The 50,631-nt window shown below is 68.0% G+C and carries 52 protein-coding genes, 1 tRNA gene and 2 pseudogenes; 31 read left to right on the plus strand and 24 right to left on the minus strand.

What is annotated here, in order from left to right; genetic code table 11:
• From ACILQS_RS02380 to ACILQS_RS02390, 3 genes are all read right to left on the minus strand, one after another.
• Window positions 1-1,333, minus strand: a 1,333-nt coding sequence (locus tag ACILQS_RS02380; protein ID WP_395638498.1) for a class I tRNA ligase family protein, incomplete at its 3' end; no start/stop codon positions are given.
• An 82-nt stretch (window positions 1,334-1,415) separates the two neighbouring features.
• A complete protein-coding gene (locus ACILQS_RS02385; protein WP_395638499.1) occupies window positions 1,416-2,453 on the minus strand; it encodes a hypothetical protein in 1,038 nt (345 codons plus the stop codon).
• A gap of 38 nt (window positions 2,454-2,491) precedes the next feature.
• Entirely contained in the window at window positions 2,492-3,094 is a 603-nt protein-coding gene (locus tag ACILQS_RS02390) for a hypothetical protein (RefSeq protein WP_395638500.1), read from the minus strand.
• Window positions 3,095-3,235: 141 nt separating this feature from the next.
• On the opposite strand from ACILQS_RS02390, the gene ACILQS_RS02395 reads away from it, so the two are divergent.
• Together ACILQS_RS02395 and ACILQS_RS02400 are read left to right on the plus strand one after the other, a co-directional pair.
• Complete coding sequence (locus ACILQS_RS02395) at window positions 3,236-3,589, plus strand: GntR family transcriptional regulator (RefSeq protein ID WP_395638501.1); 354 nt, start codon at window positions 3,236-3,238, stop codon at window positions 3,587-3,589.
• Window positions 3,586-4,578, plus strand: coding sequence for a hypothetical protein (locus tag ACILQS_RS02400; protein WP_395638502.1), 993 nt, complete (start codon window positions 3,586-3,588; stop codon window positions 4,576-4,578). Before ACILQS_RS02395 ends, ACILQS_RS02400 begins: the two co-directional genes overlap by 4 nt.
• On the opposite strand, the gene ACILQS_RS02405 is transcribed toward ACILQS_RS02400, so the two are convergent.
• The 3 genes from ACILQS_RS02405 to ACILQS_RS02415 all read right to left on the minus strand — a co-directional run bounded on the left by ACILQS_RS02405 (window position 4,575) and on the right by ACILQS_RS02415 (window position 7,388).
• Window positions 4,575-5,876 carry an MFS transporter gene (locus ACILQS_RS02405; protein WP_395638503.1) on the minus strand — a complete coding sequence of 434 codons (1,302 nt, stop codon included), beginning with the start codon at window positions 5,874-5,876 and terminating at the stop codon, window positions 4,575-4,577. The genes ACILQS_RS02400 and ACILQS_RS02405 overlap by 4 nt on opposite strands.
• A gap of 67 nt (window positions 5,877-5,943) precedes the next feature.
• Window positions 5,944-6,261: a hypothetical protein gene (locus ACILQS_RS02410; protein ID WP_395638504.1), complete on the minus strand. Its 318-nt coding sequence runs from the start codon at window positions 6,259-6,261 to the stop codon at window positions 5,944-5,946.
• Between the two features lie 77 nt (window positions 6,262-6,338).
• The gene (locus ACILQS_RS02415) at window positions 6,339-7,388 is read right to left on the minus strand and encodes a BTAD domain-containing putative transcriptional regulator (RefSeq protein WP_395638505.1); all 1,050 of its coding nucleotides are present in this window, start codon (window positions 7,386-7,388) and stop codon (window positions 6,339-6,341) included.
• A 463-nt stretch (window positions 7,389-7,851) separates the two neighbouring features.
• Here ACILQS_RS02415 and ileS point away from each other — a divergent pair, with 463 nt between their 5' ends.
• The 5 genes from ileS to ACILQS_RS02440 all read left to right on the plus strand — a co-directional run bounded on the left by ileS (window position 7,852) and on the right by ACILQS_RS02440 (window position 13,671).
• Window positions 7,852-11,028 carry an isoleucine--tRNA ligase gene (gene ileS, locus ACILQS_RS02420; RefSeq protein WP_395638506.1) on the plus strand — a complete coding sequence of 1,059 codons (3,177 nt, stop codon included), beginning with the start codon at window positions 7,852-7,854 and terminating at the stop codon, window positions 11,026-11,028.
• Complete coding sequence (locus ACILQS_RS02425) at window positions 11,025-12,398, plus strand: bifunctional folylpolyglutamate synthase/dihydrofolate synthase (protein WP_395638507.1); 1,374 nt, start codon at window positions 11,025-11,027, stop codon at window positions 12,396-12,398. Before ileS ends, ACILQS_RS02425 begins: the two co-directional genes overlap by 4 nt.
• Window positions 12,395-12,817, plus strand: coding sequence for a DUF4233 domain-containing protein (locus ACILQS_RS02430; RefSeq protein ID WP_395638508.1), 423 nt, complete (start codon window positions 12,395-12,397; stop codon window positions 12,815-12,817). The genes ACILQS_RS02425 and ACILQS_RS02430 overlap by 4 nt, the downstream gene beginning before the upstream one ends.
• Window positions 12,814-13,236: a nucleoside-diphosphate kinase gene (gene ndk / locus ACILQS_RS02435; RefSeq protein WP_395638509.1), complete on the plus strand. Its 423-nt coding sequence runs from the start codon at window positions 12,814-12,816 to the stop codon at window positions 13,234-13,236. Before ACILQS_RS02430 ends, ndk begins: the two co-directional genes overlap by 4 nt.
• A 108-nt stretch (window positions 13,237-13,344) precedes the next feature.
• A complete protein-coding gene (locus ACILQS_RS02440) occupies window positions 13,345-13,671 on the plus strand; it encodes a hypothetical protein (protein ID WP_395638510.1) in 327 nt (108 codons plus the stop codon).
• 42 nt (window positions 13,672-13,713) lie between these two features.
• Here the strand turns inward: ACILQS_RS02440 and ACILQS_RS02445 are convergent, their stop codons facing one another.
• Together ACILQS_RS02445 and ACILQS_RS02450 are read right to left on the minus strand one after the other, a co-directional pair.
• Window positions 13,714-14,598, minus strand: coding sequence for a DsbA family protein (locus tag ACILQS_RS02445; RefSeq protein ID WP_395638511.1), 885 nt, complete (start codon window positions 14,596-14,598; stop codon window positions 13,714-13,716).
• Between the two features lie 47 nt (window positions 14,599-14,645).
• A complete protein-coding gene (locus ACILQS_RS02450) occupies window positions 14,646-15,245 on the minus strand; it encodes a vitamin K epoxide reductase family protein (protein WP_395638512.1) in 600 nt (199 codons plus the stop codon).
• A gap of 366 nt (window positions 15,246-15,611) precedes the next feature.
• Here ACILQS_RS02450 and ACILQS_RS02455 point away from each other — a divergent pair, with 366 nt between their 5' ends.
• The gene (locus tag ACILQS_RS02455) at window positions 15,612-17,915 is read left to right on the plus strand and encodes an Rne/Rng family ribonuclease (protein ID WP_395638513.1); all 2,304 of its coding nucleotides are present in this window, start codon (window positions 15,612-15,614) and stop codon (window positions 17,913-17,915) included.
• Window positions 17,916-17,917: 2 nt separating this feature from the next.
• A complete protein-coding gene (locus ACILQS_RS02460; protein ID WP_395638514.1) occupies window positions 17,918-18,517 on the plus strand; it encodes a hypothetical protein in 600 nt (199 codons plus the stop codon).
• A 9-nt stretch (window positions 18,518-18,526) separates the two neighbouring features.
• Here the strand turns inward: ACILQS_RS02460 and ACILQS_RS02465 are convergent, their stop codons facing one another.
• The gene (locus ACILQS_RS02465) at window positions 18,527-18,811 is read right to left on the minus strand and encodes a DUF4031 domain-containing protein (RefSeq protein WP_395638515.1); all 285 of its coding nucleotides are present in this window, start codon (window positions 18,809-18,811) and stop codon (window positions 18,527-18,529) included.
• Window positions 18,812-18,844: 33 nt separating this feature from the next.
• Here ACILQS_RS02465 and ACILQS_RS02470 point away from each other — a divergent pair, with 33 nt between their 5' ends.
• The 5 genes and pseudogenes from ACILQS_RS02470 to proB all read left to right on the plus strand — a co-directional run bounded on the left by ACILQS_RS02470 (window position 18,845) and on the right by proB (window position 22,559).
• Complete coding sequence (locus ACILQS_RS02470) at window positions 18,845-19,423, plus strand: hypothetical protein (RefSeq protein ID WP_395638516.1); 579 nt, start codon at window positions 18,845-18,847, stop codon at window positions 19,421-19,423.
• 146 nt (window positions 19,424-19,569) lie between these two features.
• Window positions 19,570-19,878, plus strand: coding sequence for a 50S ribosomal protein L21 (gene rplU, locus ACILQS_RS02475; protein ID WP_309713260.1), 309 nt, complete (start codon window positions 19,570-19,572; stop codon window positions 19,876-19,878).
• 12 nt (window positions 19,879-19,890) lie between these two features.
• On the plus strand, window positions 19,891-20,145 hold the full coding sequence (rpmA, locus tag ACILQS_RS02480; RefSeq protein ID WP_395638517.1) for a 50S ribosomal protein L27: 255 nt from the start codon (window positions 19,891-19,893) through the stop codon (window positions 20,143-20,145).
• Between the two features lie 115 nt (window positions 20,146-20,260).
• Window positions 20,261-21,771: pseudogene (gene obgE, locus ACILQS_RS02485) on the plus strand (GTPase ObgE).
• Entirely contained in the window at window positions 21,768-22,559 is a 792-nt protein-coding gene (gene proB, locus ACILQS_RS02490) for a glutamate 5-kinase (protein ID WP_395638518.1), read from the plus strand. Before obgE ends, proB begins: the two are co-directional and overlap by 4 nt.
• 89 nt (window positions 22,560-22,648) lie before the next feature.
• Here proB and ACILQS_RS02495 read toward each other — a convergent pair whose 3' ends face one another.
• Window positions 22,649-23,833, minus strand: coding sequence for an MFS transporter (locus tag ACILQS_RS02495; protein WP_395638519.1), 1,185 nt, complete (start codon window positions 23,831-23,833; stop codon window positions 22,649-22,651).
• Between the two features lie 79 nt (window positions 23,834-23,912).
• Here ACILQS_RS02495 and ACILQS_RS02500 point away from each other — a divergent pair, with 79 nt between their 5' ends.
• From ACILQS_RS02500 to ACILQS_RS02530, 7 genes are all read left to right on the plus strand, one after another.
• Window positions 23,913-24,938: an alpha/beta hydrolase gene (locus ACILQS_RS02500; protein WP_395638520.1), complete on the plus strand. Its 1,026-nt coding sequence runs from the start codon at window positions 23,913-23,915 to the stop codon at window positions 24,936-24,938.
• A 45-nt stretch (window positions 24,939-24,983) separates the two neighbouring features.
• Window positions 24,984-26,249, plus strand: a complete 1,266-nt coding sequence (locus ACILQS_RS02505) for a glutamate-5-semialdehyde dehydrogenase (protein WP_395638521.1) — start codon at window positions 24,984-24,986, stop codon at window positions 26,247-26,249.
• Between the two features lie 25 nt (window positions 26,250-26,274).
• Window positions 26,275-26,466: a hypothetical protein gene (locus ACILQS_RS02510; RefSeq protein ID WP_395638522.1), complete on the plus strand. Its 192-nt coding sequence runs from the start codon at window positions 26,275-26,277 to the stop codon at window positions 26,464-26,466.
• Between the two features lie 26 nt (window positions 26,467-26,492).
• Window positions 26,493-27,104 (plus strand): nicotinate-nucleotide adenylyltransferase, encoded by a 612-nt coding sequence (gene nadD / locus ACILQS_RS02515; RefSeq protein ID WP_395638523.1) that lies wholly within the window; start codon window positions 26,493-26,495, stop codon window positions 27,102-27,104.
• 3 nt (window positions 27,105-27,107) lie between these two features.
• Window positions 27,108-28,469 carry a hypothetical protein gene (locus ACILQS_RS02520; RefSeq protein ID WP_395638524.1) on the plus strand — a complete coding sequence of 454 codons (1,362 nt, stop codon included), beginning with the start codon at window positions 27,108-27,110 and terminating at the stop codon, window positions 28,467-28,469.
• 21 nt (window positions 28,470-28,490) lie between these two features.
• Entirely contained in the window at window positions 28,491-28,862 is a 372-nt protein-coding gene (rsfS, locus tag ACILQS_RS02525; RefSeq protein ID WP_395638525.1) for a ribosome silencing factor, read from the plus strand.
• 64 nt (window positions 28,863-28,926) lie between these two features.
• Window positions 28,927-29,187 carry a zf-TFIIB domain-containing protein gene (locus ACILQS_RS02530; RefSeq protein WP_395638526.1) on the plus strand — a complete coding sequence of 87 codons (261 nt, stop codon included), beginning with the start codon at window positions 28,927-28,929 and terminating at the stop codon, window positions 29,185-29,187.
• A gap of 1 nt (window position 29,188) precedes the next feature.
• Here ACILQS_RS02530 and ACILQS_RS02535 read toward each other — a convergent pair whose 3' ends face one another.
• Entirely contained in the window at window positions 29,189-29,770 is a 582-nt protein-coding gene (locus ACILQS_RS02535) for an antibiotic biosynthesis monooxygenase (protein WP_395638527.1), read from the minus strand.
• Window positions 29,771-29,855: 85 nt separating this feature from the next.
• Between ACILQS_RS02535 and ACILQS_RS02540 the strand changes: the two genes are divergently transcribed.
• Together ACILQS_RS02540 and ACILQS_RS02545 are read left to right on the plus strand one after the other, a co-directional pair.
• Window positions 29,856-29,931: transfer RNA gene (locus ACILQS_RS02540), tRNA-Ala, on the plus strand.
• Window positions 29,932-30,037: 106 nt separating this feature from the next.
• Window positions 30,038-30,250, plus strand: coding sequence for a hypothetical protein (locus ACILQS_RS02545; protein ID WP_395638528.1), 213 nt, complete (start codon window positions 30,038-30,040; stop codon window positions 30,248-30,250).
• 273 nt (window positions 30,251-30,523) lie between these two features.
• Here ACILQS_RS02545 and ACILQS_RS02550 read toward each other — a convergent pair.
• The 9 genes and pseudogenes from ACILQS_RS02550 to ACILQS_RS02590 all read right to left on the minus strand — a co-directional run.
• A pseudogene (locus tag ACILQS_RS02550) lies at window positions 30,524-31,714 on the minus strand (recombinase family protein); the annotation flags it as partial.
• On the minus strand, window positions 31,698-32,111 hold the full coding sequence (locus tag ACILQS_RS02555; protein WP_395638529.1) for a hypothetical protein: 414 nt from the start codon (window positions 32,109-32,111) through the stop codon (window positions 31,698-31,700). The gene ACILQS_RS02555 and the pseudogene ACILQS_RS02550, both read right to left, overlap by 17 nt.
• Window positions 32,104-33,117, minus strand: coding sequence for a replication-relaxation family protein (locus tag ACILQS_RS02560; RefSeq protein ID WP_395638530.1), 1,014 nt, complete (start codon window positions 33,115-33,117; stop codon window positions 32,104-32,106). The genes ACILQS_RS02555 and ACILQS_RS02560 overlap by 8 nt, the downstream gene beginning before the upstream one ends.
• A complete protein-coding gene (locus ACILQS_RS02565; RefSeq protein WP_395638531.1) occupies window positions 33,114-35,228 on the minus strand; it encodes a type IV secretory system conjugative DNA transfer family protein in 2,115 nt (704 codons plus the stop codon). The genes ACILQS_RS02560 and ACILQS_RS02565 overlap by 4 nt, the downstream gene beginning before the upstream one ends.
• A 375-nt stretch (window positions 35,229-35,603) precedes the next feature.
• The gene (locus tag ACILQS_RS02570; RefSeq protein ID WP_395638532.1) at window positions 35,604-35,798 is read right to left on the minus strand and encodes a hypothetical protein; all 195 of its coding nucleotides are present in this window, start codon (window positions 35,796-35,798) and stop codon (window positions 35,604-35,606) included.
• Between the two features lie 12 nt (window positions 35,799-35,810).
• Entirely contained in the window at window positions 35,811-36,392 is a 582-nt protein-coding gene (locus tag ACILQS_RS02575) for an MT-A70 family methyltransferase (protein WP_395638533.1), read from the minus strand.
• 214 nt (window positions 36,393-36,606) lie between these two features.
• Window positions 36,607-36,855, minus strand: a complete 249-nt coding sequence (locus tag ACILQS_RS02580) for a hypothetical protein (RefSeq protein ID WP_395638534.1) — start codon at window positions 36,853-36,855, stop codon at window positions 36,607-36,609.
• Window positions 36,855-37,142, minus strand: coding sequence for a hypothetical protein (locus ACILQS_RS02585; protein WP_395638535.1), 288 nt, complete (start codon window positions 37,140-37,142; stop codon window positions 36,855-36,857). The genes ACILQS_RS02580 and ACILQS_RS02585 overlap by 1 nt, the downstream gene beginning before the upstream one ends.
• A gap of 496 nt (window positions 37,143-37,638) precedes the next feature.
• Complete coding sequence (locus ACILQS_RS02590) at window positions 37,639-38,133, minus strand: hypothetical protein (protein ID WP_395638536.1); 495 nt, start codon at window positions 38,131-38,133, stop codon at window positions 37,639-37,641.
• Window positions 38,134-38,254: 121 nt separating this feature from the next.
• Between ACILQS_RS02590 and ACILQS_RS02595 the strand changes: the two genes are divergently transcribed.
• Window positions 38,255-39,646, plus strand: a complete 1,392-nt coding sequence (locus ACILQS_RS02595) for a hypothetical protein (protein ID WP_395638537.1) — start codon at window positions 38,255-38,257, stop codon at window positions 39,644-39,646.
• Between the two features lie 11 nt (window positions 39,647-39,657).
• On the opposite strand, the gene ACILQS_RS02600 is transcribed toward ACILQS_RS02595, so the two are convergent.
• Window positions 39,658-39,939: a helix-turn-helix domain-containing protein gene (locus ACILQS_RS02600; RefSeq protein WP_395638538.1), complete on the minus strand. Its 282-nt coding sequence runs from the start codon at window positions 39,937-39,939 to the stop codon at window positions 39,658-39,660.
• A gap of 265 nt (window positions 39,940-40,204) precedes the next feature.
• Here ACILQS_RS02600 and ACILQS_RS02605 point away from each other — a divergent pair, with 265 nt between their 5' ends.
• The 3 genes from ACILQS_RS02605 (at window position 40,205) to ACILQS_RS02615 (ending at window position 44,066) form a co-directional block, all read left to right on the plus strand.
• Complete coding sequence (locus ACILQS_RS02605; protein WP_395638539.1) at window positions 40,205-40,699, plus strand: hypothetical protein; 495 nt, start codon at window positions 40,205-40,207, stop codon at window positions 40,697-40,699.
• A gap of 65 nt (window positions 40,700-40,764) precedes the next feature.
• A complete protein-coding gene (locus ACILQS_RS02610) occupies window positions 40,765-41,238 on the plus strand; it encodes a hypothetical protein (RefSeq protein ID WP_395638540.1) in 474 nt (157 codons plus the stop codon).
• A 221-nt stretch (window positions 41,239-41,459) separates the two neighbouring features.
• On the plus strand, window positions 41,460-44,066 hold the full coding sequence (locus ACILQS_RS02615) for a DEAD/DEAH box helicase (RefSeq protein ID WP_395638541.1): 2,607 nt from the start codon (window positions 41,460-41,462) through the stop codon (window positions 44,064-44,066).
• Window positions 44,067-44,142: 76 nt separating this feature from the next.
• Here the strand turns inward: ACILQS_RS02615 and ACILQS_RS02620 are convergent, their stop codons facing one another.
• From ACILQS_RS02620 to ACILQS_RS02630, 3 genes are all read right to left on the minus strand, one after another.
• A complete protein-coding gene (locus ACILQS_RS02620; protein WP_395638542.1) occupies window positions 44,143-45,144 on the minus strand; it encodes a hypothetical protein in 1,002 nt (333 codons plus the stop codon).
• 428 nt (window positions 45,145-45,572) lie between these two features.
• Window positions 45,573-45,869, minus strand: coding sequence for a hypothetical protein (locus ACILQS_RS02625; RefSeq protein WP_395638543.1), 297 nt, complete (start codon window positions 45,867-45,869; stop codon window positions 45,573-45,575).
• A gap of 402 nt (window positions 45,870-46,271) precedes the next feature.
• Window positions 46,272-46,523, minus strand: a complete 252-nt coding sequence (locus tag ACILQS_RS02630) for a hypothetical protein (RefSeq protein ID WP_395638544.1) — start codon at window positions 46,521-46,523, stop codon at window positions 46,272-46,274.
• A gap of 163 nt (window positions 46,524-46,686) precedes the next feature.
• Between ACILQS_RS02630 and ACILQS_RS02635 the strand changes: the two genes are divergently transcribed.
• The 4 genes from ACILQS_RS02635 (at window position 46,687) to ACILQS_RS02650 (ending at window position 50,622) form a co-directional block, all read left to right on the plus strand.
• On the plus strand, window positions 46,687-47,649 hold the full coding sequence (locus ACILQS_RS02635) for a hypothetical protein (protein ID WP_395638545.1): 963 nt from the start codon (window positions 46,687-46,689) through the stop codon (window positions 47,647-47,649).
• 278 nt (window positions 47,650-47,927) lie between these two features.
• A complete protein-coding gene (locus ACILQS_RS02640; protein ID WP_395638546.1) occupies window positions 47,928-48,065 on the plus strand; it encodes a hypothetical protein in 138 nt (45 codons plus the stop codon).
• Window positions 48,066-48,349: 284 nt separating this feature from the next.
• Window positions 48,350-48,850: a hypothetical protein gene (locus tag ACILQS_RS02645; RefSeq protein ID WP_395638547.1), complete on the plus strand. Its 501-nt coding sequence runs from the start codon at window positions 48,350-48,352 to the stop codon at window positions 48,848-48,850.
• Window positions 48,851-48,927: 77 nt separating this feature from the next.
• Complete coding sequence (locus ACILQS_RS02650; RefSeq protein WP_395638548.1) at window positions 48,928-50,622, plus strand: hypothetical protein; 1,695 nt, start codon at window positions 48,928-48,930, stop codon at window positions 50,620-50,622.
• Window positions 50,623-50,631: the final 9 nt, after the last annotated feature.

Consider the following 50,631-nt stretch of genomic DNA (forward strand, 5'->3'; position numbering starts at 1 on the left):
CGCCGGTGAGGCCGCCGACCCAGTTCTCGTAGCGCACCCGCATGAAGTCGGGGTGGAAGGCGATCTGCTTCCCGGCGTCCAGGAGGGCGTCCTTGAGCTTGTCGTCGCGGGCGCCGTTGGTGATGTGCCACTGCAAGGTCGAGACGATCTCGAGCGGCTTGTCGCCCTTCTCGAAGAACTTCACCGCGTGGGTCGTCGGCTTCGGGTCGCCGATCAGGTCGCCGCTCGCCCGCAGCTGCTCGACGATCGCCGCTTTCGCGCTGAACACGGTCTTGCCCGCGAGCTCCGCGTAGGCGGCGCGTCCGGCGTCGGTGAACAGGTCGGCGGCGGGAGCCTCCTCGAGGAAGCGACCGTCGCGACCGAGCACCGTGCGGTTCGGCAGGTCGAGTTCACGCCACCACACCACGTCGGTCACGTCGCCGAAGGTGCAGATCATCGCGATGCCGGTGCCCTTGTCCTTCTGGGCGAGTCGGTGCGCCACGATCGGCACCTTGACGCCGAAGATCGGCGTCGTCACGGTCGTGCCGAAGAGGTGCTGGTAGCGCTCGTCATCGGGATGCGCGACGAGGGCCACGCAGGCCGGCAGCAGCTCGGGGCGGGTGGTGGCGATCTCGATCGTCCCGCCGTCGGGCTGGTGGAAGGTCACCGCGTGGTAGGCGGCGGGCTGCTCCTTGTCCTCCAGCTCGGCCTGCGCGACGGCGGTGCGGAAGGTGATGTCCCACAGCGTCGGGGCCTCGGCCTGGTAGGCCTCGCCGCGAGCGAGGTTGCGCAGGAACGCGCGCTGCGCGACGGTCTGCGCCTCCGGGCCGATCGTGCGGTAGGTGAGCGACCAGTCGACGCTCAGACCGAGGGCGCGCCAGAGGTCCTCGAACTGCTTCTCGTCTTCGACCGTCAGGCGCTCGCACAGCTCGATGAAGTTGCGGCGCGAGATCGGCACCTGGTCGGCGGCCTTGCTCGACGCGTTGTCGCCGCCCTCGAGCGGCGGCTGATACCCGGGCACGTAGGGGAGGGTCGGGTCGCACCGCACTCCGTAGTAGTTCTGCACGCGACGCTCGGTGGGCAGACCGTTGTCGTCCCAGCCCATCGGGTAGAAGATCTGCTCGCCGCGCATCCGGTGGAACCGGGCCGCGAGGTCCATGTGCGTGTAGGAGAATACGTGGCCGATGTGCAGGCTGCCGGATGCCGTGGGCGGCGGGGTGTCGACGCTGTACACGGTGCCCGCGGCGAGGGCGGCGGCGCGATCGAACCGGTGGGTGCCGTTCTGCTCCCAGGCTTGCGCCCACTTGGGCTCGAGTCCTTCGAGGGCGGGCTTGTCAGGAATTGCAGCGGTCATCGCAGTGTGCTCCGGTTCGATATGCGCGGCACCGAGTCGATGGTGAGGTGCCTGGTTGTGTGCCTGTGATGCTACCGGGTCGTCAGCGGCACTGCGTGGAGAGCTGGATGAGGGCGTCCGACGGGCGGCCGTAGATCGACTCGCCGTTGCCGTCGGCGGTGTAGCCCATGCCGATCGCCCAGGCGGTGGCCCACGGCTCCTCGCCGCCCGACTCGTACTCGGTGCCGAAGAACAGGTCGGTGCATTTCGAGAGGATGGCGTGGCCGACCTCGTGCACGACGAGCGACTGCACGCCGGCTCCCGGCCACATCGTCGCGACACTGTCGGAGAGGGTGATCGTCGCGTAGCCGCCGTCGGCCGACTGCCAGTAGCTCGTGCCGCCGTAGCTTCCCCCGGTGCCGTAGCCGTTGACGGTGACGGCCCAGTCGAATTCGAGCAGCACGCCGCCGGCGATCGAACGGGCGAACTCCTCGACGGTGAGTCGGCGATCGAGCAGCGGGCCCGCCTTCTCGGCGATCTCCTCAGCGTGCGACGCCTCCAGCGCGTGCGCCGCGTCGAGGAAGCCGAGCAGGGACTCGGCGACCGAGCTCTCGTCGACGAGCGCGAGGTCGGCGACCGCGTCGCGGAAGGCGAGGTGCGGCAGGTTCTCGGCGCTGAAGTTGGCGTTCTCGACCGTCGACGCCGTCTCCCGCGTCGCGCCGGCGAGGTTGAGCAGGGCCGCCCGCACGAGGTCGTCGTCGTCGCGGAGGGCGTTCGCTTCGGCACGGACGTCGGAGCTGAGCGCGCGAATCCGATCGGTGTCGAGCGGCTCCGGGTCGGCCGTGAGCAGCGGCCCGGCCCCCTCCAGGGCGTCCGCCGCCGCATCCCGTTCGGCGGTCACCGCCGCGACAGCGTCGACGGGCAGCAGCGGGTCGGCCGCGATGGCGATCACGTCGTCGGCCTCGGCCACGGCGGACTCCGACTCGTCGACGACTTCCGCCAGCGCGGTCGAGGCCGCGCGGAGGTCGGCGAGGGCGTCGTTCCGGGCGAGGACGCTCACCGCCAAGACGACCCCGACGACGACGAGGATGACGAACGCGAGCCCGCCGGCGATCAGGCCGAGGAGGAGGGGACGCCGCATCCTTCGACCCTACGGCTGAGCGGAACTCAGGCGGGTAGCTAGTCGCGGACCTTGATCGTCTGGCGTCCGATCACGTCGCCATTGGGACCGATGACGGCGATCGAGTAGATCTGGTCGGGGCCGTCCTCGCCGCACTGGTAGTTGACGGTGATGCCGCCGGTCCGCGGCAGGCCCGACTCGTACGGGCCGATCTCGGCGAATTCGGTGCCGACGCCGAACGACACGCTCGTGCCGGTCGTGTTCCAGTTGAAGGTGATCGAGGGCGAGTCTCCGTCGGACGTGCAGCCGGCATCGGACTTGTCGACCCCGTAGCTGAGGATCGTCGACGGCGGCGGGGGAGCCTGGGTGGGCTCGGGTTCCGGCTCGGGCTCGACGGTCGGGGTGGGCGTCGCGCTCGGTGTCGCGCTCTCGCTCGTCGTGGGGCTCGCGCTGGGGGTGTCAGACGGGGTGGGGCTCGCCGAGGGCGTGCCGCGGTCGCCGCTGAACAGGATGATGAGCAGCACGAGGATCGCGACCAGCAGGGCCGCTCCGACGCCGATGAGCACGAACATCAGGGTGCGCGACTTCTGGCGCTCCTCGACGAGTTCGTCGCCGGCATCCGGGCCGTGGGGGAGTCGCTGCGTGGGGGTGTCGTCGCTCATGCCGCTGCCTCTGTGTCACAGCCGGAGCTCGGCCCCCGGACGGGTCACAGCATAGGGGGAGGGCGGATCGGCGGGCAACGCCGCCACCCTTTCGCATCATCTTGAGTTGTTCTAGTGGAAATAGAACTATATAGTGGTGCCATGCTGATCCGAATCGACCCCGCGTCCGGCGACGCGATCTTCGATCAGCTGGCCGCTGCCGTCCGCACCGAGATCGGCCGCGGGGCGCTCCGACCGGGCGACCGACTTCCTGCGGCCCGCGAGCTGGCGGCGTCGCTCGACGTCAACATCCACACGGTGCTCCACGCGTACCAGGAGCTGCGCGACGAAGGTCTGATCGACCTGCGCCGCGGGCGCGGGGCGATCGTCACCGAGCAGGCCACCGCCTCGGGGGAGCTCGCCGGAGCGATCCGAGCGCTTGTCGCCGACGCCCGACGCCTCGGGGTCTCCCCCTCCACCTTGACCGCCCTCATCACTCAGGAGTTCACCTCATGAATCGCCGCCTGCCCTTCTTCTCCGCAGCCCTCCTCCTTCCCGGGACCGTCACCGTCGCCGGCGTCGTCGCCACCGCGTCACTGGCTGCCGGGGCATCGCGCCAGATCGCCGTCCACTGGAACGCCCTCGGGGAGCCCGACGGGTACGCTGCGCCGGAGGGGGTCGTCGCGGCCGTCGCCCTCGGCGGGATCGCGGTCACCGTCGGGTTCGCCGCGTTGCTCCTGCTCGGCCGGTCGCGAACGGGCATCCCCACCCGATCGGAGAAGATCCTCGTGACCGCGGCATCCTTCGTCACCGCCCTCACCGCGGCGATCGGTGTCTGGATGCTGGCCGCGCAACGCACCGACGGCGCCCGGGTCGACGTCTGGCCCGGTCTCGTCGTCGGCTTCGGCATTGCGGGCGCCGTCGGCCTGACGGCCTGGCTCATCACTCCGCGCGCCGACCGCACCTTCCTGGCGGACCCCGCGTCGGAACCGCCGGTCCCCCTGTCGTCCACGGAGCGTGCCGTGTGGATCGGGACGGCTCGGATGCCGCGCCCGGCGGTGGCGGCGATCGGCCTGGCGACGCTCGCGGTGCTCGCGCTCGTCGCCGGGGCGGTCATCGCCTCCGACCTCGCGTCGTGGCCGGTGCTCCTCGTCCCCGCGGCGCTCGGGATCTTCCTCCTCGGCCTCTCCAGCTATGCGGTTCGCGTCGACGACGACGGACTCCACGTGCGTGCCGCCCTCGGCGTTCCGGTCTGGAACATTCCCGCGGCCCGGGTCGCGTCGGCCGGGGTGGCCGAGGTCGCCCCGCTCGCCGACTTCGGCGGGTGGGGGGTGCGCATCGGGCGGGGTGGACGCACCGGTGTCATCACCCGCCGCGGGTCGGCGCTCCAGCTGCGACGCCGCGACGGCCGTGCCCTCGTCGTCACGGTGGACGACGCGGGCACGGCCGCGGCACTGCTGGGTGCCGTCGCGGAACGCGCCGCGACGGCCGGTGGACGGGGCTAGACCTCGTCGATCGGGTGCACCCGGCGGGCGGCGACGACGGCGGCGACCGCCGTCAGCACCGACATCACGCCGAGCACGATGCCGGGATGCCACCACGCGAAGTCGCTGGACTGCCCGAGCAGCAGGGTGAGCGCCGGCACGAAGCCCGAGATCACGGCCGCGACCGAATAGGAGACGGAGATCGCCGTGTACCGGAAACGCCCCGGGAACAGGTCGGCGAGCATCGCCCCGAGCGCGGCCCAGCTCATCGTCGGCAGGATCCCGCCGACGATCATCGTCGCCACCAGGATCTCGAACGTCGCGAACTGCAGCAGGTAGTACATCGGGAACGCGATCAGCAGGGTGCCGACGGCGCCGATCGCGACCACCCGGGCGGCCCCGATGCGGGTCGCCCACCAGCCGAACAGCGGGATGGTCACGAGCTGCAGCAACCCGCCGATCGTCGTCGCGATGAGCAGCTGCTGGTACGAGAAGCCGAGCGTCGTGACGCCGTAGTTCACCGTGTAGGTGTTCATCAGCGAATACGAGCCGATGCCGAGCAGCGCGCCGCCGACGGCGATCAGGAGCCCGACCGGCGCCTTCGCGAAGGCGGCGACGAGAGGCACCCGCGGGCGCGCCTGCGCCGACGCGACCGCCTTGAAGACCGGGGTCTCGTCGATCGACCAGCGCAGGTACAGCGAGACGACGAGCAGCGGGATGGCCGTCAGGAACGGGATGCGCCAGCCCCACTCGACCATCGCCTCGGGGGTCAGCGCCGTCGTCATCACCAGGAACAGGGCCGCCGCGAGGATCGAACCGATCGGCGAGCCGAGCTGCGGGAAGGCGGCGGCGAGGGCGCGGCGCTTCGGGTCGGCGTGCTCCGTGGCGAGCAGCACGGCCCCGCCCCACTCGCCGCCGAGCGACAGGCCCTGCACGAGGCGCAGCACGATCAGCAGGATCGCGCCGAGCCAGCCGGCGACCGCGTACGGCGGCAGGAGGCCGATGAGCCCCGTCGCGACGCCCATGATGGCGATCGTCCAGAGCAGCGTCGTGCGACGGCCGATCCGGTCGCCGAGGTGGCCGAAGACGATGGCGCCGAGGGGTCGCACCACGAAGCCGACGGCGATGCCGAGGAACGCGGCGAGCGTGCCCCCGACCGGGCCGAGCGGCTCGAAGAAGAGCGGGCCGACGAAGAACGCGGAGAAGTACGCGAACACGTAGAAGTCGTAGGACTCCAGCGATGTTCCGACGAGTGATGCCCAGGCGACGCGACGCGGGGTCGTGTTCGTGGTCTGGACCGTGGGAGACGTGGTTGGCACTTTGCCACTCTCAGTTGTGGTCACGATCCTCGACTTTAGGACGTGCGCGGCCTCGCCGCTGGCCGCGTCAGTGCGAGGGATCCGCCGCCGGGACCTGGCGCACGCGACGAGCGACCTCGGCGCAGCCGAGGAGCGCGGCCGCCATCGGCACGAGCCAGAGCGCCAGCCACGGGTCGACTACCTCGTCGGGACGGTCCACGACAGTCAGCGGGGCCCGCTTGTCGGCCTGGACGGCCGGCGGCGTCGCCTGCGCGTGCAGGCCTGCCCCGATCCCCACGGCGGCGGCGGCGAGCACGATCGTGATGCCGACCGCGAGCCGGTCGCCCATCGGCCGTCGCGATGCCGTGCCGTCGGCCCGAACGACCGGTGCGATGCTGCGATCCATGTTCTCCCCCTGCGTCATCTGCAGTGTGGAACACGGCCCGTGACGCCGTCGTGACGGATGCGCGGGGAGGTCGCGGCTCAGTCCGCGACGGAGCCGACAAGGTCGGCGAACTGCTGTGTGGGCGCGAGGCCGACCGCGGCATCCAGAAGGATCCGGTAGTGCTCATAGCTCCCCAGAGCGGCGCCCCGGTTGCCCATCGCCAGCTGCACCCGCACGAGGATCAGTTGCGGCGTTTCGCGGAGTGGATCGATGCGGATCGCCGCGCGGGCGGCGAGTGCAGCTTCCCCGAAACGTTCGTCGGCGATCAGGCGGCGCGCGAGCGACTCGAGGGTGTTCATGCGCAGGTAGCGCCAGTCCTCGGCCTCCGCGACGATCCAGTCGTCGTACCAATCGGGGAGGAGGTCACGTCCGAGGACCGTGACCGACGCGGAGCCGAGGTCCGATTCGTGCACGTCGCCGTTCTGCACCAGGCGATGCGCGAGCGCCTGCGCGTCGCGCAGGTCGATCGACACCCGCTCGCTCAGCAGGAGACCCGTGGACGACATTCGGATCGCCGAGCGAGCCCGGGGCTCGAGTCGCGCGATCGCCGACCGCAGGCTGTCGCCGGCACGCCCCTCGGAGACGTCGGGCCACATCGTGCCGGCGAGGGCGATCCGGGTGATCGCGCGCTCGCGCAGGGCGAGGAACACGAGGAGGCGCTGCGAGCCCGGGGACAGGTCGACGCGCTCGCCGTCGACACTCAACTCGAACCCTTCGAGCACGCACAGCTCGATCGTCGGAGGATCGGAGTCGCTCCCGGCGCTCGGGTCTGCAGAGGTGGGGGTGGCGACGACATCCACGATGTCCAGGAGATCGCCGGTGCTCAGCGGATCCCACTCCCGGCTCCACGCGTTGAGCGCGTGGAGGGCGACTTCGAGCGCGCGACCCTTCGGGGTCGGCGTGAAGTGCTCGACCCCCTCCGGGTCGATCTCGAGGGCGAGGATGCCCGCGGCGACGAGCGAGGCGAGTCGCGAGTTCAGGATGTCGGGCGCGATCCCGAGGAACGACTGGAAGTCTTCGCGGCGCGACGTGCCGCGCAGGAGGGCTTCGCCGATCACGGGAAGGCTCCACCGATCGAACTGCATCATGCGTGACCACCCCCTGACCGGGTGTCGGGGGGCCGAGCCTACAGGCACGACCTCCGGATCAGGCACGGCCGTCCCCCCGGACGACCGTGCCTGTACCGCATCCGTCCGGCGAGATCCCTCTGTGACCCCCAGCACCGAACGGTGAGACGAGGTGCGACCTCGTTGCCGGAAGTATCTCCGGCACCCCGTGACGGCGTCGTGACGGGCGCGTGACCGCCCCGCGACTCCCGTGCCGCTCGCACAGGAATCCCCTAAGCTGACGGCAACGACTGCGATCCGGCCATCACCGGGGAGTCTCCGGAAGAAAGCTCCTCGGGGCCGTAGAACCGGACGGGACGGCCCGTCATCGCCGGGAAGAGCGGCGCATCCGCGGGATGCGCAAGCGAGGTGGTACCGCGGTCTCCGTCGAGAAGACGGATGTCGTCCTCGTGAAGTGTCCGAACCTTCACCAGGAGCGAAACCGATGCCCTATCCGTCGATCCCGTCGTCCCCGGACTTCCCGGAGATCGAGCGCGGCATTCTCGCGTTCTGGAAGGGCGACGACACCTTCCGCGCGTCGATCGCAAACCGGGACGGCTGCGAGGAGTGGGTGTTCTACGACGGCCCGCCGTTCGCCAACGGCCTGCCGCACTACGGGCACCTGCTGACCGGCTACGCGAAGGACCTGTTCCCGCGCTACCAGACGATGCGCGGCAAGAAGGTCGAGCGCCGTTTCGGCTGGGACACCCACGGCCTGCCCGCCGAACTCGAGGCGATGCGCCAGCTCGGCATCACCGAGAAGCACCAGATCGAGGAGATGGGCGTCGCCGCGTTCAACGCGAAGGCCCGCGAATCGGTGCTGCGGTACACGAAGGAGTGGGAGGAGTACGTCACCCGCCAGGCCCGCTGGGTCGACTTCGAGAACGACTACAAGACGCTCGACGTGACCTTCATGGAGAGCGTCATCTGGGCGTTCTCCGAGCTGTACAAGAAGGACCTCGCCTACGAGGGCTACCGGGTGCTGCCCTACTGCTGGCGCGACCAGACCCCGCTGTCCAACCACGAACTGCGCATGGACGACGACGTCTACCAGATGCGCCAGGACCAGTCGGTGACCGTCACCTTCCCGCTCCTGGGCGAGAAGGCGGAGGCGCTCGGCCTGACCGGCGTGAAGGCGCTCGCCTGGACGACGACCCCGTGGACGCTGCCGACCAACGCGGCTCTCGCCGTCGGCCCCGCGATCTCCTACGCGATCGTGCCGTCGCAGGACGGCGTCAGCGAATACCTCCTCGCCGCCGACACGGTGGGCGCGTATGCGAAGGAACTCGGCTACGAGAACGCGGCGGATGCCGTGGCGGCGATCGTCCGCGAGGTTCCGGGTGCTGAGCTGGACGGCATCCACTACGACCGCCTGTGGGACTACTACGCGGATGCCTCGGGGATGGAGAACGCCTGGCGCATCCTCGTCGCCGAGTACGTCGCAACCGGGGAGGGCACCGGCATCGTGCACCAGGCGCCCGCCTACGGCGAGGACGACCAGGTGACGACGGCGGCCGCCGGCATCCCGGTGATCCTGTCGGTCGACGACGGGGGACGCTTCCTGCCGGTCGTCGAGCCGGTCGCGGGCCTGCAGGTGTTCGAGGCCAACCCTCTGCTGATCACGCAGCTCCGTGAAGAGGGCCGCCTCTTCCAAGTGAAGTCGTACGAGCACTCGTACCCGCACTGCTGGCGCTGCCGCAACCCGCTGATCTACAAGGCGGTGTCGTCGTGGTTCGTGCGCGTCGTCGACGTCAAGGACCGCATGGTCGACCTCAACCAGCAGATCACCTGGGTGCCCGACAACGTCAAAGACGGCCAGTTCGGCAAGTGGCTCGCGAACGCGCGCGACTGGTCGATCTCGCGCAACCGCTACTGGGGCTCGCCGATCCCGGTCTGGAAGAGCGACGACCCGGCCTACCCGCGGGAGGACGTCTACGGCTCCCTCGCCGAGCTCGAGGCCGACTTCGGCACCCTGCCGCGCAACCCGGAGGGCGAGGTGGACCTGCACCGGCCGTACATCGACGACCTCGTGCGGCCGAACCCCGACGATCCTTCGGGTCAGGCGATGATGCGCCGCATCCCGGATGTGCTCGACGTGTGGTTCGACTCGGGATCGATGCCGTTCGCGCAGGTGCACTACCCGTTCGAGAACCGCGAGTGGTTCGACGCCCACAACCCCGCCGACTTCATCGTCGAGTACATCGGGCAGACCCGCGGCTGGTTCTACACGATGCACGTGCTCGCGACCGCGCTGTTCGACCGGCCGGCGTTCAGCGGCGTCATCAGCCACGGGATCGTGCTGGGCAACGACGGGCAGAAGATGTCGAAGTCGCTGCGCAACTACCCCGACGTGTCGGAGGTGTTCGAGCGGGACGGCTCCGACGCGATGCGCTGGTTCCTCATGTCGTCGTCGGTCATCCGCGGCGGCAACCTCGTCGTCACCGAGGAGGGCATCCGCGGCGGCGTGCGCGAACTGCTGCTGCCGCTGTGGTCGACGTACTACTTCTTCACCCTCTACGCGAACTCCGCCGGTGTCACCGCGACGCGATCGACCGCCTCGACGAACGTGCTCGACCGCTACATCCTCGCCAAGACCGGCGAGGTGCTGGCGCAGGTGACCGAGCACCTCGACCAGCTCGACAGTCCGTTCGCGGCCCAGGCGCTGCGCGACTTCGGCGACGTGCTCACCAACTGGTACGTGCGCCGGTCGCGCGACAGGTTCTGGGACGGCACCGATCGGGAGGCCTTCGACACCCTGTACACGGTGCTCGAGACCCTCGTGAAGATGGCGGCCCCGCTGCTTCCGCTCGTCACCGAGGAGATCTTCCGCGGGCTGACCGGACGCCGCAGCGTGCACCTGGAGGACTGGCCGTCGGCCGACGAGTTCCCCGCCGACCACGCCCTCGTCGCCGCGATGGACCGGGTGCGCGAGATCGCCTCGTCCGGTCTCGCGCTGCGCAAGGCGCAGAAACTGCGCGTGCGACTCCCGCTGAGCCGACTCACCGTGGTCTCCGCCGATCCGTCGGCCCTCGAGCCGTTCGCCGACATCCTCGCCGACGAGCTCAATGTGAAGGCCGTCGACCTCGAGACGCTCGTGGAGTCGAGCCTCGCCACCCACGGCATCGAGCGCCGGCTCACCGTGAACGCCCGCGCCCTCGGCCCGCGGCTCGGCAAGGACGTGCAGCGCGTCATCCAGGCGGCGAAGGCCGGGGTCTGGATGACCGAGGGCGACATCGTGATCGTCGACGGCACGGCGCTGCAGCCGGGGGAGTACGACCTCGTGCTGCACGCGGCCGATCCGGATGCCGCGGTCGCCTTCCTCGGCGACGGCGGCTTCGTCGTGCTCGACACCGCCGTGACGCCGGAACTCGACGCCGAAGGGCTCGCGCGCGACGTCATCCGTGCCGTTCAGCAGGCGCGGAAGGATGCCGGGCTCGACGTGAGCGACCGCATCGCGCTGACGATCCTCGGCGACGCGATCGCCGTCGATGCCGTTTCCACTCACCAGGAACTGATCGCGGGAGAGACCCTCGCGACGACGATCGCGGTGAAGACCGGGGAGAATGGGGCGACTGCCGTCGGAGCCGGATCCGCGGTGACGATCGAAGTGGTGCGCGCATGACCGACGAGGCATTCGACGAGGACGAGCTCTTCCAGCGCGAGGCCGACGAGGTCTACGCCGAACTGCTCGTGCGCATCGGCGAAGCCACCCCGCAGCCGCGCCTCGAGCCCACGCGCAAGGTCTGCGAACTCCTCGGCGATCCGCAGCGCACCGCCCCCGTCATCCACATCACCGGCACCAACGGCAAGACGTCCACGTCGCGCATGATCGAGGCGATCCTCCGCGCCGCCGGAGTGAAGACCGGGCTGCTCACCTCCCCGCACCTGGTGAAGGTCAATGAGCGCATCGTCATCGATGGACTCCCGGTCTCCAACGAGGCGCTCGTGCGCAACTGGCGCGACATCGCCCCGTACCTCGCGATCGTCGACGCCGAACTGCTCGCGAACGGCGAGGAGGCCCTGTCGTACTTCGAAGCGCTCACCGTGCTCGGGTTCGCGATCTTCGCCGACGCCCCCGTGGATGTCATGGTGCTCGAAGTGGGCATGGGCGGCGAGTGGGACTCCACCAACGTCGCCGACGGGCAGGTCGCCGTCTTCACCCCGATCGCCCTCGACCACCAGGCGCGTCTGGGCAACACGATCGCCGAGATCGCGACGACCAAGGGCGGCATCATCAAGCCCGCCGCGACGGTCGTCACCGCGATGCAGCCGCTCGAGGCGATGGATGAGCTACGCGCCGCGGCCGTCCTCGACGAAGCCGAGATGCTGATCGAGATGGTCGACTTCGCCCTCGAATCCACGACCGTCGCCGTCGGCGGTCAGGTGATCACCGTGCGCGGGCGCGCCGGCACGTACTCGGATGTCTTCCTCCCGCTGTACGGCGACTACCAGGGCCAGAACGCCGCCGTCGCGATCGCGGCGGTCGAGTCGTTCATCGGCAACGGCACCGTCCCGCTCGATCCGGATGTCGTCGCCGCGGGGCTCGCCAACGCGACCTCGCCCGGGCGCCTGCAGTTGATCGGCATCGAACCCACGGTGTTCGTCGACGCCGCCCACAACCCGCACGGGGCGAAAGCGCTCGCCGCCGCGATGACCGAGTACTTCGACTTCCAGCGGATCGCCGTCGTGATCGCGGTGCTCGGCGACAAGGACGCGCACGGCATCTTCGCCGAGCTCGCTCCCGTCGCCGACCGGTTCCACGTCACGACGTCGCAGTCCGACCGCGCGACACCCGTCGACGACCTCGCCGACATCGCGCGTTCCGTCGCCGCGGAGGATGCCGTCATCCCCTTCGAGGACTTCGCGGAAGCCGTCGAGACCGCCCGCGCCTGGGCCGCCGACGGCCCCTCCCGCGCCGTGCTGATCACCGGTTCGATCACCCTCGTCGGAGAAGCGATCGCGCTCGCCGACGCCGGAGAATGGAAGCCGTGAGCACCCCCGACCCCGACGAGACCTCACCCGCGACCGGGCGACCCGGGCGCGTGCGTCGCCCGCGCCGCGAGCGCGGGGTGACCGAGACGCTGCTGTCGGTCGTGCTGGTGCTCGAGGCCGTCATCCTGATCTTCGCGGGGCTCACCCTGATCGGGCTGTCGGACCACCCGCTGTGGATGGTCCTGGGCGGCACCGGTTGGGCGGTCGCGATCTTCCTGCTCGTCTCGCAGTTCCAGCGGTGGAACTGGGGGGTCGTGCTCGGCGGCGTGCTGCAGGTCGGGCTCGTCGCGACCGGGTTCCTGCACGGCTTCATGTTCGTCATCGGCGCGGTGTTCGCCGGACTGTGGGTGTGGTGTCTGGTGCGCGCACGGCGCATCGAATCGTCGCGGCGTACCGCCGCAGAAGGAGTGGATGGATGAACGTCGAAGAGACCCTGGTGCTGGTCAAGCCGGATGGCGTGGCCCGCAACCTGACCGGCGAGATCCTGCGCCGCATCGAGGCGAAGGGCTACTCGCTCGTCGACATCCGTCTCGTCGAAGCCGATCGGGAACTGCTCGCCGCGCATTACGAGGAGCACCTCGGCAAGCCGTTCTACGAGCCGCTCGTCGAGTTCATGGAGTCGGGGCCCGTCGTCGCCCTGCGCATCGCGGGCAACCGCGTCATCGAGGGCTTCCGTTCCCTCGCCGGCACGACCGACCCCACGACGGCCGCCCCCGGCACGATCCGCGGCGACCTCGGCCGCGACTGGGGCCTCAAGGTGCAGCAGAACCTCGTGCACGGCTCCGACTCGCCCGAATCCGCCGCCCGCGAGCTCGCTCTCTGGTTCACCCGCTCCTGACTCGGAGGAGTCCTCAGAAAAGCGGACTGCGGGTGCGCCTGGCGCGAGCCTAGGGTCGAGCCGAGGCCGGATCAGACCGGCCTTCGATTCGATGAACGGAGGATCAGGGTGAATTCGAAGCTCAGGAAGTTCGCTGCCTCAGCCGCGCTCGCGATGGCGCTGGGGACGGTGCCGGTGGCGCTGGTCGCGGCCCCCGCCGCCGCCGCGTCGTGCACCAACGCGAGTTGGGATGCGTGGGGCAGCGGTTACGCGACCGCGAACTGCGTCGGCCCGGGGCAGGTGCGCTTCAAGGTGACCTGTCAAGCGGTCTGGCCGTGGACACCGTGGACGTCATACGGTGCCTGGCACAGCCCGGGCGGAGGGCAAACGATCGTGTCGGTCTTCCCGACGTGCTCCAACTGGGCCAGCTACTCGTTCTCACTGCAATACCGCTAGCGAGAGAGCGGGGGTGCGGGCGGGTCGGCCGCACCCCCGCGCTCACGGTGTCGGAGTCGGCTCGTCGCCCAGCGTGGCGTTCTGAGCGATGAACGCCGCGAATGCTTCGGGGTCGTCGACAGCGCCTTCGTACCGCACGTCGTTCACCAGGACGGTCGGCGTGCCGAACCTGCCCGTGGTCGGGTTGGCGAGAGCTGGGTCGTTCGACGCACGCTCGGAGGCGGCACTGACCCAGCCGGCGTAGCGCTTGTCCCCGATGCATGCCGACACCTCGTCGGTGAGCGCGCCCGCGCCATCCAGGACATCGCGGATCTCGTCATCGGTCAGGCCCGCGGTCGATTCCGCAGGCTGGGCGGCGAAGAGCGCCGAGTTGGCATCGAGGAACGCATCCGGCTCCGAGGCGGCGACGCACGCCATCGCGTTCGCGGCGCGGGTCGAGTACTCGCTCCCGAGGAACGCGCGGTCGAGGATGGAGATCGGGTGGACCTCGAGGGTGGCGTAGCCGGCCGAGATGAGGTCATTGATCTGCGACGCGTTCGCCGTCTCGAACTGGTTGCAGAACGGGCAGCCGTAGTCGATGTAGGTGACGATGCGCACGGGCACGTCGTACGCGTCGGGGTCGGTCGGCACCGGAGTGCTGTCGGCGGGAACGGCGCCGGTCTCCACCGCTTCGATCGAGCCGTCGTCCGCCCCCGTGAACAGGATGCCGTCGGACGCCATGTTGACGGGGCCCGGACCGGCGGGACGCGTGCCCGCCCAGATGCCCCAGCCCACGGCGGCGAGCACACCGACGATCGCGACGGTAGCTCCGACGCGGATCAGGATGCTGTTGCGGCGCTGCGCCTTCTGACGCTCCTCGCGTTCGAGGCGAGCGATCTCGCGTGCCTGCTCCCGGCGCTGGTCCTTGGTGAGTCGTTCTTGGGTCACGGTGACGACCTTATCCGGATGATCCTATGGAGATGCCCGGCCGTGTTCTACAGGTATTGCACGACGTCGAGGCGCAGCTGCGCGATGAACGCGACGACTACGTAGCTGACGATCGTGACGGGAATCGCCCAGGAGCGCAGCCACTTCCCGGCGGCGACTAGGCGGTCGCCGAAGGCACCCTCGGCGAGGTTGCGGGCGGTGACGACCCAGAACAGCGGGATGGTGACGCTCCAGACGAGCATGCACCAGGGGCACAGCGTCCCGAGCACGAAGATGCTCTGCGAGATGAGCCAGATCACGAAGGCCAGAGCACCGGCGAGGCCGACGTTGAAGGCGATCCAGAACCAGCGCGCGAAGCGGGCTCCCGCGAGCAGGCCGACGCCGACCGCGATCGGCGCCACGAAGCCGCCGAGCCCGAGGATCGGGTTGGGGAACCCGAGCACCGCACCCTGCCAGGAGTCGAGGTTCTTGCCGCACTGCACGATGAGGCTGAAGTTGCAGTCCAGGTCGGCCTGCGGGTTCTGCAGCAGCAGGAACTTGTCGACGGTGAGCGAGAACGCGGCCCACCACCCGAGGATGCCGGCGACGATCAGGAAGATCGCGAAGGCGACGGGGAGGCGGCGGGGAGTCTCGGTCACGGTCACCATGTGATTATCGCAACCCCGGGTCGGGCGAATACCGGGACCAAGGTCCCGGCGTGCGATACTGGAGCGCAAGTCGTTCGGGCCGCGCCCGACCGCACCGATCAAAGCTTTCCGGGCAACCAGACCGGGCCGCGAGTGCCGACAGTGTTTTTCACAGCCAGTCGTGCACCGCGTCGGATGCCAGTTCCGAGCCGCCGTGACAGGGCGGGCGTTGTGAGAGAACGCAGTGTTCGAGAGAACGCAGCGACCAGAACACCGTTCAGGGGAACGGGGGTCGCATCCCAGATTTCAGATTCGCGAACTGACAGACCGGTTCGCTCGATTGTTCCGGCGGATGCGCGGCACCTCCGGCCGAGGAGTGCACCAGCGATGGTGAAGAAGGATGCGCCGAAGAGCGCGAGTTCCCACGTTTCAGCGGAGACCGACACGGGCCTGGTCCCGGTCGACGAGCCGATCGAGAAGCCCAAGCGCGGCCGCAAGAAGGCGGAGACGTCCGACGCGTCGAGCGTCGAGAAGCCGAAGCGCGGACGCGCGAAGACCGAGGAGCCGGCCCCCGAGACGGCAGAGCCTGCCGCTCCGCCGGCGGCCACGAGCGCGTTCTCGCTGATGTTCCAGGCTCCGCCGCTGCCGACCCCGGTCATCGGGGCGAACGGCCCGGAGGACGACCTCGAGCCGGCGGGCGGCACGTCGTCGCGCCGCACGCGCACACGCCGACGTTCGGGGGAGGCCCCCCGCGACGGCGACGACGCCCCGAACACCACGGTGCGGGTGCGGCAGCCGCGCGCGGCCGCGCCGCTGATCACCGAGCCGCAGCGCGTCAAGGGCTCGACCCGGCTCGAGGCGAAGAAGCAGCGCCGCCGCGACGGTCGGGATGCCGGGCGTCGCCGCCCGGTCATCACCGAGGCGGAGTTCCTCGCCCGGCGCGAGAGCGTCGACCGGGTGATGGTCGTGCGGAGCAAGTTCGGCCGCATCCAGATCGCCGTTCTGGAGGACGGGGTGCTCGTCGAGCACTACGTCGCGCGGGCGCAGGACGCGAGCCTCATCGGCAACGTCTACCTCGGTCGCGTGCAGAACGTGCTGCCGTCGATGGAGGCGGCGTTCGTCGACATCGGCCGCGGTCGCAACGCCGTGCTGTACTCCGGCGAGGTCGACTGGGAGGCCGCCGCGGCCGCCGCGGAGAGCGACGGCAACAAGAACCAGGCCCGCAAGATCGAGCTGGCGCTCAAGCCCGGCGACAAGGTGCTCGTGCAGGTCACGAAGGACCCGGTCGGCCACAAGGGCGCCCGTCTGACGAGCCAGGTCAGCCTGCCCGGCCGCTACCTCGTCTACGTGCCGAACGGCTCGATGAACGGCATCAGCCGCAAGCTCCCCGACACCGAGCGGGCGCGGCTCAAGAAGATCCTCAAGGAGGTGCTGCCCGACGAGAACGGGGTCATCGTGCGTACCGCCGCCGAAGGCGCCACCGAGGAGCAGCTGACGCTCGACGTGCAGCGCCTCATCACCCAGTGGGCCGAGATCGACCACGCGGTGCAGACCCAGCCGGCTCCGGCGCTGCTGCACAGCGAGCCCGACCTGCTGCTGAAGATCGTGCGGGACGTTTTCAACGAGGACTTCCACAAGCTCGTCATCGAAGGCGACGACGCCCTCGAGACGATCTCCGGATACCTGGATGCCGTCGCCCCCGACCTCGTCGAGCGCGTGCAGAAGCACGAGGGCGAGCGCGACTCGTTCGACGAGTTCCGCGTCAGCGAGCAGATCGACAAGGCGCTCGAGCGCAAGGTGTGGCTGCCGTCGGGCGGCTCGCTCGTCATCGACCGCACCGAGGCGATGACCGTCGTCGACGTCAACACCGGCAAGTTCGTCGGATCCGGCGGCAACCTCGAGGAGACGGTCACCCGCAACAACCTCGAAGCCGCCGAGGAGATCGTGCGCCAGCTGCGGCTGCGCGACATCGGCGGCATCATCGTCGTCGACTTCATCGACATGGTGCTCGAGTCCAACCGCGACCTCGTGCTGCGCCGACTCGTCGAATGCCTGTCGCGCGACCGCACGAAGCACCAGGTCGCCGAGGTCACCTCGCTCGGGCTCGTGCAGATGACCCGCAAGAAGCTGGGGCTCGGTCTCATCGAGTCGTTCAGCGAGAACTGCGAGCACTGCGCCGGTCGGGGCATCATCATCCACCACGACCCGGTCTTCAAGCACCGGTCGCCGGCGGGCGACAACCCCGGCGGGTCGAACCAGTCGGGCGGCTCGTCGCGCAGCCGTCGCGGACGCGGGGGCGGCGGCGGGGCCGCGCCGGCGAGCTCGGGCGTCAAGAACGGGGTCGGCGGCGCCGGCACGCACGCGATCACCGAGGACGTGAAGAACGCCCTCGCGCAGATCGCGAAGAGCACCGTCCACACCGACGAGGCCCACACCGGCTCGATCGAGACGCATCCGGCGGAGGCGGTCGCCGTCGCGGCGGCCGAGACCGCGGTCGAGATCCTCGAGATCCCGGTGCAGAAAGCGCCCCGATCCTCGCGGCGGGTCAGCCCGAAGGACGCCGAGAACATCCTCGGATCGGTGCTCGAAGCGCTGCCGGAGCCCAAGCAGCCCGGCCAGGGTCGGCGCGGCTCGCGTCGGGCCTCGACCGGGGGCACCGTCACGCCGCCCGCCGTCGGCACCGAGGACTAGCGATGTCGGTCGTGCTGCCGCCGTCACCCGACGGCACGGGTGCGTCGGGTGAGCGGCTGACGCCGATCGTGCTGCCCGCGGGGGCGCCGACGCGCAGCCCCGTGCTGCTGCTCGGCGTCGGCATCGCGGCCATCGTCGCGCTACTGGCGAACACCGTCGGACTCGTCGGCTTCCCGTACAACGCGCCCGTCGAGCAGGTCTATGCGCTCGGCATCAACGTCGACCTGCTCGCGATCGCGGTCGTGAGCGGGATCGGAGCGTACGTCGCCCGGCGGGGGTACCCGCTGCGCGCCGCCACGCCGATCACGACGGTCGCGGTGGCGCTCGTCGCAGCCTCCGCCGTGGTGTGGGCGATCGCCGGCGGGCTCGGGTCGATCGTCGGCCTCGCGCTCGGCAGCGGCCGCTACATGTACGCCAGCGGCGGCCTGTTCTTCGGCGGGGCGCTCTGGGTCCTCGCGGTGATCTTCGCGTCGCACGGCTACCGTCGGGGCGGCAGCCGGCAGAACAACCTGATCGCGATCGTCGCGCTCGGGGTCGCCGCATCCCTCGTGCTGTACGCCGTCGTGTCGTCGGTGATCTACGGACTCGGTCTGACCGACTGACGGGCGGGCTCAGGGTCGGCCGGTCTTCGGCCCTTTGTCCTTCTGACGCACCCGCAGGCCCGCCGCCTGGATGCGTCGGAGCAGCTCACGAGCGGTGACCGGCTCCGCCCCGCGGGCGACCATGTCGTCCCAGCTGCGCAGCGGCACGTCGTAGTGGTCGTTGTCGAACCCGCGTTCCGGGATGCCGGCCGCCTCCGCGAACGCGTGCAACTCGGCGAGCGACGTGTCGCTGACGAGGTGCGCCCAGACCGTGCCGTGCGCCGGCCAGACGGGCTCGTCGATGAGGACGGTCATCTGCCGATGCTAGGGGCTGGTTAGTCTGACGGGGTGATCGACGAGAAGGATGTCGCGAGAGCCCTCCAGCGCCCCGGGGCCCTGCCCCCGTTCCTGACGTCACTCGGCATCTTCGTCGCCCTCGTGGTGCTCGGGTTCCTCGGAGCGACGCTCTCGGCCCTGTCGGTCACCACCCGGGCGGACTACCCGGCGGAGTTCTTCCTCCAGATCTGGGCGTCCCAGCTGGTCTGGGGCCTCGCCGGGCCCCTGCCGATCGCGCTCGGCGCGTTCGTCTGCTTCTGGCAGATCGCCCCCATCGCCCCGAACCTGCGACTCGCGCACGTCGTCACCCGCGCGGTCCTGGCCGGCCTCGCGGGCACGCTCCTGCTCTTCCTGCTCGGCCTGCTCTTCGGCGTCCTACTCTGGGTGCTGTCGCTCGGCGGCCTCCTCCGCGCGGGTGAGATCTTCGGCAGCGGGGGAGGGGGCATCGGCGTCCTGCCCCTGCTCTTCCAGTCGCTCGCGACCTTCCTCCAGGTGCTTCCGGTGCTCGTCCTGGGGGCCGTGCTGCTCTGGGGATGGCTCCAGCGACACCCGCCGACGAAGCGCCTGGCGGGCACGCTCGACGAGGTTTGATGTTTCGGCCGATCACAGGCTAAACTCGACCCTTGGTGTGCGACCCGGCAGGTGCCGGGCACTCCGCCTCCGAAAGTCATGTCTTTCCCGGCAGAGCGGTCACCCACTCTTTTCCAACAAAGCCTGTACCTATCTAAGGATGTTTCGTGGTCTACGCAATCGTGCGCGCCGGTGGGCGGCAGGAGAAGGTCGAAGTCGGCACGGTCGTCGTGCTCGACCGCATCGCCGCCGACAAGGACGGCAACATCCAGCTCGTCCCCGTGCTGCTGGTCGACGGTGACACCATCACCCACGACGCGAAGGCGCTCGCGAAGGTGACCGTCACGGCCGAGGTCGTCGGCGACGAGCGCGGTCCGAAGATCGTCATCCAGAAGTTCAAGAACAAGACCGGGTACAAGAAGCGCCAGGGTTTCCGCGCCGACCTGACCCGCGTCAAGATCACCGGCATCAAGTAAGGGGCGCCCCAGATGGCACACAAGAAGGGCGCGAGCTCCTCCAAGAACGGTCGCGACTCGAACGCGCAGTACCTCGGCGTCAAGCGCTTCGGCGGCCAGGTCGTCAAGGCCGGCGAGATCCTCGTCCGCCAGCGCGGCACCCACCACCACCCCGGCGCGAACGTCGGCCGTGGCAACGACGACACGCTGTTCGCCCTCTCGGCGGGCGTCGTGGAGTTCGGAGTGAAGGGCCGCCGCAAGGTCGTCAACATCGTTCCGGCGGGCTGACGCCCACCGGTTTCGACACGCCCGCGACGCGGGCTACTCAACCAGCGACTTGGTGAGGGCGGACTACGGTCCGCCCTTCGTCGCGTTTACGGACAGTTTCGAGAGGAGTGAAGCCATGACGACCTTCGTCGACGAGGTGACGCTCCACCTGCGAGCGGGTCACGGCGGGCACGGCTGCGTGTCGGTGCGCCGCGAGAAGTTCAAGCCGCTCGCCGGTCCCGACGGCGGCAACGGCGGACACGGCGGCGACATCACGCTCGTCGCCGACCCGCAGGTCACGACTCTGCTCAACTACCACCGCGGTCCGCATCGTTCGAGTGCCAACGGCGGCCCGGGCATGGGCGACCACCGCTCCGGCGCCAGCGGCGACCCGCTCGAGCTGGCCGTGCCGGTCGGCACCGTCGTGAAGACCCGCACCGGCGAGACCCTCGCCGACCTCGACGAGCCCGGCATGCGCTTCGTCGCGGCGGCCGGCGGGCAGGGCGGACTCGGCAACGCCGCGCTCGCGACGACGAAGCGCAAGGCTCCCGGCTTCGCGCTGCTGGGCACCCCCGGCTGGGAGGGCGACGTCGTCCTCGAGCTGAAGACCGTGGCGGATGTCGCGCTCGTCGGGTTCCCGAGTGCGGGCAAGTCGTCCCTCGTGGCCGCGATCTCGGCCGCCCGCCCGAAGATCGCCGACTACCCGTTCACGACCCTGCACCCGAACCTCGGCGTCGTCGAAGCCGGGTCCTCGCGCTTCACCGTCGCCGACGTGCCCGGTCTCATCGAAGGCGCCAGCGAGGGCAAGGGACTCGGGCTCGAGTTCCTGCGGCACGTCGAGCGCTGCTCCGCGCTGCTGCACGTCATCGACAGTGCGACGCTCGACCCGGGCCGGGATCCGCTGAGCGACCTCGACGTCATCCTCGGCGAGCTGGCCGCCTACCCGGTTCCCGAGGTCAGGTGCCGTTGATCGAGCGCCCGCAGCTGATCGCGCTCAACAAGGTCGACGTGCCCGACGCCCGTGACCTCGCCGAGATGGTGAAGCCGATGTTCGAGGAGCGCGGCTACCGCGTGTTCGAGATCTCCGCGGTCTCCCGCGAGGGGCTGCGGGAGCTCTCCTTCGCCCTCGCCGAGATCGTGGATGCCGACCGCGCCGCACGGATCGCCGCGGCCGCGATCAAGCCCCGCATCATCCTGCGCCCCAAGGCGATCGACGAGGTCGAGTTCACGATCCGCGTCGAGGGCGGCACCGAGACGCTCTACCGCGTGCTCGGCACGAAGCCCGAGCGCTGGGTCGCGCAGACCGACTTCAACAACGAAGAGGCGGTCGGCTTCCTCGCCGACCGGCTCGCGAAGATCGGCATCGAGGAGGCGCTCTTCGCCCACGGTGCCGTTCCCGGCTCGGCCGTCGTCATCGGCGAGGGCGACTCGCGCGTCTTCGACTGGGAGCCGACGCTCACCTCCGCCGCAGAGCTCATCACGAGCCCGCGCGGCACCGACGCCCGGTTCGACACCAGCAACCGCCGCACGAGCACCGAACGCCGCGAGGAGTACAAGGCGCGGATGGACGCGAAGGCCGCCGCGCGGGCCGCCGATGCCGCCGAGCGCGACGCCGGGGTGTGGGACGTCGACGAGGAGGACGTGTGACCCCGCAGTCCCAGCAGCACGACGCCGTGCTCACCGCGAAGCGGATCGTCGTGAAGGTCGGCTCCTCGAGCGTCAGCGGCGCGAACACCGGCCAGATCGAGCCCCTCGTAGATGCCCTCGTCGCGACGTATCAGCGCGGCGTCGAGGTCGTGCTGGTGTCGTCGGGTGCGATCGCCTCGGCGATGTCGTCGCTCAACCTCGACGGCCGGCCCCAGGATCTCGCCACCCAGCAGGCGGCCGCGGCGGTGGGGCAGAACATCCTGATGTGGCGCTACCAGACCTCGCTCGACCGCTACGGCATCCTCGCCGGGCAGGTACTGCTCACCGCCGGCGACCTCGAGAACCCGACGCACCGCTCCAACGCCCAGCGCGCGATGGAGCGTCTGCTCGACCTGCGCATCCTGCCGATCGTCAACGAGAACGACACCGTCGCCACGCAGGAGATCCGCTTCGGCGACAACGACCGTCTCGCGTCCCTCGTGTCGGAGCTGATCGGCGCCGACCTGCTCGTGCTGCTGTCGGACATCGACGCGCTCTACACCCGGCCGCCGTCGGAGCCCGGGGCCCGGCCGATCCGGCACGTGCCCTTCGACGACGACCTCTCGGGCGTCGAACTCGGTGACATCGGCGCGGCCGGAGTCGGCACCGGGGGAGCGGGCACCAAGATCGCCGCCGCGAAGCACGCCGCCGCCGCCGGCACCCCCGTGCTGCTCACCTCGACCGCCAACGTGGCGCGTGCCCTCGCGGGCGACGACACCGGCACCTGGTTCGCCGCAAAGCCCGTCTGATCGGTTCGCGGGTCGAGTGCCGGGCGAAGCCCGGTGTATCGAAACCGGGCACGGGCGACGTGGGGTTTCGATACGCCGCTGCGCGGCACTCAACCCGCGAGTGAGGGCGCGTCCTTCGGGATCAATGGCAGCGCGATGAGGGGCGCGAGGGCGATGAGCGCGAACGCGAGCGAGTAGCCGGTCACGGCGATCAGCAGTCCCGCCGCGGGGGCGACCATCGCGGCCGCGAGGTACTGGCCGGTGTTCTGCGCGCCGAGCGCGCGCCCCGACCAATGCGCCCCCGCGATCTCGGCGACGGCGGTGAACGCGAGGCCGTTGTCGGCGACGCTCACGCACGACGCGAGCACGTAGAGCACGGCGACCGCGGGCGTCCAGTGCAGCGCTCCGGCCCCGGCGGTGAGCAGCAGCAACGGGATGCCGGCGAGCGCGACCCAGCGCAGCGGACGCAGCCGGCTGCCGAGTCGATCGCTGAGGATGCCGACCGCGACGCGTCCACCGGCGCCGAGGATCTGCGCGGCGGCGACGAGGATGCCGGCGGCGACGGGGTCCCAGCGTTGATCCACGATGAGCCAGACGAGGCCGAAGGTCACCAGCAGGTACTGCGGCACGACGAGGAGGGCCGACACGAGATGGATGCGCAGCAACGTGCCGTCGCCGCGGTACGGGTTCGCCGGGCGCCCCTCGGCATCCACGGCTCTCGTCGGGCGCGGCGGATTCACGATGAACGCGAGGCTCGCGACGGCGGCGACGGCGACGACGATCGCCGAGACGAGCAGGGCCGCAGCCATGTCGCCGTCGGCGGTGAGCGGCGGCACGATGAGCGCCCCCGCTGCCATGCCGAGCGGGAGCGCCATCTGCCGCAGGCCCATCGCCAAGCCGCGCCGGTCGGCGGGGAACCAGCCGATCACGACCCGTCCGCTCGTGGCGCTCGTCGCGGCCGCGCCGACGCCGCAGAGGGCGAAGGCGAGAGCGAGCAGCACGTACCCGGAGGCCGCGATCGAGGCGACCGCTCCGAGCACCGCGACGACGAGCCCGGAGACGAGGATGACCCGCTCGCCCCAGCGGTCGACCGCCGCACCCCAGAGGATGAGGGTCAGCAGCACGCCCACGTTGGGCGCTGTCGCGATGAGCCCCGCTTCGGCGAGCGAGAGGCCGCGCTGGGTGTGGAGCAGCGGGATGAGGTAGGCCGGCGTCGAGATGAGCAGACCGGTCGCCGCCTGCGACCCGCCGCCGACGACGAGCATGAGCCAGGGACGGGGGGTGCGCAGCGACATCCCTCCCATCCTGCCGCGCCCCGCTCGGGGGGCGGCGCACCTCTCGTGATCCGTCGCCCCGCTCGCTAGGGTCGGCACCATGACGACGACCGCTCACCGTCCCTGGTATCGACGGCCGGCGCGGGTGATCCCGACGGTCCTTCTCGCGTCGGGGATCGTCGTGGCCCTCGTCGCCGCGATCAGCCCGTGGCCCGCCGCGCTGCTCATCCGCGCGGTCTTCCAGGACGAGGCGCAGAAGACGGTCGCCGAGATGGAGCCGTACGCGCCCACCGGTGGTCTCACCGAGCACCTCGACGTGTCCTACGGCGATGCCGGAGTCGACACGACCCTTGACGTCTTCACCCCCGACACCGGCGACGAGGCGCTGACCACGGTCGTCTGGATCCACGGCGGCGCCTGGATCTCCGGCACGAAGGAGAACGTGCGCCCCTACGTGCGGATGATCGCTGCCGAGGGCTACACGACGGCGAGCCTGAATTACACCGTCGCACCCGAGTCGAGCTACCCGACGGCGGTGACGCAGCTCAACGACGCGCTCGCGTTCCTCCTCGAGCACGCCGACGAGTACCGCATCGATCCCGACCGGATCGTGATCGCCGGCGACTCGGCAGGCGCCAATCTGACGAGCCAGCTCGCGGTGCTGACGACGAACCCCGCGTACGCGACCGAGGTGGGCATCGAGCCGGCCCTCTCGCCGGACCAGTTGCGCGCGGTCATCCTGAACTGCGGGATCTACGACGTCTCGGAGATCCCGAACGCGCCGGGCATCGGGGGCTGGGGTTTCCGCATCGCGCTGTGGTCGTACCTCGGGGCGCGGGACTGGGAGGACACCCCCGGCGACCGCCAGATGTCGACGCTCGACTGGGTGACCGCCGACTTCCCGACGACGTGGATCTCGGGCGGCAACGGCGACCCGCTCACGGCGGGGCAGTCGAAGCCGCTCGCGACGAAACTCGACGGGCTCGGCGTCGACGTCGAGACGGTCTTCTACCCCGACGACCACGAGCCCGCGCTGCCGCACGAGTACCAGTTCCACCTCGACTTCGAGGATGCCCGCGCGGCTCTCCAGTCGACGCTGGACTTCCTGGCGGGCCTGCCCGACTGACTCCGGGCCCGGTCGTGCGGGTGAGCCGCCGGTAGACTCGCGCGCATGTCCGACACCCTCGTCGTCGCCTCCCTCACCTCGAAGCTCGAGCGCGCCCGCGTCGCGTCGCGCACCCTCGCGACCACGGCATCCGGAGCCAAGGATGCCGGCCTCGAAGCGATCGCTCGGGCCGTCGAGTCGGGCGCCGACCGCATCCTGCCGGCCAACGAGCTCGATCTCGCCAACGGGCGCGAGAACGGCCTCTCCGCGGGACTCCAGGACCGTCTGAAGCTCGACGAGTCCCGACTGCGCGGGCTCGCCGCCGCCGTGCGGGAGGTCGTCGCCCTGCCCGACCCGGTCGGCACGGTGCTGCGCGGTTCCACGCTGCCCAACGGGGTGCTGCTCAGCCAGGTGCGCGTGCCGTTCGGCGTCGTCGGCGCGATCTACGAGGCCCGGCCGAACGTGACGATCGACATCGCCGCCCTCGCGCTGAAGAGCGGCAACGCCGTCGTGCTGCGCGGCGGATCGGCCGCCGAGAACACCAACCGCGTGCTGGTCGAGCTGCTCCAGGAGGCGCTCGCGAGCGTCGGGCTGCCGGGCGACGCCGTGCAGACCATCGACGAGTTCGGGCGCGAGGGCGCCAAGGAGCTCATGCAGGCCCGCGGCTATGTCGACGTGCTCATCCCGCGCGGCTCGGCGCAGCTGATCGACACGGTGGTGTCGGAGTCGAAGGTGCCGGTCATCGAGACGGGGGCCGGTGTCGTGCACCTCTACCTCGACGAGAGCGCCGACGAGGCGATGGCGGTCGACATCGCCGTCAACGCCAAGGTGCAGCGACCGAGCGTCTGCAACGCCCTCGAGACACTCCTCGTCGACGCCCGCTCCGCGGAGCGGCTGCTGCCGCCGGTGCTCGCCGCGCTGCGCGCGAAGGGCGTCACCCTCCACGCCGACGACGCGACCCGGGCGATCTTCGCGGATGCCGTCTCCGCGACCGACGACGACTGGGCGACCGAGCACATGAGTCTCGACCTCAACGTGGCCGTCGTCGACGATCTGGATGCCGCGCTCGCGCACATCCGCCGGTACTCGACCCACCACACCGAGTCGATCATCACGAACGACCTGGCGCGGGCGGAGCGGTTCCTCGCCGAGGTCGACTCCGCGGTGGTGATGGTGAATGCCAGCACGCGCTTCACCGACGGCGGCGAGTTCGGGTTCGGAGCCGAGGTCGGCATCTCGACGCAGAAGCTGCACGCGCGCGGTCCGATGGGGCTTCCGGAGCTGACGAGCACGAAGTGGCTCGTGCGCGGCGCCGGCCAGGTTCGAAGCTAGCCCCGCCGGGGATAAAGTGGGTCCCATGCTGCTGCTGCCCTTCGAAGCTCACGAGGAGCTCGCCCCGCTGATCCTCCCGATCTGGGCGTTCCCGGTCATCGCGGCCGCGATCTTCCTGATCCTCGCGGTCGTCACCTGGAGCTACCGCGACGTCTACCACCGTCACAACGACCGCACGTCGGGCGACGCCGGCAGCCACCAGGACGCCCACCACTAGGCTCCCGCGCCCCTTAAGCTGCGCAGATGAGCGAAGGAGCACCACGCCGACCTCGGATCGGCGTGATGGGTGGCACCTTCGACCCCATCCACCACGGTCACCTCGTGGCCGCGAGCGAGGTGCAGCAGAGTTTCGACCTCGACGAGGTCGTCTTCGTGCCCACCGGGCATCCCTGGATGAAGGAAGCCGTCTCCTCGCCCGAACGTCGCTATGAGATGACCGTCATCGCGACGGCGTCCAACCCCCGGTTCTCGGTGAGCCGCGTCGACATCCAGCGCGCGGGGCCGACGTACACGATCGATACCCTCCGCGACATCCGACAGGAGCGACCGGATGCCGAGCTCTTCTTCATCTCGGGGGCCGACGCCGTGGCCCAGATCCTCGACTGGAAAGACATCGAAGAGCTCTGGGAGCTCGCCCATTTCGTCGCCGTCTCACGCCCTGGGCATCAACTGAGTATTCGCGGATTACCGGAGCAGCGCGTAAGCTCGCTGGAGGTACCCGCACTGTCGATCTCCTCCACTGATTGCCGGCAACGAGTCGGCCGAGGTTTCCCGGTGTGGTATTTGGTCCCCGATGGTGTCGTGCAGTACATCTCCAAACACCACCTGTACCGGGACCAGGACTATCGGAGCTAGACCATGACGACATACCAGGATCCGCCGTTGCAGTCGCGACGCGCGTCCCGGCAGGGGGAGCGCCCGGAGGCGCAACCGTCGTCGCCGTTCGCCCCGCCCCAGGTGCCGCGCACCGCCGCCGGCGCCGGTGAGCCGCTCAGCTACGTCACGCAGAACCGCCCGCCGCTGCCCGGCTACGACAGCGCGCCGCCCCGCGGTCGCCGCGCCTCCGACGCGGGCGCACCGGATCCTGTCGCGTCACCGACGGTCGCCGAGGCCCCCTCCGCTCAGTCCTTCCGGCCCCGCGACTACAGTCCCGAGGCACGCTCGGCGCCTCCCGCGTGGGCGCCCGAGCACGACCGCGGCAACGGCGTCCTCGATCACCACACCCAGGCGCGTGCCGCCGTCGTCCCGCCGGTCGGTGGGTCGCTCGCCGCCGCGCTCGCGAGCGAGCCGACCGAGCACACCCTCAGCCGCCGCGAACTCCGCGCCATCCGCGACGCCAGCCAGATCGCCCCCGACCCGGCTCCCACGACGCCGGTCACCGCGCAGCAGGCGCCGATGCCGGTCGCCGCCCCGCAGGCCCCGGCTCCGGCCCCCTCGACGCAGCTCGATTCGGCGATGGCCGAATTCGACGCCCTCTCCGGTCGATCCGGTGCTCCGGCGGGCTCGCGTCGCGCCGGTCGTCGCGCCGCGCCGCAGTCCGACGTGGCACCTGAGGACGGCCTCGGCGTCTTCGAGCCGACCTATTCGGCGCCGGCGGTCGTTCCCGTGCCGCAGGCGGCCCCGCAGCCGGCTCCCGTCGTGCTGCCGCCCCAGCCCGCGCCGATGGCCCCCGCGCAGTTCCAGCCCGCGCCGCTGCCGCCGCAGGCCGCGCCCGTTGCTCCGGTTCCTCCCATGCCGGTTTCGGCTCCGATCACCGGCGAGCGTCCGGTCGGGCACTGGACCAATCAGTCCGATCTCGACGATGCCGTGCAGGTCGCCGGATCGACCACGTCGCGCACCGTCGGGTCGGCCGCGATCACCACGAGCGCCCTCGTGCTCCCGTCGATCCCGGGGCACGACATGTCGACCGGCGAGGTCATGCTGACCGGCTCGATCAGCCTGCCGAGTTCCCTCGCGTCGACCGGGGCGCACCACTCGATCGACGAGTCCGACATCGACCACCTGCTCGACCCGGGCGACCACCAGCTCGTCAACACCGACTCCGTGCCGATCCGCGCCATCCGTGCCGTGTCCAGTCACACCTCGACGCGGGGCGTCATCGCGACGAGCCAGCCGAAGAAGGCCGGCCGCGCGCTCACCGCCCTCATCATCTCGGCATCCGTCATGGTCGTCGTCGTCGTGACGCTCCTCGTCGTCGCCCTCGCCACGGAAGTCATCTGATCTCGAACACCGAAGGACACCGTGGCCGCCTCTGAACGCGCCCGTGAACTGCTGCGCGTCGCAGCACTCGCCGCCGACTCCAAGCAGGGCGAAGACCTCGTCGCCCTCGACGTGTCGGGACCGCTCCCGCTGACCGACGTCTTCCTGCTCGCGACGGGGCGCAACGAGCGCAACGTCGTGGCGATCGCCGGCGAGATCGAGGACAAGCTGATCGAGGCCGGCGCGAAGCCGTTGCGCCGCGAGGGCCGCTCCGAGGGTCGCTGGGTGCTGCTCGACTTCGGCGACCTCGTCGTGCACGTCTTCCACGAGGAGGACCGGATGTACTACTCGCTCGAGCGCCTCTGGAAGGACTGCCCCGTCCTGCCGCTCGACCTCCCCGCGCCGACGCCGTAGCGTCTGCGGCCGGTTCAGGGCGGCATCCAGGATTCCTTCAAGGAACTCCCGGTTCACTGGACGCATGCAGTGTCCTACGGATGGTTCCACCCTGGTGATGAGCGAGCGTAGCGGCGTCGAGATCGACTACTGCCCGCAATGCCGCGGCGTCTGGCTCGACCGCGGCGAACTCGACAAGATCGTCGAGCGGTCGGGCGCGATCCCGACCGACTCGCGATATGACGGTCGTCAGGGCGACGCGCGGTACGACCGGGACGACCGCCGGCGTCGCGACGACGACGACGAGGGCGGCATCGCCGGGTTCCTCGGCAACCTGTTCGGCTGAGTCAGCCGCGGGGGAGGCCCCGCAGCAGCCACGGCCGCAGCGCGCGCGTGACGAACGGCAGCGCGAAGTAGGTCATGATCGGGCTCACGATCAGCACGAGCGCGAGCACCCGCAGCCACACCGGCCAGTCGGGGATGATCCAGCCGAGCAGCAGGTTCGCCCCGAGGCTCAGCGGATAGAACACCAGGAAGATCGCGATCATCTGCTTCCAGCGCGGCGGTGACGCCGGGGGAGAGCGGATGACCTCCACCGCGGCGGGGGCGTCGAACCAGCCCTCGATGCCGGTGCGGCGCTCCTGACGCGCGTCCTCGACGAGGCCCTGGGCGGAGGCGATCCACCAGGCGCGCTCCGGCGAACTCTCCCAGATCGCGAGGCTCTCGGCGTCGGCGAAACGGAACAGCATGTGCCACTCGGGGCTGTCGGGGTCGGGTCGGATCCAGCCGTTGCCGAGGAAGCCGGGGCTCGCGCGCAGCAGGTCCTCGCCGGCGCGCGCCCACGCCGCGACCTCCTTCGCCCGCTCGGGATCCACATGCCGCGTGATCGCGACGGTGATCGGCTCGCTCGTGCTGGACTCGCTCGTCATGGCCCCATCATCCGCCGATTCGCGTCGCGCCCCGGGTGTTGTAAGCTGATGCGGTTGCCCCTCGGGGCGGCACGTTTCACAATCTGGGTCTGTGGCGCAGCTGGTAGCGCACCTGCATGGCATGCAGGGGGTCAGGGGTTCGAGTCCCCTCAGATCCACCAGAACATCCTCTTTGGAACCCTCGACATGCTTCATGCCGGTCGGGGGTTCCTCGTCGTTTGAAGGCTTGTCGCTGAGGACGAGCAACGTGTCGAATGGCGCCGCGAGGTGGGTCTCGACGGTGATCTCGTCGTCGTAGATCGCGATCTCGATGCGCTCGAAGAAAGCCTGATTCATTTGTCGCCGGACGGTATCCTCGGCGGTCCGGTACATCTCGTAACAGTCCCGTGCGAGAGTAAGCGCAGTGGTCAGCGTTGCTTGGACGGCTTCGTATCGGAGATCGGCAGCCGCGAGCCGTTCGTTGATCGCAGCCAGCCTTGAGGCGATTTGCTCGCTCTCGCCGCGCAGCACCTCCATCGGCATCGCGTCGGCCAGGTGAACTTCGAGTAGCTTCCGTCGCCGTTCTTCGAGACGGTCACGTTCACGACTCAGGGTGACCCGTGCCGTCTTGGCATCCGCCATCGTCTGCTCGAGATCGGCGACCATCGACGCTTCAAGTTGGCTGCGCAGACCTTCCGTGATGGCAAGGCGCTTGTACTCCCGAAGGACCTTCTCCTCCGCCACATCGATGGCAAGAGCTGGCTGCTCGCAATCGTTGAACTTGCCGTGTCGCCCGCTGCAAACGAAGTACTCGTAGACGGTGCCGCGCGAGTTCGTGGCGTGGTGGACGATCATGCGGCGATGGCAGCGACCGCAGTAGACGGTGCTCTTGAGGTAGTGCGGATGCTGTCGGGTCTTCTCGCCCATCGAGTGCAGCGCCAAGATGTCGCGGACGCGCGCCCAAGTCTCGCGACTCGTGAGCGGCTCATGGCGACCTGGGTACTCGACACCCTGATAGGTCACGACGCCCTTGTAGTAGGGGTTGGTGAGCATCTTGTGGAGCAGGCTGGGGTAGATCGCACGACTCGCTCGACGTGGGGTCGTGAGGGTCGTCAGACCCCGGGTGGCAAGCTCTTCGCAAAGCTGATCGATCGTGGTCCGCCCCTTCGCGTACTCCTCGAACGCCCAGCGGATCAGCGGCGCGCGGCTCTCGTCCACGACGACCGTCCTGACCTCGCGACCCTGCTCATCCACCGACCGGTGGTTCCGATAGCCGAGCGGCGCGCGGGTCACGGTGCCGCCGCTCTTGACCTTCTGGTGCAGACCCTTCTTCACCTCATTGGCGAGGTTGCGCGAATAGAACTCCGCGATCGAGCTCATGATGCCGTGCAGCAACATGCCGGAGGGTGTCTCGTCGATGCTCTCCGTGGCTGAGACGAGTTGTGTGCCGGCGGCGTGCAGCGCGAGGTTGATCTCGACGTCATCGGCGCGGTTGCGAGCCAGTCGATCAACCTTGTGAACGAAGCAGTAGCTCACCGGCTCCGTGCGGACGAAGGTCAGCATTCGCTGAAGTTCGGGACGGTCAGCCGAGCGGGCGGACTCGCCACGGTCGACGAACTCGGCGATGATATCCACGCCCATTGCTTCGGCCTTGCGGTAGTTGGCTTCACGCTGCGCTGGAATCGAATAGCCCTCCGGGTCGCCGTCACGCTCAGCTTGTTCTCGTGTCGAGACTCGCAGGTACATGACGCCCTGCGGTCTCCGTTCCGTGGTCGCTACCCGCACCGTGGGTTCCTCCCGTCCGCCCGGCCCGCTCGGGTCGAGGCCTCCGGATTGTGGCTCCGTTGGGACCGGAAGTCCAGCCCTCCGGGGCTCTTCGGAGGCCGTTGTTAAGCCGACAACGGGGGTCAGATCGGAGTGGTGATGTTTACCACTTAAGGGGTCGATTTCAGACGTGGAAGACATGGATGCGGCCTCCTTCCTCTACGACTTCCATGAACTCCTTGAAGGCGGCGAGCACTGCCGGGCGGTTCCAGTCGAGGAGGAATTCTGGGATGGCGTACTTCTCGCGCAGCTCGGTGAGGGGCTGCCTCCACCCCATCCCTTCTAGGTGGTCATCGATCAATGCGTCGTAGCTCTCCAGGGTCGCGACGTAGGCGTTCTCGAATCCGGAGAGGACATCCGGGGTGTGCAGTTCGAGCGTCCCCAGGCGGGCGTACGCGATGAAGGCGTCGCCCCACTGGCTGAGCCCGGTCTTCCACAGGTCGCGGATGACGCGCGACTCGCTGGTGACGGGCAGCGCCTCGATGGTCAGTCCCTCGGCGCGGTGGCGGGCCTCGGGGTTCGGTTGGTATTCACTCACTGGATTCCTCCTCTCTGACCTCGTCGGATCGAGTTAGTTCTTGGTCGGGTGCATGGGCGTCCGCGAGCGTGGCGACGAGTTGCTCGCTGGTGGTGACGGTGAATAGGCCCGGCGTGATGCTCGTCTCGGCTCCGAGGAGCCGATTGAGTAGCTCGACGCGGGATTGGTCTGGCATGAGCGAGAGGACGCGCGGGAAGGCGCCTCGTTGGTTCTGTTCGCGGCCGGTGTGGAAGTACTGCTGGTAGTTGCGGCATTTGCGGATAAGGGCGCTGCCGGATTCGGTACCGAGGTCGACCTCGATGAACCAGTCGTGCTCCCAGTCGCCCAGCGCGGTTGTTACCTCGAGGTCCGGTTTCAGCCAGATGAGCTGCCCGTGCTGTCCGGGGAACTGTCGCCAGGTCTGAGGTTCGGTGGTGACGGTGAGCAGCTCGAACCGCCCCGCTCTCCTCGCTCGTTCGATCTCGACGCGGTGATCCGCGACGGCCAGGGTGTGCGCCAGAAAGGTGGTCGAGGGCTCGAAGGGTCGACTGCGGTGTTCGTTGCCGTTGATGTGTCGCAGCAGGCGTTCGCCGGCGACGTCGAGCGCCCAGACGAATGCTTGGGAGCCGCCGCCGTACCCACCGACTGGGCGGTCGAGGCGTCGGAGCAGACGGTGCTCGCGCAGTCGAGCGAGGATGCGGTTGGTCGCGCGGATTCCGGAGACCTCGGACGCGTGGTTCCAGAAGTGCAGCGCCTGGATGTGGCCAGTGAGCAGAAGTCGGTGGGCGGCGACTGACGTGAGGATCTCGAAGTCTCGTGGCTGTACGAGTCTTTGCAGTCTGTTGAGTCCGATCGATCCGGCGTGGTTGTTCCTGCGCGATGACGCGATGTCGATAGCCGACAGATGCGTCGGAGTCGTCTCCCGTTGTGGCGAGAACGGGCCGGGAACACGGGCGTCTTGCGGGCGCGAAGTCTCAGCGACTGGCGGGGCGATCGGCGGGGCTGCCCTCCTCTCATCGGGACTCATCGAGCCCGCCTCCGTCGCCCGATCGCGCCGTCTTCCTCACCCGCGTCGGTAGGCCGCGGGACCGGGTCGGGCAGGCCCTGGCCGTAGCGGCGCATGCTACGGGCGACGAGATCGTCAGCGCTACTCGTCTCCGAGGGTGCGGGTAGCGTGCGGGCCGAGAACCAGCCGCTCGGTTGTGAGTCGCGCATCAGGTTGGCGTAGACGTGGTACTTGGGCAGTGCGAGGAAGTCCTCTGGTTCGAGCTCCGGTGCTTGCCCCGCGAAGAACTTGGCGTCCTTGATGCCGGGCTGGAAGACGATGCGCGAGCGGGCGTTCACGTCGAGGGCCTCTTGGAGGTCGTCTGGCAGCTGGCCGCGGTACTGGAGTGCGAGGTGCAGTGCGACGCCGAGCGAGCGCGAGCGGGCCAGGAAGTCGGCCAGTTCTTCGCCGCCGGTTCGGATGAACTCGGCTGCCTCGTCGATGTACATGCTGACGGGCGTCCGCTGCGATGAGGGCACTGCGGCACGGGCCAGCGTCAGTCCCCACAGCTGAGCGACGAGGAGGCTCCCAATTAGACGCGTCGTCTCGCCCCCCAGCAGGCCGGAGTTGAGCGGGACGAACAGCAGCTTGGGTGTGGTGAAGAGCTCGGCGAGGTCGAACTTCGGATGCGGTTGGTCGAGAGTACGGCGCAGCGTCGGGCTGAGCAGAAAGCGGCGCAGGCGGGAGAGCACGGGGCCCACGAACTGCGCTTGCTGGGCTGGGCTCATTCCGTCGAACTCCTGCCAGAAGCCGATGAGCACCGGATCACTGAGCTGCCCGACGATCTGGCGGCGGAAGCCGTCCTCGGTGAGCAGTCGGGGCAGCCAGGTCAGGGTCGCGCCGTCGAGTCCGACGATGCTGAGCACTGCGGCGCTAAGTACGTCGCTGGTGCGCGGGCCGAACAGGTTCGGGAACAGGCCGCGGACGGTGGCGACGATTGAATCGGCCACCAGTTCAGGAGCACGGTTGCCCTGCGCCAGCGGTGACAGCCCGACTGGGAACTCGTGCAGCGGGTCAAGTACGACGACGTCGGACCGGCGCCGGTACGGGACGCGCGGGAGCGCGCCTTCGAAAATCAGATCCGCTTTGGGGTCGATGACTGCAACTGACCTCCCGGCCTGCATGTCGGCGGTGATGAGGCTGGTCAGCAGTGTCGATTTGCCGACACCGGTCGGTCCGATGATCTGGGTGTGGAACAGGCTGTCGCGAGCCGTGATGCCGACGCGGCGGCTGTCGCCAGGTGCCGCCGTGACGGCGAAGACGCGTTCGTCGTCCGTCGTCTTGCCACCGAGGCGTAGTGGCTTCGGATGGAGCCCGCTGAGCCCCGGCAGCTCGCCGTCGCCAAGTGGCCAGGCCGACAGCGACAGCAGTTCGCGAGGTAGCAGCGGAATGAAGCCGCGCTGCGGAATGCGTCCGAGTGAACGCGTTGAAGCGTGCAGGAAGTCGAGACGGGTTCCGGACGACTGGGTCAGTCGAAGCGCGCCGATGATTCCTTTGAGGAGGGCGTGACGGCGCGAGACGTCCTCGGCTTCAACTCCCAAACGGATGAGGGTCATCAGGGCGTGCTCGGTGGCTCGTTCGCGAATGCGGCCCGCCACCTCAGCGTCAGCCGGACGGGGGCCGCTGAGCACCTGACTCAGCAGGCCTTGGCGCGGGTCGGCCGGAGAGCGCCCGGTGAGATGCGCGGGTCGACCGTCGCCGACGAAGACCTGCAGCGTCACGACTTCATCGGCGGTGGCGGCAGACAGCGCGGCGAGGACCGCGGCCGATGCTTCGATCGGTCGGGAGGCCCGTAGCCCGAGCGGCGTTCCGCGCGCGACCATGCGCACCGCCGCGGAGGCGGGCATGATCTCGCTGGACGTCTCGCTGAGCACGACGCCCGGCAGCAGAGCGGCGAAGAGTTGTCGAGCGGTCGAGACTGCCGCACGCGGTACTGCCAGCCGGTAGCGGACCTCCTTCGCCTGCCCGATGGCTTCGAACACGAACGGCGATCGGTTCTGCTCAGTGGCGAGCCGCCTGAGCATGGTGAGGGCCGTCTCGGGATCGAGCGGGCGCGGCCAATTGAGCGCAAACCAGTGGTACTGCGTCGTCATGGGCGCGGCCCCGGGTCCTCGCGGGCGTCTCGATCATGCGTCGCCTGCGCCTCGGCTTCGGCCTTGGCTTGCGCCAGCGCGATGAGGGCGCGGCTGAGTTTGCGTACGTCAACCGGGTCGCGCCGCACGGCGCGCACCACAATTCGGCGCTGGCGGGTGCGCCGGCCTCGTTGTTTCCTCCCACCCGTCATGAGGTTGCTCCTGACAACGGGAGCGGGCCCGGTCTGCCCGGTCTTGCTGCTCTTCCCTTGCCGCCCCTTTGTATGAACGAGTCGGCGCGGTTCGTCAAGAGGCGATGACGCTCGACCGAGGGCGACGGGCGGAGCTCCACCTCGAGACGACAGGAGACGCGAAACGCGAGCGATCGGCCGCGGGCTACCAGCGACGGTCGCGGCTGCGACGCCACTGGACGAGACCAATAGCGACGAGGCCGACCAAAGCGAACAGCAGGAGCCAGCCCCACAGGGCCGACAGCAGCTGCAGCGCAAGGGTGAGCACGACCGCGACGACCAGGATCGCGAGGGCACCCTCGACGACTCGGCTGAGAATCGAGGGACTGTGCTTGGACATGCGGTGTTCCTTTCATTCGGTGAGCTCCTCGCGGTGCTCAGGATCGTTGGGAAGCGGGTGGCCGGGCATCGCGAAGTCGCTGCCGCCTTCTGCCTCCAACCCCCAGATGCGCCATGGCTTAGAGGACGAGGGGCGCTTGCGGGCGAAGATTTCGATGAAGGGACCGTCGCCGCCGACCAATCGCTCGATGAGGGCGATTTGTTCCGCGGGCTTCTCTGAGTGTCGAGCGCGCGGGGCGATCAGGTGCGTGGGCTGACCCTTGAAGGCGTAGCCGGGGCGACCACGCCGACCGAGAAGCAGGTACTCAGTCGATGCTCGGAGCGGTTGGCCAGTGCCGGTGAACCCCTTGAACCAGACGATCATTGGCGGCTTGACGGGCTCGAAGCCCCAAGCCCGCAGAACGTCCGGACCATGCCAGAGCATGCCCCCGGTGATCCAGAGGAAGCACCAACTGTCGGCGTGCATGAGGTCTGCGATTGGCAGCGCCTTGATCCAGTCGAGCGATTCGGTGCGGTAGTGCTTCTCAGCGTTGCTGCCTTGCCACGGCGGATCCACGAGGGCGACGCGCGCGAGCGGATTCAGTTGATGAGTCATGGGGCGCTCCTTTCGCTTCCGGTGCTTAGAGGCGAGCCACGACAGGCTCGGGAAGCCCACTTAGTGAGCCGTAGATCGGTTCGTCGGTTGATCCGCCGGTCGCTCCCCGCCCGGCCCGATCGGCGGCGCGACCGGACGGCTCGCCCCGGAGGTCAGGACGGGCGGACGGGAAGCGGCTGTGCGGCCCGTGGGCGCGTTGTGGAATCGACATCGGCTACTGGGCCGGGTCGCGGGGTTCGGGCGGGAGGGCGGCCCGAGCGGCCGGGTCGGAGGCGGCATCGAAGAAGGCGCGGCGGCGGGACAGGTTGAGCAGGGCTGTCCGGGCGATGGCCGCCTGGCGGTCAAGCTCAGCTCGGTCTCGTAGGGACTCGGCGCGGATGCGCAGCAGTTCTGCCTGGTGGCGTCGGCGCGCCCTCACCCGCGGTGAGAGCGTACCGACGACCCAGGCCAGTCGGTCGAGCATCACTTGAAGCCGTTAGACCGGAGCGCGGCGGCGGTGACGTAGCCCCGCACCAGCATGGCCGCCTCGTTGGCGAACGCCGGATGTGCCTTGGCGGTCGACTCCGCGAGGCCGGAGATCGCATCGAGGTTCGTCAGCGCAGCGGCGACCGTGCTGGCGTGCGCGATCTCCTTGGCCTGGGCGATCTCGCTCCGAGCGGCGACGATCTGGAGCTCGGCGTCGACGCGCCGTGCCAGCGCCCGGCTGGACTGGCCGAAGACGCCTTGGGAGCGCAGGATGATTTCGTTCACTTCTGATTCCCTTCTGTTCTTTGATCGGGACGGGTGGGTCGGGGTGTCCACGGAGGGCCGGCCTGGTAGGACAGGTCGGCCCTCGCCTGCGGATCAGGGGAGGTCGTCAGCCTCGTCGGGGCCGGGCATCACCTCCGGCGGACACCAGCGGTCGCAGATTCTTCGAATGTCGGCCATCCGGGCCTCATGCGCGGCGCGTTCTCGTGGGGACATCGGCGGCTCGCGGGTGACGCGCGCCCTTGGGGTGTTCATGCGGTGCTACCTCCTCGACTACTGCGGTCACCACCATGCGGGCTCCGTGACCGAGGTTGGAAGGCAAGTTCGTCGGCAACTTTTGAGCAGCGTCGGAAGCGTGGTTGGTTGGTGTCAAACCACGCGTCTGGAGCGCCGGAAACACGTCGATACGCCGTCGGAAATCTCGTCGGAATGTTTTTGCCCCGGTCCTTGCGAACCGGGGCTTGTGGGGATCGGCGGGTGAATTGGACGGTCTTGGATGCTAGATGCGGTCGCGGTATTCCTCGGGTTGAAGGAGGAACCGCACGATCTGTTCGACCCTTGCCGCCCTATCAAGAGCGGCGGTGTAGCGGTAGAACTCCGGCTGGATCGCGAGCGGCACGACGTAGGACTGGGACTCACCTGTGATGTAGTCCGCGTCGAACATCCGCTCCTCTCGACTCTCGGTCGGAACGAACGCTGGCCGGAAGATCCCAACCACGTCGGTTCCGAAAGCGTTCGGGTGGTCGACGAACTCAGCGCAGGCGATCGCAACCGCCTGCATGTAGAGGCTGTAGTCGCCTCCCGTGCTGTGGTGCGCCGCACCCGTCAGCAGCCAGAGGTGCAGGCAGTCTGACAGGTACTTGAGCTCGTTGCTCGCGTTGCCGGTGGTCGCCGCTGCATCCCGCAGGATGAGCACCGACTCGCGTGGCTCGCCGTCGCCGTCAAGCGACTTCCAGAACTGGTAAGCGGCCCGCTGGGCCATCGAAAACTGCATGATCAGCCTCCTCAGAGGTAGGCCAATCCCCATCCATGTTTATATCACAAACATGAGGAATAGTCAAGACAATTGAAGCGAAACCAGAAAAGCAGAAGCCATGGCGCAATATCATCGGCTCGTGCCCGCAGAGAACGACTCGCAGTCGCTAGTCCTCGCGGCGCAGCGCGACCTTGACGTTCTCTTCGGGAAGGATCAACAGGCGCACAACCCTGAATTCACCCCGCACGCCTGCTCGGGCCTTGTGGCCCTTATCCTCTCCTGGGTGCCGAGGCGGTCGCAGATCGCCATCGGACAGGACGGACTCGATGACTTCCTCCGGAGCGTTCTCGCGTTCGGGAGCGAGTTGGATCAGGTCAACGACCGCATGACGCCGAGTGAGCGCCACGTGCGCGAGGCGGACCGAGTGGGCATCCGCGCCTATCTCTACTTGGGTAATGCTGAGGGCGACCCCGGTACTCCCTCCGACGAGCGGGACCGTCTCGAGTTGTGGGCTACGACTGACGTCACTAGCCCCCTGATGGCTTCGAAGGGCGTGAGGGGCCGCTGGGCTGCGACACAGGTCCGGCGCTTTCGACGCGGTGATCCGCGGTTGCCCGTCGTCACCGAAAAGACGGGACGTGACGACCGCGAGCGACTCGCGCGCCTCTTGAGTCGGGACCTAGATGCTTTCGTTGGAAGCGCCGTCGCTCGCAGGCGATACGTTGATCGGCTGCTGGGCAGAGCAGCCTCAAGCTCGGCCGCGAAACAAGCATTGCCGCTGACCTTTCAAGTACCGAGGCGGCTAGCAGGTGTGCTATTGGTGGCGGTGGGCGTCGCTGTGGTCGCGGCAATTCTGACTCTGATGGTCGTCGGAACGATCTCACTGATGGCGGCAGCGAGTACCGATGTGCATCTTCGCCCCGTTAGTTCCGAAACCGCCGCGCCGAGTCCGCGGCCGAGCGACTGGACGCCGGGTTGGGGACCGGAGCGCGAACTCTACGAGAACGCTGACGATATTTCGCCCGCGTTCAATAGCCGCATCGACGGTGAGGTAGGCGACGAACGCAACTTCGTCTTGCTTCGCAACATCGAAGACGATAGCGCGACGGCATGGAGTGACAATGTCTGGGCGGCCCCGGGCCAAGTCTTCCAGATGCGCGTTTACGTCACGAACTCCGCTGCAGGAGGCTCGAGCGGCAGAGAGAACCAGGAGCGGGCGATACGAGATCCGCGCCTCTCGATCGACGTGGGCCGGAGAGAAGGCACCTACGATCTCTACGCCGTGCTCAGTTCGGAGAACGCCGGGACGGTCTACGACGGCGCCTCAATTCACGCCATGAGCGGGGTCGTGCTGGAGATCGATGAGACGACCCTAGGTATCAAGAGCGTGCCGTTCGGTGGGGGCCCAACGAACGCAGGTGTCGAGAACGTGTTCTTGCCCGCTGGTGGGCGGTTGCTCGATGATGCGAGCGAACTTTATCCGGGTGAGTCCTACGTGGTCGAATTTGTCGTTCGAGCAGTCGAGCGATAGATCGACGTTGTTCAGCGCCCTGCGGTCAGGTCTGGAGTCTTCTTGGGGAGTAGCTCGTCGATCGAGATGCCGAGCACCTGCGCTACCGCCATCACGTTTTGGAGGGACGGGTTGGAGGGCACGCCGGGGGAGGCCTCACCCTTCTCCAGTCGCTGGAAGGTGTAGCGGCTGAGGCCGGCCCGGTAGGCGACGTCTTCCTGGCTCAGCTGAGCGTTGGAGCGAGCGCGCTGGATCTCGCGACCGAGAGCGACGGCGAACTCCGCCCACCCGCTGGCTGACCGCTTCGAACGCACCGTCCCAGCCTCAGTGGCGGCGGGCTTCGGGTTGGCCTCAAAAATGTGGCTAGTTCTGCCGAGCCTGGGCTTCCCAAAGCCGGGCAGGGCTGGCATGGTCTAGGTGGCCTCATAAAAGTGGCTGCGACTCGAATCGCGCGCGCAGAAGAGAAGGGTGCCACCAGAAATGCCGCTTATCAGGAAAGCTCACCGTCGCTTGGCCTCGTGCGCAGGCGAATCACCTTCGAGAACGGTCAACCGGCGCCTAGGGCTCGGAACGGCCCTCGTGCTCGCATTGTTCCTCAGCGGCTGTTCAGCCGCTCAGCTGCCGGGCAACCCCGATATTCCCGCTACAGGGGAGGCCACGAGTGCCCCTGCTGAGACATCTCCATCAGAACAGGAGCCGGCAACTCTAATAGAGGGTCAATGCCCTTCGGCCAGCCTGGTCGGTCCGCTCGTCGATCGCGAGTTCGACGAAGCGGACATCTTGCCGAACGCCAGCTTCGGGCAATACGGCTCGTACTACTGCGGATTCGGCAAGCAGTCCGCGGGCTGGTATGTCCTCATGATCGCAATCTCTACCGAGCCGATTGATTCTGTCTCGGTTGCGAACTACGACCCGGTCGATATCTCAGGTGCGCATACGGCCTACTACAACGACTTCTCCAACGACATCTGGGTGAGCAGCGGGACATCGACCGTGACGGTTCGTGGCGCCAGCTTCGTCATCCAAAGGCCGGAACTCGACGCAGTGGCCGTCGCGGTTCTCGGACTGCTCTAGACCTCTCGATTCCGACCCCGCCAAAGGAAGCCATGACCATCACACGCCCACGTCGAAAGGTCGCCATGCGCACCATCCGCTCACACTTCCTCGGAGGAAGTCCCGTCGTCATCGCTGCCTTTGCGGCACTCGCCCTGCTCAGCGGCTGCGGGAGTCAGCCCGGGGTAGACACCGCGCCCCAGATCGATGTCCCGACTGTCGAGGAGCCAGCTGTCGATCCCAACGCGTGGCCGGCCGAGGTGCCCATGCTGGCAGGAGAGGTGTGGGAAGGGAAGCACGACTCGACCGGCTGGTACATCATGCTCAACGTCGCGCCGACCGACGATCAGGCTGCGTTGGGGATCGCCCTGCGTGGCCTCGCTGATCTCCAGGGTGCGGGCTTCGTCGTCACTCAAGACAACGAGGTCGACGGGCCGACGGCGCACTCGGTGTTCCTCGAGTCGACCGCCTACAAGCTCAACTACGTCTACGGCTACTACGTCAACATCCCGAGCGGTCAGAGTTTCTACAGCGTGCAATACGTTCTCTCGCCGAAGTAGGCGACTGCCATACTTCCAATCTGAAGCGCCCCGTCTGCATCCCTGATCCGCCGGCGGGGCGCTTCTCCATTTGAGGAGGCGCGTGGTTAAGGAGTTGGACGGCGTGGAGTGGTGGGGGACCTTGCGCGCCGGGGCCATCTGCTTCACAGCGGAGTTTCTCGTAACCATCGGATCGATGCGCGACAATTGAGAGTCCGTTACTCCCAGGGAACGAAGGCAACGTGGCACTCATCAGAACCCCCGCGGGCGCACCGAGCTACGCGTCCCCCGAAGATCTTTACAGGGACCTCCCGAGACGACCCGGGGCCGTTCCAGGGCTGTGGTCTCATCAAGCAGACATACTGCGTGACTACGTCGGTCACGTATCCGACCCGGACGTTGCGCTCGAACTCCCAACGGGCACAGGCAAGACCCTGACCGGCCTCCTGGTCGCAGAATGGTCGCGACGCACTCGCCGCGAGCGCGTCGTCTACGCGTCCCCGACGAAGCAGCTTGCACGCCAGGTGGCAGCGTCGGCTTATCGCGAGGGGATCGATGCGTCGCTGCTGATCGGTCGTTACACCAGTTGGGACCCGGTCGCGCAGGATCGGTACGAAGCCACGGATGCGATCGCAATCACGACCTACAGCTCGATCTTCAATTCGAACCCGCACCTTGCGGAACCAGCCGTGATCTTGTTTGACGATGCACACGCCGGCGAGCAGTACGTTGGCGAGCAGTACGCCGTCAGCATTAGGCGCTCTCTTCGCCAGGATGGCGGCTGGGTGCACAATGACGACTACGACCAGATCCTCGAGGCTGTCGCGCCCGCACTTGACGGTGTCTTCCTGGAGCGACTTCGTGCGCCGCAGCCCGACCCGAGCGTTGGCGATATCGTGCGTCTGGTCATTCCGCTTCGACAACCTGGCATGGTCAGAGCTCTTGGGACGCGTCTAGCTGGGCTCGATGGGCCTGAGAAGTTCAGTTACGCAATGATCGGTAGCGGGTTGGCGTCATGCCTGGTGTATGTGGCCTACAACGGCATACTGATTCGCCCGTTCATCCCGCCGACCTTCCAAAACCCGCTCTTTAGCCGCGCCCGCCAACGGCTCTACCTGTCGGCAACTCTCGGGGGCGGCGGCGAGCTGGAGCGAGCTTTCGGACGTACCGGGATGATCAAGCTGTCACTCCCAGAAGGATCCGCCGCTCCGCGCTACGGGCGTCGCTTCTTCGTCTTCCCCGAACTCGCGGAAGATATCGACTCGGACTCGCTCGCGAAGTCAGTCGTTCAGCAGGCTGGGAAGGCGCTGGTGCTTTCACCGCAGACCGAACGCGCCATGAAGGAAGCGACTGACCTAGCTCAGCCTGGTTGGCCGGTGCTCGGTATTGGCGATGTCGAGGAAAGCATGACGCCATTCGCCAACCTCACAAATGGGATGTGCGGACTTGCTGGTCGCTACGACGGGATCGACCTCCCGGGTGACGCCTGTCGCCTCGTAGTGATGGCGGGCCTGCCCGATCAGGACAACCTGCAGGAGCGCTTCTTCGCCGGACGCGCACGGGCGTCCTTGATCCTCGCGGAGCGAGTACGGACTCGAATCATCCAAGGGGCGGGCCGATGCACGCGGGGACCAGGAGATATCGCGCTCGTCTTGATCAAGGATCCTGCGCTATCTCGCTATCTCGGACGGCCCGAGACTCTCGGAGCGCTTGACTCGGAGCTGCAGGCGGAGATCCGCTTCGGCCGCGAGAATTCCCAGGCTGCACAGAGCGCCGCGGATGTTCTAGAGAACGTCACCACCTTCCTCAGTCAAGGCACCGACGATCAGTGGCGCACCCTCGCCGAGCCCGCCCTCGCGGACTACCGGCGTGAGATGCCGCAGCAGTCGCCGCCCGGGTCCGCCGCCCTAACGGCAGCTGTCGAGTTTGAGGTTCGCGCTTGGGCGTCGGCGAACGCCGGTGCCTGGGCGGATGCCGCCGCCAATGCGTTGGAGGCGGCCAGGATTGTTGGCGAGGGTGGCAACGAGACGCGCGGCTATCGTTCGTACTGGCTGTATCTCGCTGCAGTGTGGACCGACCAAGCAGCTGAACAGACGAATGACGCGACGGGTCGAGCGACCGCCGACGCCCTGGTCCGTCAGGCCGAGGCGACGATGGGACTCGGATCGTGGGTTCGCGAGATGGCACAATTCCCAGCGATGCCTGCTTCGGCGCTGGAAGCTCCCGACGCGGTCGCGGTGGCCGCTATCGCAGCGAAACTCGCCAGCGGCGTGAACCAGGGCAGCCACTCTCGAATGGTCGGGGAGATGCACGCCGGTCTGCAGGCGACCTCACCCGGCCAGTACGAACCGGCACTTACCGACCTCGGAAAGCTGTTGGGCGCGACCGCATACAAACCCGCCCCGAGCGGTCGCTGCGACTCGGTCTGGCTCTGGGATAACGAACTGTGGCTAGCGCTGGAGGCAAAGAGCGACCACGTCGCCAGCGGTGTCGTCCCGCATGACGATGTGCGTCAGGCCAATGATCAACTTCGTTTGCTTGCCGGCGACAGGTCTGTCCCGATGGCGCCGCCGGAGAGCGCGACCATCCTGATTTCACCAAAGCCGGGGATCCACCACGACGGAGTCGTGGGCGCCGAGAGTCACGTGCACTTCGCCGCGCCCCTGCTCCTTCAGGAGATCGCCCACGACGTCGCCTCCGCTTGGACTGATCTCCTCGCCAGACGTCAAGGTCTCACGGAAGCGCAGCTCCGCGACCTCGCGGGATCCGTTTTCCGCCATCGCGGAGTGCTGCCTTCACAAGTCCTCGAGCGCCTTACTCGGGAGCCGATCAATTCGATGGCGCAATAGCCGGGATTCCGCCTTTCCGCCGTCGTCGCCGCTGGAGGGCTCCCTTGTCCATAGCGGTCTTTGCAGTCGCCTGGACTCACCTATCACTGGCACCTTGAAGGATGGGTACGAGGTCAGCCACATTGCTGAGCACTACAGTGCCGTAGCGTTCGTCGATCTTGCCAACGCGAAGACGATGCGCCCACTGCCGTTCGGTCACCACAACGTCGCAGTACACCGCCGCGATCGGCAGGCCGAGAAGGTCGTTGAGATCATTGGGCTCCCATTGCTGCTCCCACTGACGCAGCTTCGCCGATCGCATGACATTGGTTACATGCCTCGTGGGCAAGCTATCCATGAACGACTGCACAAACGAGGGGGTTAGTTCTCCTACGAACTCTTCCCACGTGAGGCCCACACGTTCAAGCGCTTCTATGACTTCTCCCTGGATGCTTCCGAGATCGGAGGCGCGAACGGCCGCTTCGAGCAGCTCGCCGGTCAGCCCCCTCCTCTGAATCTCCGACCTGATCAAGGTCTCATGGTCCGCGTACCTTGCATCGATCGAGGCGATCGTCTTGACGAACTCGGGAGCCTGTAGCGCGTCGGAGCCCCTCCGAAACAGCTCTTCTTCGACGACCTGTTGGAATGCTCGCTCGAAGTCCAGCTCGCGGCCAAGAATCTTCGCCTTGCTGGCGTCGTCAAGCCTGCTGAGATCGGGCCGCGGCAGGTCAAGGCGATCCTTCAGCACGTGCCGAAGTCCGAGGCCAAAGACTTCGGACCGCCTCGGGACTTCGGGACGGCCGAGGCGACGGTTCAATTCAAAGTCGATTTCCGCGGGGAGAGCGTCTCGAGCGAGAGCGATCGTATGATGTCGGGATAGCTCGAGCATCACGTCGATCACGTCGTTCCGTGATCGCGGATCGGCGCGCTTCGTTGTTTCGGAATAGCGGTAGAAGTCGAGCGGGAACGACGCCGACCCGGTAGCAATCGCGGCTCGAGCGAACGCTAGAGCCTCAGTGAATGCCTTCCCGCTGGGGTGCCCGGTTGCGGCCCGTGCAAGATCGATCCACTTGTTCTGGTCGAGGTAGATCCGCAGCACGACACCATTGTCCGCAAGCGCGTCGCCGTGAAGATATACGGCGCAAGCGGCACCATTCTTGTCAAGCGATTCGTGGCGTCCTGCACACTGGACAGAACCAGCGCAGCGGGCCACGGTCCTCGAGGATCACCATGGGCATCAGGTCGACTGGGCAGTTGGGAACACCGATTGCGGCCAGGTCGTCCATCACAGCCGTGACCGTACACGTGGCGGTTGATGAACAATGGCGATCATGCACAAGCGCTGAACCCGGTGCCGGAGAACTGATTAGCCCTAGGCGATCGGGAGAGCTCGGCTGCGATTCGCCGGGACAAGTATGGAGACTTCCACTTCGAATGAGAAGCGCCCGGTCCCCTCGACCGCGCGAGCGGGAGGGAACCGGGCTATAGGGCTACTCCGCCTTGTCGGCGCGTGCGCGAGGCGGCTTATCACCACCCTTCGGAGCGGCCCTGGAAGATCGACTCGATCGCGCCGCGCTTGGCGGCGGCTTCACGTTCGATCTTGGCGCGCACCTGCTCGGCGCGCTCCAGCACCTTCGGATCGCTCTTGGACTTCTCGATCCAATACTCGAGCGCCAGGCGCGTTTCCTCGGTCACGCTCCGAGCGTTGAGATCCGCAAGGATCTCAAGCTGGGCGCGAGCGCTCTCGGTCATGCGAACCGACAGCGGGCGAATCATCTCGCCGGGGTCGTAGCCCGTCCCCGGCAATGCGTTGGGATCGCTCATGGCGACCCACCTCCTCTCCTACGTGCGACCGGCGAACCGGGTGGTTCCCCTAGGAGTCGCAGCGCGGTGAGGAGGCGCCGGAGCAGATGGCTCGACGGCTGAGGCCCAGTGTGAGGCGGGGCGGTATCTCGCACCATCCGCCGATCGCTTGTCTTCACGGAACTGGCCGATCGTGACATGAAGCGAACCCGAGCGCCTGATATCGATCGGCGAGAGTCGTGATCCAGCCGACCAGTTTGCCCGCCCTCGCCGCGGACCTCGAACTCACCTCGCCTTCGAAGTTCCTCCACAACGTGTCCAAGACTCTCCCGGCGCCGCGGCGCCGGCCCTACGAAACCGTCGGTCTTCGGCACCGACGAGGAGGGAGCGCGGCGACGGACCTCCCAGGGCTTGCCGACTTGCTCAGGCATAGGTGCGAGCCACGAACCACCGCTCCAAACGCTGGTCGAAGCGCACATCGAAGATCTGGTTCTCACCACCGAGCGGACGCCCCTGGAATCGCCAGCCGAACGGGCACGGGGGTTCGTGCGTGACGAAGAACCAGTCTTCCTCGAGCCGGGTCGGCGTATCGGTGACTTGGTACTCGACGTCCCTCCATGTCATGGCAGTCGGCTGGCCGGTGTCGCTCAGCGCAAGCCAGACGGAATCATTCACGGCACCCTCCACCAGTCGAAACTTTGTTCGAGTGATGTGAGACACTACATCTGACTCCCCGACACGCCAAAGCGTTCGCCCTCTCGTCGTAGCGCGGAGTTACGCTGATCAGCTTCGTTCCCAAGGAGGTAGGTAAGTGCTCGGTAGCGACGCTCCGGTCGCCGTGCTCAAGGCGATGGAGAACCACCTCGATCAGAGCGACCAGATGGCGCGTTTCCTCGACCGCGGTCGTCACCTCGCTGACCTCGTCGCGGCTCGCCCGGCGATCGTCGCAAACATCGAACGGATGCAGGCGTCGGCGATCGTTGCCGCCCAGGCGATCAAGCCGGTGACGCCTCAGCTCTTCGCGAACCTCAACGCTGCCGTTGACGTGATGCGCCTGGCCAATCCCACCCCCGCGGTGCAACTCCTCATGAAGGACGTCGTCGCGAGGTCGCCGGTCTTCAATCTCACCTTCGAGCAGCTCGGCATCCGGTCACCCTTCGCGCAGATGCAACACCTGAGCGGGATCGCCGAGGCGATCACCGAGCAGGTCATGACGCCCGAGCTGAGCAAGCTCATCGCCGGGATCTCGGACTCCGTCACCGCCCAGCTGAGCGATGCGCTCCGCGTCTCGACTTGGCTGAACGTTCCCGACTTCCCACACCTCTGGCTTGGTCGTCCCGGTCGACCGCGCCGGATGGGAGTCGTTGAGTGGCTGGCCGTCCTCCGCGGAGACCTGCCCGAGCTTCGTGAAGCCATGCTCGCGGCGCTCGCGGCACCCCTGCAGCCCGTCGGCAGTGCCGCCTATTTCGCAAGCCAGCTGCTGGATCACCTTCTCGAGATTCTCGTGCCGAGGCGGGAGATCGTCGTGGAAATGATCGCCAAGCCGCAGGGGGCGCTGTACCTCGACATGCGAAGTGGAGAGCCGCGCGTCACCTGGAGTGCGCGCGGCTACGCCGTGGCAGCTAGGTCGGGACTGGCCGAGGATGAGCGGCACGCCTTCGCGACCGCAGCGACGGTCGGGGCGCGACTGAACGACATCCGGCACCACCCGTACCGCTACAAAGTGGAAGATGTCGAGCCCCTGATCAAGCAGGTCGAGCGCATGCTGTTCCGCCTCGCCGGTCGCTGCTTCCCTAACTGAGATCGGGCGTCCGCCCACGGATCAGGGATGAGGGCGGACGCCCACACGGGCGCATCAGATCGCCCGATCCCTTGACCGTAGTTTGCGGCGCGCTCGCGCGACAGTGGTCGCGGCCTCGCGATGGCAGGACTCGTGCTCGGGTATCTCGGAATAGCCGCGGCGGTCGCGGCTGGCGTAATCGCAGTCCTTCGTTCTGAACCGCGTCGCGGCAGGCCCGGCCGCACGCTCTCTGTTGAAGAAGGGCGCGGCGCGTCTCTGGCGAGTGGCATTCTGACGTCGTGGATGAGTTTGAATTTGGCGAGGGCGAACTCGCGGACGACGATCCCGAGGTGGTGGCCGCGATGATTCGGCTAGGTGAGGTCCGGGCTTGCGAGCTTGACGTCGCCGAGTTCACCGCCTTAGGCATGGGTCGTTGAGTCGGACTCGCCGCGCCCGCCCTGAAGGGCTGGAGGAGGCGCTGGCGCGTCGAGTGGTCTCGTTTGGGACGGGCCTTCGCGTCGATCGAGAGGATGACGGACGCGCGCCCTCGCTTCCCGACGCGCTGATTCGCGACGGTGACGAGTCCTATCCAATGGAGGTCGTTTCAGATCAGGATGTCGACTTCCTCCGGCAGCAACATGCATTGAAGAAGCAGGGCCGTTTGCTCGACGCACCGGGGCTTGGCCCTGGATGGTACGTCGCGGTTCGTCACGCTAGCGACGTGGCCACGCTTCGCGCTCACGTCGAGCCGCTGATTCAGCAGCTCGCGCGCGAACGGCTAGAGGGTCCGGTCTTCTACCGTGTCTCGGACGGGCTCCGAGCGCTTGGCGTGGAGTACGCGGAGCCGACGCTCGGCAAGCCCGACCTGATTTACATCACCTCCGAGGGCTGGAACACCTGGACCGATTCGATCTCGCTGCCCGCCTGGGTCGACCGCGTCTTGGAACAGAACCCCGACGTCGCGAAGAAGCTCCTCGCCGTCCCTGCTCGCGAGCGCCACATATTCATCTGGGCCACGTTCGGAAGCTCCATGAGCATGCGGCGGAGCCTCCGAGCGGATCACGACTTCGACGCACACCTCGCGCCGCCGCAGCTCCCTCCAGGGGTCGACCATGTTTGGGTGGGGTGCACGACGACCGGACACCGCTGCGTCAGGTGGTCAGCGTCGAGCGGCTGGGTAGATACCGGGTGGGTCACCCTGCCAGAGGACGAGGAGTCCTAGCAGGGACCCGAATGCCTGAATGGCGAGGACGGTCGGGGCCATTACCCTGCCTTTACCACTCGACAAGGGAATGCGCCGTGGCCTCTCCGCTCAAAGAACCGGACTTCACGATTCAGACTGAGGCGCGCTCGGATGCGCCACCCGACTTGCAGGAGGTCTTCCAGGCTTACTGGGACTTGGAGGGTCTCGACCCGGACTCGCACGCTCCAGTCTGGCGCATAAAGTCAGGCGAGATTCCGCACAAGTACTGGAGCGGGGTTGCTTACGTCGCGGCCGCGGCCGGCGGAACGGCAACACTCCTCGACCGAACGTGCCCGTCATGCAGCGCACCGCTGACGCTGAGTTCGCGCCAAACCGTCGCAGACGTTCAGGCCGGGAAAGACCCCGAGTGCCGCACCTGCAATTCGTCCATCGACGAGCGAGCGGCAAGCCTCCTGAAACCCGAATCGCTGGCAAAGCGAGCACAGCAGAAGGAGAAGGAGGACGCACAGCGCTCAGCACGCGAAGCCGCAGAGCACTTGCAACTGCGCCGTCGAGAGGCTATCGAGACCCGCTATTCGGTCGAGTCGGACAGCGGCGAGTACCTGCTCGATCAGGCATCGATCACCGCACGAGTTGGTGCGCTGGCCGTGCTTCACGCGGTAGGCGATGAAGGCGGGCTCGTCTATCCCATTCACTATGGCGACGGCACGATCGCGCCGAACGAGTCAATGGGTCGAGAACTCTTCGTTGCCGCCTGGCACTCCGAGCTGCTGCAAGTTCATCCGACCTCTCCGACAGATGCGTTCGTCTGGGAGGGTGACGACCTCACCAGCAGCATCTACGTCGCAAAGGCTCGCTTCTTCTTCCCCGGGGAGGGGTCTCTACCGGAGCGCCTGGAAGAGTTCGCCGACGCGCTTCGGCTAAGGATCGCGCTGCCCGGTCTGTGGTCGACCGAGCGAGAAGAACTTCAGTCGCTCGCGGCTCGGCTCGTGGCTGAGGAAGCTGCCCGCTACTTCGTCTGGATGTTGCAGGAGCACAACCTGCCCAACCTCACCGAGAAGCACGAAGAGGCTCTGCGCACCACGACCACCCAGGGCGCTGAGCGGTTCGCGCTCGGCCATCTGTATCGCATGGCGTGGTCAGCGGCTCGAGGTGCCTCCAGCAGCTACCAACGGAATACGGGCATGAGCAAGGCGAACGCGATCACCTACGGCCTGAAGGAATTGGATCGCTTCCTGCAGCGTGCGTCGGATGACCCCAGCATTTTGAGCGAGCCCTTCGAGGAGTACAAGGCGAAGCTGCCGCTGTCGGCCGCGACCGGCGTCGTGTTCCGAACGATCTTCGGACTCGATCCCATGAAGGCCTCGCCGGAGGATGTCGAAGCGGTCGTTGCGGGGTCACCCGACTCCGAGTTGCTGAAGCGTTGCGATGAAGGCATTCCGGATCGTCAGGAACTGATGGAGTGGATCAGGACGACCCAGAATGAATGGACAGCGGAGCGCTTCCGACAGCTGCTTGCGCAACTCGAAGACTGGGCGCCTCGGCTCTGCGCACCGCACTGTGCTCACGAACGTGTTGAGGAAGTCGCCCGTCAAAGCGGGCGGGTGTTCGATCGGATCGTGTCTAGGGTCGGCGGTGTCGACGCGGCAATCCTTACGGCTGAGGCGACCGGCGTTGCGAATGCGATTCGAGACCGGGTTCGAACCGGCGACGCGTTCTTGGCCGAGATAGTCAATCGGCTCAAGTGGGAGACCGGCGAGCCTTCTGCCGACGTTTGGTCTCAGCAATGAAATTGGCCC

The organism is Pseudolysinimonas sp., from assembly GCF_044239695.1.
GTDB lineage: Bacteria > Actinomycetota > Actinomycetes > Actinomycetales > Microbacteriaceae > Pseudolysinimonas_A.

Excerpts from the sequence above, each read along its gene's own strand:
- ACILQS_RS02385 (WP_395638499.1), bottom strand. The coding sequence starts at position 2,453 with ATGCGGCGTCCCCTCCTCCTCGGCCTGATCGCCGGCGGGCTCGCGTTC.
- ACILQS_RS02390 (WP_395638500.1), bottom strand. The coding sequence starts at position 3,094 with ATGAGCGACGACACCCCCACGCAGCGACTCCCCCACGGCCCGGATGCC.
- ACILQS_RS02395 (WP_395638501.1), top strand. The coding sequence starts at position 3,236 with ATGCTGATCCGAATCGACCCCGCGTCCGGCGACGCGATCTTCGATCAG.
- ACILQS_RS02400 (WP_395638502.1), top strand. The coding sequence starts at position 3,586 with ATGAATCGCCGCCTGCCCTTCTTCTCCGCAGCCCTCCTCCTTCCCGGG.
- ACILQS_RS02410 (WP_395638504.1), bottom strand. The coding sequence starts at position 6,261 with ATGGATCGCAGCATCGCACCGGTCGTTCGGGCCGACGGCACGGCATCG.
- ACILQS_RS02415 (WP_395638505.1), bottom strand. The coding sequence starts at position 7,388 with ATGATGCAGTTCGATCGGTGGAGCCTTCCCGTGATCGGCGAAGCCCTC.
- ileS (WP_395638506.1), top strand. The coding sequence starts at position 7,852 with ATGCCCTATCCGTCGATCCCGTCGTCCCCGGACTTCCCGGAGATCGAG.
- ACILQS_RS02425 (WP_395638507.1), top strand. The coding sequence starts at position 11,025 with ATGACCGACGAGGCATTCGACGAGGACGAGCTCTTCCAGCGCGAGGCC.
- ndk (WP_395638509.1), top strand. The coding sequence starts at position 12,814 with ATGAACGTCGAAGAGACCCTGGTGCTGGTCAAGCCGGATGGCGTGGCC.
- ACILQS_RS02450 (WP_395638512.1), bottom strand. The coding sequence starts at position 15,245 with ATGGTGACCGTGACCGAGACTCCCCGCCGCCTCCCCGTCGCCTTCGCG.
- ACILQS_RS02455 (WP_395638513.1), top strand. The coding sequence starts at position 15,612 with ATGGTGAAGAAGGATGCGCCGAAGAGCGCGAGTTCCCACGTTTCAGCG.
- ACILQS_RS02460 (WP_395638514.1), top strand. The coding sequence starts at position 17,918 with ATGTCGGTCGTGCTGCCGCCGTCACCCGACGGCACGGGTGCGTCGGGT.
- ACILQS_RS02465 (WP_395638515.1), bottom strand. The coding sequence starts at position 18,811 with ATGACCGTCCTCATCGACGAGCCCGTCTGGCCGGCGCACGGCACGGTC.
- rpmA (WP_395638517.1), top strand. The coding sequence starts at position 19,891 with ATGGCACACAAGAAGGGCGCGAGCTCCTCCAAGAACGGTCGCGACTCG.
- ACILQS_RS02495 (WP_395638519.1), bottom strand. The coding sequence starts at position 23,833 with ATGTCGCTGCGCACCCCCCGTCCCTGGCTCATGCTCGTCGTCGGCGGC.
- ACILQS_RS02500 (WP_395638520.1), top strand. The coding sequence starts at position 23,913 with ATGACGACGACCGCTCACCGTCCCTGGTATCGACGGCCGGCGCGGGTG.
- ACILQS_RS02505 (WP_395638521.1), top strand. The coding sequence starts at position 24,984 with ATGTCCGACACCCTCGTCGTCGCCTCCCTCACCTCGAAGCTCGAGCGC.
- ACILQS_RS02510 (WP_395638522.1), top strand. The coding sequence starts at position 26,275 with ATGCTGCTGCTGCCCTTCGAAGCTCACGAGGAGCTCGCCCCGCTGATC.
- nadD (WP_395638523.1), top strand. The coding sequence starts at position 26,493 with ATGAGCGAAGGAGCACCACGCCGACCTCGGATCGGCGTGATGGGTGGC.
- ACILQS_RS02520 (WP_395638524.1), top strand. The coding sequence starts at position 27,108 with ATGACGACATACCAGGATCCGCCGTTGCAGTCGCGACGCGCGTCCCGG.
- ACILQS_RS02530 (WP_395638526.1), top strand. The coding sequence starts at position 28,927 with ATGCAGTGTCCTACGGATGGTTCCACCCTGGTGATGAGCGAGCGTAGC.
- ACILQS_RS02535 (WP_395638527.1), bottom strand. The coding sequence starts at position 29,770 with ATGACGAGCGAGTCCAGCACGAGCGAGCCGATCACCGTCGCGATCACG.
- ACILQS_RS02560 (WP_395638530.1), bottom strand. The coding sequence starts at position 33,117 with ATGAGTCCCGATGAGAGGAGGGCAGCCCCGCCGATCGCCCCGCCAGTC.
- ACILQS_RS02565 (WP_395638531.1), bottom strand. The coding sequence starts at position 35,228 with ATGACGACGCAGTACCACTGGTTTGCGCTCAATTGGCCGCGCCCGCTC.
- ACILQS_RS02570 (WP_395638532.1), bottom strand. The coding sequence starts at position 35,798 with ATGTCCAAGCACAGTCCCTCGATTCTCAGCCGAGTCGTCGAGGGTGCC.
- ACILQS_RS02575 (WP_395638533.1), bottom strand. The coding sequence starts at position 36,392 with ATGACTCATCAACTGAATCCGCTCGCGCGCGTCGCCCTCGTGGATCCG.
- ACILQS_RS02580 (WP_395638534.1), bottom strand. The coding sequence starts at position 36,855 with ATGCTCGACCGACTGGCCTGGGTCGTCGGTACGCTCTCACCGCGGGTG.
- ACILQS_RS02590 (WP_395638536.1), bottom strand. The coding sequence starts at position 38,133 with ATGCAGTTTTCGATGGCCCAGCGGGCCGCTTACCAGTTCTGGAAGTCG.
- ACILQS_RS02610 (WP_395638540.1), top strand. The coding sequence starts at position 40,765 with ATGCGCACCATCCGCTCACACTTCCTCGGAGGAAGTCCCGTCGTCATC.
- ACILQS_RS02625 (WP_395638543.1), bottom strand. The coding sequence starts at position 45,869 with ATGAGCGATCCCAACGCATTGCCGGGGACGGGCTACGACCCCGGCGAG.